This window comes from Micromonospora sp. NPDC050417 (genome assembly GCF_044458865.1).
Lineage (GTDB): Bacteria > Actinomycetota > Actinomycetes > Mycobacteriales > Micromonosporaceae > Micromonospora_G.
In genome coordinates this window covers 57,672-115,342 of the sequence record NZ_JBITIH010000012.1, presented here as the reverse complement: position 1 = coordinate 115,342, position 57,671 = coordinate 57,672, and the positions used below count along the sequence as shown (strand labels likewise).

Annotated in this window: 38 protein-coding genes (1 of these 38 only partly in view); 20 read left to right on the top strand and 18 right to left on the bottom strand. The window is 72.5% G+C overall.

Annotated elements, in window-relative coordinates; all coding sequences use genetic code 11:
* Window positions 1-12: 12 nt before the first annotated feature.
* Genes ACIBF5_RS17305 through ACIBF5_RS17295 form a run of 3 tightly spaced genes read left to right on the top strand, consistent with a single transcriptional unit; the run spans window position 13 to window position 774 of the window.
* Window positions 13-219 (top strand): hypothetical protein, encoded by a 207-nt coding sequence (locus ACIBF5_RS17305; RefSeq protein WP_396812645.1) that lies wholly within the window; start codon window positions 13-15, stop codon window positions 217-219.
* A complete protein-coding gene (locus ACIBF5_RS17300) occupies window positions 209-490 on the top strand; it encodes a hypothetical protein (protein WP_396812643.1) in 282 nt (93 codons plus the stop codon). The genes ACIBF5_RS17305 and ACIBF5_RS17300 overlap by 11 nt, the downstream gene beginning before the upstream one ends.
* Window positions 487-774 (top strand): hypothetical protein, encoded by a 288-nt coding sequence (locus ACIBF5_RS17295; RefSeq protein WP_396812642.1) that lies wholly within the window; start codon window positions 487-489, stop codon window positions 772-774. The genes ACIBF5_RS17300 and ACIBF5_RS17295 overlap by 4 nt, the downstream gene beginning before the upstream one ends.
* 11 nt (window positions 775-785) lie before the next feature.
* Here ACIBF5_RS17295 and ACIBF5_RS17290 read toward each other — a convergent pair whose 3' ends face one another.
* The 5 genes from ACIBF5_RS17290 to ACIBF5_RS17270 form a co-directional block, all read right to left on the bottom strand.
* Window positions 786-1,685: a lytic polysaccharide monooxygenase gene (locus ACIBF5_RS17290; protein ID WP_396812640.1), complete on the bottom strand. Its 900-nt coding sequence runs from the start codon at window positions 1,683-1,685 to the stop codon at window positions 786-788.
* A 173-nt stretch (window positions 1,686-1,858) separates the two neighbouring features.
* On the bottom strand, window positions 1,859-2,551 hold the full coding sequence (locus ACIBF5_RS17285; RefSeq protein WP_396812638.1) for an RraA family protein: 693 nt from the start codon (window positions 2,549-2,551) through the stop codon (window positions 1,859-1,861).
* A gap of 77 nt (window positions 2,552-2,628) precedes the next feature.
* Complete coding sequence (locus tag ACIBF5_RS17280) at window positions 2,629-2,844, bottom strand: MbtH family protein (RefSeq protein ID WP_396812636.1); 216 nt, start codon at window positions 2,842-2,844, stop codon at window positions 2,629-2,631.
* Complete coding sequence (locus ACIBF5_RS17275; protein ID WP_396812635.1) at window positions 2,841-23,450, bottom strand: amino acid adenylation domain-containing protein; 20,610 nt, start codon at window positions 23,448-23,450, stop codon at window positions 2,841-2,843. The genes ACIBF5_RS17280 and ACIBF5_RS17275 overlap by 4 nt, the downstream gene beginning before the upstream one ends.
* A gap of 159 nt (window positions 23,451-23,609) precedes the next feature.
* A complete protein-coding gene (locus ACIBF5_RS17270) occupies window positions 23,610-24,959 on the bottom strand; it encodes a lysine N(6)-hydroxylase/L-ornithine N(5)-oxygenase family protein (RefSeq protein WP_396812633.1) in 1,350 nt (449 codons plus the stop codon).
* Window positions 24,960-25,101: 142 nt separating this feature from the next.
* Between ACIBF5_RS17270 and ACIBF5_RS17265 the strand changes: the two genes are divergently transcribed.
* Window positions 25,102-26,046, top strand: a complete 945-nt coding sequence (locus tag ACIBF5_RS17265) for a methionyl-tRNA formyltransferase (protein ID WP_396812631.1) — start codon at window positions 25,102-25,104, stop codon at window positions 26,044-26,046.
* Window positions 26,047-26,102: 56 nt separating this feature from the next.
* On the opposite strand, the gene ACIBF5_RS17260 is transcribed toward ACIBF5_RS17265, so the two are convergent.
* Both ACIBF5_RS17260 and ACIBF5_RS17255 read right to left on the bottom strand, forming a co-directional pair.
* Complete coding sequence (locus ACIBF5_RS17260; protein WP_396812629.1) at window positions 26,103-27,029, bottom strand: siderophore-interacting protein; 927 nt, start codon at window positions 27,027-27,029, stop codon at window positions 26,103-26,105.
* A 1-nt stretch (window position 27,030) separates the two neighbouring features.
* Window positions 27,031-28,068, bottom strand: a complete 1,038-nt coding sequence (locus tag ACIBF5_RS17255) for an iron-siderophore ABC transporter substrate-binding protein (protein ID WP_396812628.1) — start codon at window positions 28,066-28,068, stop codon at window positions 27,031-27,033.
* A gap of 229 nt (window positions 28,069-28,297) precedes the next feature.
* Between ACIBF5_RS17255 and ACIBF5_RS17250 the strand changes: the two genes are divergently transcribed.
* The 7 genes from ACIBF5_RS17250 (at window position 28,298) to ACIBF5_RS17220 (ending at window position 36,809) form a co-directional block, all read left to right on the top strand.
* Entirely contained in the window at window positions 28,298-29,263 is a 966-nt protein-coding gene (locus ACIBF5_RS17250) for a FecCD family ABC transporter permease (RefSeq protein WP_396812863.1), read from the top strand.
* Window positions 29,263-30,330, top strand: a complete 1,068-nt coding sequence (locus ACIBF5_RS17245) for a FecCD family ABC transporter permease (protein ID WP_396812626.1) — start codon at window positions 29,263-29,265, stop codon at window positions 30,328-30,330. The genes ACIBF5_RS17250 and ACIBF5_RS17245 overlap by 1 nt, the downstream gene beginning before the upstream one ends.
* A gap of 3 nt (window positions 30,331-30,333) precedes the next feature.
* On the top strand, window positions 30,334-31,269 hold the full coding sequence (locus ACIBF5_RS17240) for an ABC transporter ATP-binding protein (RefSeq protein ID WP_396812623.1): 936 nt from the start codon (window positions 30,334-30,336) through the stop codon (window positions 31,267-31,269).
* Window positions 31,266-33,017 carry an ABC transporter ATP-binding protein gene (locus ACIBF5_RS17235; RefSeq protein WP_396812621.1) on the top strand — a complete coding sequence of 584 codons (1,752 nt, stop codon included), beginning with the start codon at window positions 31,266-31,268 and terminating at the stop codon, window positions 33,015-33,017. The genes ACIBF5_RS17240 and ACIBF5_RS17235 overlap by 4 nt, the downstream gene beginning before the upstream one ends.
* A 105-nt stretch (window positions 33,018-33,122) precedes the next feature.
* On the top strand, window positions 33,123-34,874 hold the full coding sequence (locus ACIBF5_RS17230) for an ABC transporter ATP-binding protein (protein ID WP_396812620.1): 1,752 nt from the start codon (window positions 33,123-33,125) through the stop codon (window positions 34,872-34,874).
* A 145-nt stretch (window positions 34,875-35,019) separates the two neighbouring features.
* Window positions 35,020-35,556 (top strand): copper chaperone PCu(A)C, encoded by a 537-nt coding sequence (locus ACIBF5_RS17225; RefSeq protein WP_396812861.1) that lies wholly within the window; start codon window positions 35,020-35,022, stop codon window positions 35,554-35,556.
* A 23-nt stretch (window positions 35,557-35,579) separates the two neighbouring features.
* Complete coding sequence (locus ACIBF5_RS17220; RefSeq protein WP_396812617.1) at window positions 35,580-36,809, top strand: Dyp-type peroxidase; 1,230 nt, start codon at window positions 35,580-35,582, stop codon at window positions 36,807-36,809.
* Here the strand turns inward: ACIBF5_RS17220 and ACIBF5_RS17215 are convergent.
* The 6 genes from ACIBF5_RS17215 to ACIBF5_RS17190 all read right to left on the bottom strand — a co-directional run bounded on the left by ACIBF5_RS17215 (window position 36,806) and on the right by ACIBF5_RS17190 (window position 44,007).
* Entirely contained in the window at window positions 36,806-37,486 is a 681-nt protein-coding gene (locus ACIBF5_RS17215; protein WP_396812615.1) for an ABC transporter ATP-binding protein, read from the bottom strand. The genes ACIBF5_RS17220 and ACIBF5_RS17215 overlap by 4 nt on opposite strands.
* Complete coding sequence (locus ACIBF5_RS17210) at window positions 37,483-38,490, bottom strand: ABC transporter ATP-binding protein (RefSeq protein WP_396812614.1); 1,008 nt, start codon at window positions 38,488-38,490, stop codon at window positions 37,483-37,485. Before ACIBF5_RS17210 ends, ACIBF5_RS17215 begins: the two co-directional genes overlap by 4 nt.
* A complete protein-coding gene (locus tag ACIBF5_RS17205) occupies window positions 38,487-39,389 on the bottom strand; it encodes an ABC transporter permease (RefSeq protein ID WP_396812612.1) in 903 nt (300 codons plus the stop codon). Before ACIBF5_RS17205 ends, ACIBF5_RS17210 begins: the two co-directional genes overlap by 4 nt.
* The gene (locus ACIBF5_RS17200) at window positions 39,382-40,395 is read right to left on the bottom strand and encodes an ABC transporter permease (protein ID WP_396812610.1); all 1,014 of its coding nucleotides are present in this window, start codon (window positions 40,393-40,395) and stop codon (window positions 39,382-39,384) included. The genes ACIBF5_RS17205 and ACIBF5_RS17200 overlap by 8 nt, the downstream gene beginning before the upstream one ends.
* The gene (locus ACIBF5_RS17195) at window positions 40,392-41,987 is read right to left on the bottom strand and encodes an ABC transporter substrate-binding protein (RefSeq protein WP_396812608.1); all 1,596 of its coding nucleotides are present in this window, start codon (window positions 41,985-41,987) and stop codon (window positions 40,392-40,394) included. Before ACIBF5_RS17195 ends, ACIBF5_RS17200 begins: the two co-directional genes overlap by 4 nt.
* Window positions 41,988-42,282: 295 nt before the next feature.
* Window positions 42,283-44,007, bottom strand: coding sequence for an FAD-dependent oxidoreductase (locus ACIBF5_RS17190; protein WP_396812606.1), 1,725 nt, complete (start codon window positions 44,005-44,007; stop codon window positions 42,283-42,285).
* Window positions 44,008-44,085: 78 nt separating this feature from the next.
* On the opposite strand from ACIBF5_RS17190, the gene ACIBF5_RS17185 reads away from it, so the two are divergent.
* The 4 genes from ACIBF5_RS17185 to ACIBF5_RS17170 all read left to right on the top strand — a co-directional run bounded on the left by ACIBF5_RS17185 (window position 44,086) and on the right by ACIBF5_RS17170 (window position 47,859).
* Window positions 44,086-44,661, top strand: a complete 576-nt coding sequence (locus ACIBF5_RS17185) for a helix-turn-helix domain-containing protein (RefSeq protein ID WP_396812604.1) — start codon at window positions 44,086-44,088, stop codon at window positions 44,659-44,661.
* A 113-nt stretch (window positions 44,662-44,774) separates the two neighbouring features.
* Window positions 44,775-45,923, top strand: a complete 1,149-nt coding sequence (locus ACIBF5_RS17180; RefSeq protein ID WP_396812603.1) for a hypothetical protein — start codon at window positions 44,775-44,777, stop codon at window positions 45,921-45,923.
* Between the two features lie 187 nt (window positions 45,924-46,110).
* Window positions 46,111-46,680 (top strand): hypothetical protein, encoded by a 570-nt coding sequence (locus tag ACIBF5_RS17175; RefSeq protein WP_396812601.1) that lies wholly within the window; start codon window positions 46,111-46,113, stop codon window positions 46,678-46,680.
* 180 nt (window positions 46,681-46,860) lie between these two features.
* Complete coding sequence (locus ACIBF5_RS17170) at window positions 46,861-47,859, top strand: Acg family FMN-binding oxidoreductase (RefSeq protein WP_396812599.1); 999 nt, start codon at window positions 46,861-46,863, stop codon at window positions 47,857-47,859.
* A gap of 129 nt (window positions 47,860-47,988) precedes the next feature.
* On the opposite strand, the gene ACIBF5_RS17165 is transcribed toward ACIBF5_RS17170, so the two are convergent.
* The 3 genes from ACIBF5_RS17165 to ACIBF5_RS17155 all read right to left on the bottom strand — a co-directional run bounded on the left by ACIBF5_RS17165 (window position 47,989) and on the right by ACIBF5_RS17155 (window position 51,471).
* Window positions 47,989-48,828, bottom strand: a complete 840-nt coding sequence (locus ACIBF5_RS17165; protein ID WP_396812597.1) for a hypothetical protein — start codon at window positions 48,826-48,828, stop codon at window positions 47,989-47,991.
* 35 nt (window positions 48,829-48,863) lie between these two features.
* Complete coding sequence (locus ACIBF5_RS17160; protein ID WP_396812595.1) at window positions 48,864-49,886, bottom strand: WxL protein peptidoglycan domain-containing protein; 1,023 nt, start codon at window positions 49,884-49,886, stop codon at window positions 48,864-48,866.
* A 70-nt stretch (window positions 49,887-49,956) separates the two neighbouring features.
* Window positions 49,957-51,471, bottom strand: coding sequence for an HtaA domain-containing protein (locus tag ACIBF5_RS17155; RefSeq protein WP_396812593.1), 1,515 nt, complete (start codon window positions 51,469-51,471; stop codon window positions 49,957-49,959).
* 210 nt (window positions 51,472-51,681) lie between these two features.
* Here ACIBF5_RS17155 and ACIBF5_RS17150 point away from each other — a divergent pair, with 210 nt between their 5' ends.
* The 5 genes from ACIBF5_RS17150 to ACIBF5_RS17130 are packed head-to-tail and all read left to right on the top strand — an operon-like array spanning window position 51,682 to window position 56,171.
* Entirely contained in the window at window positions 51,682-52,539 is an 858-nt protein-coding gene (locus tag ACIBF5_RS17150) for a hypothetical protein (protein WP_396812591.1), read from the top strand.
* Window positions 52,536-53,564, top strand: coding sequence for a hemin ABC transporter substrate-binding protein (locus ACIBF5_RS17145; protein WP_396812589.1), 1,029 nt, complete (start codon window positions 52,536-52,538; stop codon window positions 53,562-53,564). The genes ACIBF5_RS17150 and ACIBF5_RS17145 overlap by 4 nt, the downstream gene beginning before the upstream one ends.
* Entirely contained in the window at window positions 53,561-54,670 is a 1,110-nt protein-coding gene (locus tag ACIBF5_RS17140; protein ID WP_396812587.1) for a FecCD family ABC transporter permease, read from the top strand. Before ACIBF5_RS17145 ends, ACIBF5_RS17140 begins: the two co-directional genes overlap by 4 nt.
* Window positions 54,667-55,509 carry a heme ABC transporter ATP-binding protein gene (locus ACIBF5_RS17135; protein WP_396812585.1) on the top strand — a complete coding sequence of 281 codons (843 nt, stop codon included), beginning with the start codon at window positions 54,667-54,669 and terminating at the stop codon, window positions 55,507-55,509. The genes ACIBF5_RS17140 and ACIBF5_RS17135 overlap by 4 nt, the downstream gene beginning before the upstream one ends.
* Complete coding sequence (locus ACIBF5_RS17130; protein ID WP_396812583.1) at window positions 55,506-56,171, top strand: heme oxygenase (biliverdin-producing); 666 nt, start codon at window positions 55,506-55,508, stop codon at window positions 56,169-56,171. The genes ACIBF5_RS17135 and ACIBF5_RS17130 overlap by 4 nt, the downstream gene beginning before the upstream one ends.
* 88 nt (window positions 56,172-56,259) lie before the next feature.
* On the opposite strand, the gene rhaS is transcribed toward ACIBF5_RS17130, so the two are convergent.
* Together rhaS and ACIBF5_RS17120 are read right to left on the bottom strand one after the other, a co-directional pair.
* Complete coding sequence (gene rhaS, locus ACIBF5_RS17125; protein ID WP_396812581.1) at window positions 56,260-57,324, bottom strand: rhamnose ABC transporter substrate-binding protein; 1,065 nt, start codon at window positions 57,322-57,324, stop codon at window positions 56,260-56,262.
* Between the two features lie 78 nt (window positions 57,325-57,402).
* On the bottom strand, window positions 57,403-57,671 hold the end of the coding sequence (locus ACIBF5_RS17120; protein WP_396812579.1) for an ABC transporter permease. 748 nt of this gene lie beyond the right edge of the window; only the last 269 of its 1,017 coding nucleotides appear in the window; its start codon lies beyond the right edge, outside the window; it ends in the stop codon at window positions 57,403-57,405.

Genomic DNA, 57,671 nt, shown 5'->3' with positions numbered 1-57,671 from the left:
GGAGGTGGCGCGGTGTTCACGTTCCGGCGATGGTGGTCCGGGTGGCCATGGGTCCCCGGGCCCACTCCCCCGACCCTGCCCGAGCCGTCGCACCCACCGGCCCGCCCCGAGTGGGCCGACGAGCGTACGGCGAACCTGCGCCCGCTGCCGCTGCTCACCCACGGGCAGGCCATGGGCTACCGCGTGCCCCAGAACAAGGGCCGCCACCATGTCCGATGAACCCCTGGTCAAGGTCGGTGACATCGTCAACGCCGAAGGCGAGGACTACTACCGAGGCACCGGAGCCAACCGCCGCCCCGGCGTCGGAGACCTCCACCTACGGGTCACCCAAGTCCCGACCCACACCCACGACGACAACCGGGAATGGATCCCCGTACGCGGCATCGAAAAACCCATGGGCAAACCCGAACGCCCCGAAGCCGAATACGTCATCCGCCGCCGCGTCCTCCTCGACATCGAACGCCCCGCACCGAAAGGGCCAACCTGGTGATCGACCCGAAACCCGTCGCGAGCCGGCAACTCCACCTGCCGCTACGACCAGTCTGGTGCTGCCGGGTCTGCGCCCAACCCTGGCCCTGCGCCGACGCCCGACTCGACCTCACCGTCAGCTTCCGCCACCAACGCATCGCACTGATGCTCTACCTCGGCACCCAATTCGTCGACGCCATCTCCGACCTACACGTCTACGACTCCGCCCTCGGACCACCACCGGACGTACGCGCCATCTTCGACCGCATCATGTGCTGGATGCCACCCGAGCGTCCCCCGGCGTAGAAGGCCTGGCGTTAGTGCGTCGCCGCCCCCGGCCGCCGCCGATCGCGGGCCCGCCTGGCGCGCAGCCAGAGCCCCACGGGTAGTCCGAGCGCCACCACCAGCAGTGCCGCGAGGAGCAGGGACAGCAGGGCATTGCCGCTCCCGCCGGTCACGGCGACAGTGGACCTGTCAGCGAGGTCCGGTGCCCCGTCCGACGATCCGATTCCGGTCACGGGCTCGCCAGTCCCGCCGCTGGGCCGCGTACTGCTGGCCGTGGTGGTCGCTGGTCGGCTGGTGGCGGCCCGGGCCCCGGCCGCCGGGGCGGATTCGAGGATCACGTCGGAGCAGGAGTAGTAGGTGTCCGGCGTACTGGAGTTCTGCCAGATCGCGTAGACGAGGTGCCGTCCCGACAGGCCCGTCGGAAGCTTGCCGCGCATCCGGTACGAGCCGTCGACCACCGGTGGGTCGGTGGCCGTCAGAAACGGCCGCTCCGACAGATCTGACCAGGCCAGGGGCTGGCTCGGGTCGTATCCCGGGCGGGTGACGTACCAGCGGAACGTGCCCTTGTGCGGGATCGTCGTGCGGTAGGTGAAGGTGAGTTCGACACCGGTCCTGAGCGTGGTCACCGGCCAGTCGGGGCGAGCCAGGTCCAGGCCACGAAACTTGGCCAGGCCGCCGCTGCAAAGCTTCCCGTCGGGAACCTTCTCCCGGTCCCGTCCGGCCACATCGGGCAGCCGGACGTTGTCCCAATGCTCGGTCGCGGTGCCGGCGGCCTTGGCTGCCGTACAGGCTGCGGACCGGTTGGTCTGGTGTCCCTCCGGGCCACAGGCGGCAGCCCGGCTGACCGGACTCCCGGGAGCGCCGTGGGCGACGGCCGGACCAGCGGCGAGGCCGGTGAGCAGCAACGCGGCGGCCGTCAAGGCGGCGGACACGACAATCCTGCGACGTACGGTCATCATCTGGCTGACCTCCCGCCCAGGGTACGGAGATCAGCGTCGAAAGGTTCAGCCGGCCGCCGCGATCAACTGAAGTGACCGGGGCAACTCCCCGTAAACCGTCCTAGGACAATAGGGTGAATGCTGTTGGGACATGGTGGAGCGCGGAGCTACTCCTCGATCGCGCCGCCGACGCGCCGCAGGTGCCGACGGAAGGTGTACGACGGGTCGGCGGCCCGGTGAGACAGGTAGTCGTCGAACCCGGTTTGCTCGCGCAGCGTCCGCCCCGCCCGAATCATCCGGGCCTGCTCGCGCTCGGTCCGCCTGATCTGCGCCGCCGTCGCCAGGACCCGGTCGACATGCTCGGCGGCGACGAAGAGCACCCCGTCGGCGTCACCGAAGACGACGTCCCCCGCACTGACCAGATGGGGTCCGAACCGCGCGGTGGAGAGCGCCTCGGGTTCCCGCTCGTCGACCCGTACCGGGCCCGGCGGGTAGGCGCCGTAACTGAAGACCGGGAGTCCGATCTCGACCAACTCCGGGGTGTCACGGTGCAGTCCCCAGATCACCAGCCCGGTCACCCCGGCCGCCTCCGCCTCCAGCACGGCGAGGTCACCGACACATGCCTCGTCCGTACGCCCGCCGTTGTCGACCACCAGCACGTCGCCGGGGGCGGCGGCGCCGTACGCCTCCAGGAACACGTCGACGCTGCCGTAGTGCCGCGCCGGCAGCGCCCGGCCGGCGATCCGCTGCCCGGGAACGACCGCCCCGATGCCCGGTGGCGCGGCGCGCAGCGGCACGTCACCCCGGACGCAGGCATCGGCCAACAGTGGCGTGGAGAGGTCGGCGAAGGCATCCAGCAAGACGACTCCTCGGGTTCGTCGGATCGTCCGGGGTCGGCCCGACACACCTCCGTCGGACAGACCCCGGACGACGGAGGCTACCGGTCGGCGTCCATGGCGTCGATGAGACTCTGCGGGCGCAGATCCGTCCAGTGCGTCTCCACGTAGTCCAGGCACTCCTGCCGGGGCCCGGGGCCGTGGGTGACGGTCCAGCCGGCGGGCACGTCCACGAACGACGGCCAGAGGCTGTGCTGGTTCTCGGCGTTGACCAGCACCAGGTAGGTGCCGTCCGGGTCTTCGAACGGATTGGTCATCGGTCTCTCCTCTGGTTGGATTCGACGGACGCGACGAGTGCCCGCAGCGCCCGGGTGAAGGTATCGGTCAGCTCCCGTACGTCGTCCTCCGCGAGGAGCGCGCCGGGCCAGGCCCAGCCGACGACGAGGTACGGGCCGTCCGCGCGGTCCTCGACGTGCGCGGTGACGCTCAGGCCGTACGCCTGGCGCATGCCCGGATCGGCGGCGTGTGCCGCCGCGACGGCCATCTCCGGCGCGAACGCCCAGTCGGTCGCCTCCGGCGTGCCGAACCGGCCCAGGTAGTTCACCTGGATGTCGGGCAGACCGAGGGCGGCGAGCTGCGGGGCGGTGGTCGGGTCGAGGTAGCGGAGCAGACCGTAGCCGAGCCCGTTGTCCGGCACGGCGCGCAACTGCTCCCGGATCCGGGACACCGCCGAGGCCAGCCCCGCGCCGTCGCCCGGCTGGTTCAGCCGGACCGGGCCGGGGTCCAGCCGCACCGGGTAGACGCTGGTGAACCAGCCGACGGTACGGGTGAGGTCGAGCCCGCCCGGGACCGGTCCGAGAGCCGACTCCTCCCGCCCGTGCCCCTCGACCGAGAACCAGACCCCGGTGTCGGCGCCGGTGCGGCCCCGTACCCGGCGGAACTCGTCGACGGCGAGCGCGAACCCGGTCATCAGCACCTCGTTGACGGTGACGTCGAACGCGGTCGGCACCCGGGTGAGCAGCGGGGACACCTCCGCCGGGCCGAGCGTCACACGCACCTCCCGGACGGTGGCGGCGGTGTCCCGGAGCGGGTCCACCGGATCCAACAGCGGCGTGGCGCCGGCCATCACGTCGGCCCAGTATGGCAACTCCGCCACCCGCCCCGCTTGCACCGCGTGGCGGACCAGCGACTCCGCCCAACGGCCGAAGGTGGTGCCCGACGACGCCGGTTCGTCGGTCCCGCCGGCACCGCAGGCCGCGGCGAGTTCCGGCACCAGGATCCGCCAGGAGACACCGTCGACGGCGAGGTGGTGCACCATCAGCAGCAGCCGACCGGGCCGCTCCCCCGCGTCGAACCAGACCGCCTGGAGAAGTATGCCACCGTCCGGGTCGAGCCGTTCCCGAGCCGCCCTCGCCTGCTCGTCCACCTCGGCCCGCAGACCGGCGTCGTCCAGCGCCGTCACGTCCACCCGTCGCAGCAGTGGACGTACGTCGACGGTCCCCGGCGCCGGCACCCGCAGGGTCCACTCGGCACCGGACGCACCCCGGTCGAGTCGGGCCCGCAGCAGGTCGTGCCGGTCCAGCAGGGCACCGAGCGCCCCGGTGAGCCGGTCGGATCCGAGTCGCGGCGGCACCCGCAGCACCACCGACTGGTTGAACCCGTCGATCGGGCCGCCGAGTTCCCGCAGCCAGTGCATCACCGGGGTCAGCGGGACCACGGTCTCCACCGGGACCGCGACCTCGGCCAACGCCGCGACCGTACGGAGCCGGAACACGTCCCGGGGGCGGATCTCCAGACCGGCCAGCCGGGCCGCCACCACCAACTGGATCGAGCCCGCGCTGTCGCCGCCGAGGGCGAAGAAGTCGTCCTCGACACCGATCTCCGGCCGGTCCAGTGCCCGTGCCGCCACGTCGAGCAACGTCCGCTCGACCGGGGTGCGCGGAGCGCGCCCCGACTGCGCCACCGGGTACTCCGGAACCGGCAGGGCCGCCCGGTCGAGCTTGCCGTTCGACAGCACCGGCAGCCGGGGCAGGAACACGAACGCGGCGGGTGTCATGTACTCCGGCAGCAACCCGGTCAGGTGGGTCCGCAGTGACGCCGCCTCGACCGCCTGCCCCGCCGAGCCGACCAGGTACGCGACCAGGTGCCGGCCGCGCGCCCGGTCCTCGCGTACGACCACGGTCGCCGAGCCGACGCCGGGGTGCCCGGTGAGCGCCGCCTCGATCTCGCCCGGTTCGATCCGGAAGCCCCGGATCTTCACCTGGTCGTCGGCGCGGCCGACGTAGTCGAGTTGCCCGTCCGGGGTCCACCTGGCCAGGTCGCCGGTCCGGTACATCCGCGACCCGGGCCGCCCGAACGGGTCCGCCACGAACCGCTCGGCGGTCAGGCCGGGACGGCGCAGGTAGCCGCGGGCCAGGCCGGCGCCGGAGAGGTACAACTCCCCGGTCACCCCGGGCGCGACCGGGCGCAGCGCGGTGTCGAGCACGTACGCCCGGGTGTGGTGCACCGGTCGGCCGACCACGGGTATGTCACTGTCCCGGAACCGCCCGACCAGCGCGTCCACGGTGCACTCGGTTGGTCCGTACAGGTTGTAGCTCTCGGTGCCGGTCAGCTCCCGCAGGGTCGCCCAGACTGCCGGCGGCACCGCCTCACCGCCGACGCCGACCACCGCGAGCCCGCACCGGCCGTCCCGGACCAGCCCGGCCTCGGCCATGGCGGCGAAGTGTCCCGGGGTGACCTCGATGAAGTCGAGGGCGGCGGCGGTCACCTCGGCGGCGAGCCGTCCCGGGTCACGCCGGGTCACGTCGTCGACGACGTGCAGGGCGTGCCCGTCGAAGAGCCAGAGCTGCGGCTGCCAGGAGGCGTCGAACGAGAACGACCAGGCGTGGCCGACCCGCAGGTGTCGCCGGCCGGTCGCCTCGGCCGCCGGGCGGTAGAGCGTCTCCCGGTGGCTGTGGAAGAGGTTGACCAGGCTCCGGTGGCTGACCACCACGCCCTTCGGCCGCCCGGTGGAACCGGAGGTGTAGATGACGTACGCCGGATGGTCGGGGCGCAGCGGCGCCAACCGGTCGGCGTCGGCCAGTCCGTGGCCGGGAAGTGCGGCGAGCAGCGCGGCGGTCTCCGCCGTGTCGAGCAGCACCGTGGCCGGGTCCGTCGACGGCAGTTCCGCCGCCAGGGCGGTCGTGCTGACCAGCGCCACCGGTCGGGCGTCGTCGAGCATCATCGCCACCCGGTCGCCGGGCAGGTCCGGGTCGACCGGCAGGTAGGCGGCCCCGGCCTGCTGGGTGGCGAGGATCGCGGCGATCATCTCCGCGCCACGCGGCAACGCCAACGCGACCACCCGCTCCGGGCCGGCTCCCCGGGCGACGAGCAGGCGGGCCAGCCGGTTCACCCGGTCGTCGAGTTCGGCGTACGACCAGCCGTCCGCCCCGGTGTCCGGTCCGACGACCGCGACCGCGTCCGGCGACTGCGCCACCCGCGCGGCGAAGAGCGCCGGCATGGTGGTCTCCGGCTCGTCGAGGATGCCACCGGTTCCGGCGGCCAGCACCTGGTCGCGTACGTGCGGGGCGAGCAGGTCGACCGCGCCAACCGGGCGGTCGGGGTCGTCGGCGAGGGCGGTGAGCACCCGGGCGAACGCCTCACCGAAGCGGCGTACGGTCTCGGCGTCGAACAGGTCGGGACGGTACTCGGCGACCAGGGACAGCGCGTCCCCGGGCGAGACGGCCCAGGTCAGCGGGTAGTGGGTGGCGTCGCGGCCACCGGTCGGGCGGATCGACAACCGGTCGCCGCCGTTCGGCTGGTCGGCGTCGTCGGACAGACCGCGTACGGCGGGGAAGTTCTCGAACACCAGCAGGCTGTCGAAGAGTTCACCGAGACCGGCGGCCCGTTGGATCTCCGCCAACCCGAGGTACTCGTGTGCGACGAGTCGGGACTGGGCGCCCCAGACCCGGTCCAGCACCGAACCGAGCCGGTCGGCCGGGGCACAGTGGACCCGCACCGGGACGGTGGTGATGAACAGACCGAGCATCGACTCCATGCCGGGCAGGTCGGCCGGACGACCGGAAACGGTGGCGCCGAAGACGACATCGTCGCGTCCGGTGAGCCGGCCGAGGACGACACCCCAGGCGGCGTGCACCACGGCACCGAGGGTCAGCCCCCGGGACCGGGCGAGCGTGGTCAACGCCGCCGTCACCGGCTCCGGCAACACCACCTCGTGCCGCCGGGGCGCGATCGGCAGCCGGGTCGGCTCCGCCGGCGCCAACAGCGTCGGCTCGGCCAGCCCGGCGAGTTCCGTCGCCCAGGCGGAACGGGCCGTCTCCCGATCCTGGGCGGCGAGCCAGCCGAGATAGTCCCGGAACGGTACCGGCGGCGCGAGCGCGTCGTGGTTGGCGTCGGCGGCGTACAGGGTGGCGAGTTCGTCGACCAGCGGTGGCCCGGACCAGCCGTCGAGCAGCAGGTGCTGGTGGGTGAGGAGGAGCCGGTGCCGGTCCGGGCCGAAGCCCGCCAGCAGCAACCGCAGCAGCGGCGGGTGAGCCGGGTCGAAACGGGCGGCCTGGTCGTCGACGAGCACCGACCACGCCTCCTCGGCGGCCTGCCGGTCCAGACCCGTGAGGTCCCGCTCGGTCCAGGGCAGTGGCGCCCGGGCCGGGATGAACGCCACCGGTCGGCCGGAGCCGAGGTAACGGAATCCGGCGCGCAGGTTCGGGTGCCGGTCCAGCAGCGCCTGCGCGGCCCGGCGCAACCGGGCCGGGTCGACCGGGCCGGTCAGCTCGAACCAGGTCTGCACCGTGTAGACGTCCGGCCCGTCGGCGTCGAGCGAGGCGTGGAAGAGCAGCCCGGCCTGGAGCGGGGTGAGCGGCAGCAACTCGACCGGAGCCGGGTCCAGGATGGCGACCTCGGCTTGTTCGGCCGGGTCCAACGCCAGCAGGGCGGTGGTCTGGGGTGCCACGGTCTCGGTCAGCTCGTGTGCCTCCCGGGCCAGCCCGGCCGGGGTACGGGCCTGGAACACCGCCGCCGGACGCAACCCCAGCCCTTCCCGGCGGGCCCGGCTGACCAGTTGGATCGCGACGATGCTGTCGCCGCCGAGGGCGAAGAAGTCGTCGTCGGCACCGACCCGAGGCAGGTGCAGCAGCTCCGCCACGAGCCGGCAGAAGACCTCCTCGCGGGCGTCGGCCGGGGCACGGCCGGAGCTGGTGGCGCCGAAGTCCGGCGCGGGCAACGCCCGACGGTCGAGTTTGCCGTTCGCGGTCAACGGCAGCGGACCGTCGAGGACCACCACTGCCGCCGGGACCATGTACTCCGGCAGCAGCCCGGCGACGTACTCCCGGAGCCCGTTCGGATCCGGGTCGCCCTCGGCTGCGGTGTTGCCGTCCGGCACCACGTACGCGGCCAGTCGGACCACACTGCCGGCCCGGTCGGCGACAACAGCGGCCTGCGCCACCGCCGGATGCCCGGCCAGTGCCGCCTCGATCTCGCCCAGCTCGATCCGGAAGCCCCGGATCTTGACCTGGTCGTCGACCCGGCCGAGGAAGTCGAGGTTGCCGTCGGCCCGCCAGCGGGCCCGGTCGCCGGTGCGGTACATCCTCGCCCCGGCCACGCCGAACGGGTCGGCGACGAACCGTTGCGCGGTCAGGTCCGGCCGACCCAGGTAGCCCCGGGCCAGGCCGCGACCGGCGACGTACAGCTCGCCGACCACTCCGGGCGGGACCGGCCGCAGGGCGTCGTCGAGCACGTACACCCGGGTGTTCGGGTCGGGTCGCCCGATCGGTACGGCGGCGTCCCAGTCCGGCTCGGCCGCCCAGAGCGTGGAGTTGACCGTCGCCTCGGTCAGCCCGTACGCCCCGAAGACCCGCTGGCGGCGGGCCAGCCGCCGGATCAGGTCCGGCGGCACGGTCTCCGTTCCGACCAGGACGGTGCCGCCGTCGGGAAGTTCGCAGTCGGCCGGCAACGCCGACAGCAGCGACGGCGGCAGGATCATGTGGGTGACGCCCTGCGTGCGCAGGAAGTCGGTGAGCGGGTGGTCGGCGACCCGGGCCTCGTCCGGGATCAGCACCAGCCGCCCACCCACGCACAACGACATGACCAGGTCGAACACGGCCACGTCGAACCCGACCGAGGCGAACTGCGAGACCCGGCTCGCCGCGCTGACCCCCATCCGGTCCACGGCGGTGGCGATCAGACTGCCGATCCCCTCGTGGCTGACCACGACACCCTTCGGGCGGCCGGTCGAACCGGAGGTGTAGATGACGTACGCGGCGTGGTCCAGGCCCGGCGGGATCCGGGTCAGCGCCGGGTCGAGCGGCCCGTCGGGCAACCCGGCCAGTTCCGCCACGGTCGCCGGGTCGTCCAGTTCGAGCCGACGCAGACCCGGCGGGTCCGGCAGCCGGTCGGCGGCGGGGGCGGTGACCAGCACCAGTCCCGTACCGCTGTCGGTGAGCAGGTAGCCGAGCCGGTCCGCCGGCAGGGTCAACTCCAGCGGCAGGTACGCGGCACCAAGCTTGAGCACACCGAGGATCGCCGCGACCATCTCCCGGGACCGGGGCACGGCGAGCCCGACGACGTCCCCGGCCCGTACCCCCCGCCCCGACAGCAGCCGGGCGATCCGGTTCGACCGGGCGTCCAGTTCGGCGTACGTCGACTCGCCCTCGGCGTCGACCACGGCGACCGCATCCGGGCGCCGCACCACCCGGGCGGCGAACAACTCCGGCACGGTCCCCTCGTCGACCGGTCGGCCGGTGTCGTTGAGGTCGTGCAGCACCCGCCACCGCTCGGTGTCGTCGAGCAGGTCGACCCGGCTCACCGGCGCCTCCGGATCGGCGGCGACCGCCTCGACCAGCCGGCCCAGCCGGCGCCCGATCGCGGCCACCGTGTCGGCGTCGAAGAGGTCGGCCCGGTACTCCAACAGCACGTCGATGGCGTCGGTGTCGGTCCGCTCACCGAAGCTGAACACCAGGTCGAAACGGGCCGTGCCGGTGTGGTGTGGCTCCGGGGTGGCTTCCAGGCCCCCCAGCTCCAACCGGTCGGTGTTGCGGTTGCGGTAGACCACCATCACCTGGAACAGCGGGTTGTCCGTCACCGACCGGTCCGGGTTGAGTGCCCGGACGACGGCCTCGAACGGAACGTCCTGGTGCGAGAACGCGGCCAGGTCGGCGGCGCGTACCCGGGTCAGCAGTTCGGTGAAGCTCGGGTCGCCGGAGACGTCGGTCCGAAGCACCAGTGTGTTGACGAAGAAACCGATCAGGTCGTCGAGCGCCTCGTCGGTGCGGCCAGCGATCGGTGCGCCGAGGGGGATGTCGGTACCGGCGCCGAGCCGGTGCAGCAACGCCGCGACCGCGGCCTGCCCGACCATGAACATGCTGGCGCCACTGGCCTGGGCGAGCTGACGCAGCGCCCGTACGGCGGCCGGGTCCAGGGCGACCGTGGTCTCGCCGCCGGCCCGGACGACCTGCCCGGGCCGGGGTGCCCGGTCGGTCGGCAGTTCGAGCCGCTGCGGGGCGTCGCGCAGGGTCTCCCGCCAGAAGTCGAGCTGGCGGGCGGCGCGGCTGCCCGGGTCGGCCGGGTCGCCGAGCAGTTCCCGCTGCCAGAGCGTGTAGTCGGCGTACTGCACCGGCAGCGGGGCCCAGTCCGGTGCGGTGCCGGCGCGGCGGGCCGCGTACGCGGTGCCGAGGTCACGCAGGAACGGCCCGTCGGACCACTCGTCGGTGGTGACGTGGTGCAGCAGGAAGACGACCACGTGCTCGTCCGGGCCGAGCCGGGCCACGGTGACCCGCAGCGGCAACTCGGTGGCGAGGTCGAAGGGGCGGGACGCGGCGTCGGAGACCACCTCGGCGAGGTCGGCCCGGTCGACGGCGACGGTACGCAGCACCGGGTGGGCGTCCGCCGGGGCGACGATCCGCTGTGTCGGCAGCCCGTCGTGTTCCACGATGAGCGTACGCAGCGCCTCGTGGCGGATCATGACGTCCCGGACGGCCTCGGTGAGCGCCGACTCGTCCAGTGCGCCACGAACCCGTGCCACCAGCGGGAAGTTGTACGCCGGGGAGTCCGGGTCAAGCTGCTGGATGACCCAGAGCCGCTGCTGGGCGTACGCGGCGGGCAGTGGGTCGGGCCTGGTCGCCGGCACCAGCGCCGGACGGTCGGGTACGCCGGCCTCGGGTGCGATCCGGGCGGTCAGCTCGGCGACGGTGGGCGCCTCGAACAGGTCCCGGATGGAGAGTTCCGCGCCGATGACGCTGCGCGCCCGACCGATCAGCCGGGTGGCGAGCAGCGAGTGTCCACCGAGGTCGAAGAAGCTGTCCCGGACACCGACGGCGGGCAGGCCCAGGACGTCGGCGAAGAGCTGGCAGAGGACCTTCTCCCGTTCGGTGACCGGGGCCTGGTCGCCGGTGACGGTGCCGGTCGGTTCGGCGTCGGGCAACGCCCGTACGTTGAGTTTGCCGTTGACGGTGAGCGGCAACGCGGCCAGGGTGACCAGGGCCGCCGGCACCATGTAGTCCGGTAGCCGGAGCTTGAGGTGCTCACGCAGGCGGGTGGTGAGCGCGGCGACACCGCGCGCCACCGCCGGTCGGTTCGCACACTCGTCCGGTGTCGCCGCTGCCCGCAGTGGTCGGCACAGGTCGACCGGGAATTTCCCGTCGAGCAGTTCCGGAGCCACGAAAATTACGTCGAGGCTGCCGTCGGAGACCGGCGACCAGGTGGTGAAAACCTGATAGCCCAGCTGTTCGCCCAGTTCGTGCAGGGCTTCCGGCTCCACCGCCGCCGGTTCCGTCTCCACACGGGCGGCGCCGGGATCGGCCTGGTCGGCGTCGAGGCGCCGGAGCAGGGCGAGTTCCGCCGCGAGCCGGGCATTGGGGACGCGTTCCACCCGCAACCGTTCCGGGCGGTGCCGCCGCAGGTACCCGGCGAGTCCGGCCAGGTCACCGACGCCCTCGCCATCGCCGGGTGCAGCCGCCCAGCGGAGGGTGGGGAGCCCGGCCAGGGAGAGCGTCTGCTCGGCCGGCGGGGCGGCGAGTCGGCGCAGTACGGCGTCGTACCGGTGGCGGGTCAGTTCGTTGTGCCGGTGGCCGCGCTTGGTCCGCACGGTCACCGCCACCGGGTTGTCCTGCTCCCAGGTGGCCGCCACGGCGGCGAAGAGGTCCGGGTCGACGAGCAGTTCCTTCTCCAGCAGCACCGAGCGCTCGACCGCCCGGCGCAACCGTGCGGGGTCGGCGTCCGGGCCGGAGCGGTTCGCCTGGACAGCGGCGTGGAACGTCCGGGCCAGGCGCAGGTTGCGGATGTCGCCGACGAAGAGCGAGCCGCCGGGAACCAGCAGCCCCACCGCCCCGGCGAGCACCTGCACCAGGTACTCCACGCTGGGGAAGTACTGCACCACCGAGTTGATCACGATGGTGTCGAAGTAGTCGCGGGGCAGCCCGTCGAGGACGTCGGCCGGCTGGTGCCGCAGCTCGACCCGACCAGCCAACTCCGGCATCGTCGCGATGTCGCGGCTGAGCTTCTCGATCACCGGGCCGGCGAAGTCCGTGCCCCAGTACGCCTCGCAGTCGGGTGCGAGCCGGGAGAGCAGCAGCCCGGTGCCGACGCCGATCTCCAGCACCCGGCGGGGCCGCAGTTCGCGGATCCGGGCGACCGTCGCCTCCCGCCACTCCCGCATGTCGTCGAGCGGGATCGGCTGCCCGTCGTAACTGCTGTCCCAGCCGGCGAAGTCCTCGTCGGCCACGGCGGTGCCGATCGCCGTGTACTCGTCGTGGTAGATCTGCTGCCACTCGGCCAGGTGGTCGCGTTCGTTGCCGGCGTCGACACCGGTCGCCGGCACCACGTACCCGACCAGGCGCCGACCGACACCGTTCGCGCTCTCCCGGGCGACCACCGCGGCGCGGGCCACGTCCGGATGTTCGACCAGGACCGACTCGATCTCGCCGAGTTCCACCCGGTAACCCCGGATCTTGACCTGGCCGTCGGTCCGACCGAGGAAGTCGAGGTTCCCGTCCGGACGGCGCCGGACCAGGTCACCGGTGCGGTAGAGCCGCCGACCGGGGCCGCCGAACGGATCGGCGACAAACCGGGCGGCGGTCAGGCCCGGCGCGTTCAGGTAACCCCGGGCCAGACCGGCGCCACCGATGTAGAGCTCTCCGGGGCAGCCGTCGGGCACCGGCCTCAGCCACGGGTCGAGCAGGTACGCCCGGGTGTTCCAGATCTCCCGCCCGACCGTGGGGGTGGCGCTGTCCACGGTGCCGCCGCCGAGGGTGTTGATGGTGTACTCGGTCGGCCCGTACAGGTTGTAGCCGAGGGTGCCCTCGGTCTCCCGAAGCCGGCTCCACACCTGGTCGGAGACGGCCTCACCGCCGAGCAGCACCAGCACCGGGCGGTGTTGCCCGGCCGCCGGGTCGTGCCGCAGCAGACCCTCGGCGATCAGGTGGTCGGCGTAGGTGGGGGTCACGTTCACCACGTCGATCCGGTGCCGGTCGCAGTACGCCACCAGTGCCTCGGCGTCGCGGCGCAGATCCTCGTCGCAGACGTGCACCTCGTGCCCCTCGACCAGCCAGAGCAGCTCCTCCCAGGACATGTCGAAGGCGAACGAGACGGTGTGCGCGATCCGCAGCCGACGTCCGCCGGCCGACTCGACCGTCGGGCCGAAGATCGCCTCCTGGTGGTTGAGCTGCATGTTGGTCAGCCCCCGGTACGGGGTGACCACGCCCTTGGGGCGCCCGGTCGAGCCGGACGTGTAGATCACGTACGCGGGGTGGTCGAGCCGGTCGGTGCGGGTCCGCGCGAACTCCGGGTGTTCGGTGTCGCTGATCTCGGTGGCGGGCAGCGCGTCGAGTTCCGCGGCGGTCTGCGGGTCGTCGACCCTGACGGTGCCGGGCAACGCGAGCCGGGCGGCGACGGCGGTGGTCGTGAGTACGCAGACCGGTGCCGCGTCGTCGACCATGTGCGCCAACCGCTCGGCCGGGTGGTCCAGTTCCAGCGGCAGGTACGCCGCACCGGTGCGGAGCACGGCGAAGAGCGCCGCGACCATCTCCGCCGAGCGCGGCAACGCCAGCGCCACCACCCGTTCCGGACCCGCGCCCCGGGACAGCAGCAGCCGGGCCAGCCGGTTCACCCGAGCGTCCAGTTCCGCGTACGTCCAGGTGGCCGAGCCGAAGACCAGGGCGGTCTCGTCCGGGGTACGTCGCGCCTGCGCGCCGAGCAGGTCCGCGACCGTCTCCCCGGGCAGTGGGCGGGTGGTCGCGCGGGACTGGGCGTCCAGCGCCGCCCGCTCCGGCGCCGGCAGTACGTCCAGCCGGCCGACCGGCCGGGTCGGATCCCCGGCGAGGCGTTCGAGAACCGTGACGAACCGGCCCAGCAGGCTCGACGCGGTCGTCGCGGCAACCGCGTCGGCCCGGTACGCCAGGGTCGCGCGCAGTGTCGTACCCGGCGCGACGACCAGGGTCAGCGGATAGTGGGTGGCGTCGAAGCTGCCCACCTCCGTCAGCCCGTGACGCTCGCGCAGCTCGGCCGTCTCGTCCTCGCCACCGACCTGTTGCAGGGCGAAGAGGGTGTCGAAGAGCTGGCTCTGCCCGCTGGCGCGCTGCACCTCACCGAGGCCGAGGTACTCGTGGGCCATCAGCCCGGTCCTGGTCGCCTGCACCCGCCGCAGCAGGTCGCCGACCGGCTCGTTCGGGTCGAACGTGACCCGGACCGGCACGGTGTTGAGGAAGAGCCCGACCGCGTTCCCGACGTGCGGAATCTCGGCGGGACGGCCGGCGACGGTGGTGCCGAACACCACGTCGGTACGCCCGACCGAGGTCGAGAGCACCACCGCCCAGGCGGCGTTGAGCAGCGTGTTGAGGGTGACTCCGCTCTCCCGGGCGGCCACCCGGAGCCGTTCGGTGACCGCTGCCGGCAGTTCCGCACGCCGACGTCGGGGCAGCACCGGCTGGCGGGCCCGGTCGACCGGCGCGACCAGGGTGGGTTCGGCCAGGTCGGCGAGTTCGTCCCGCCAGGCGGCCATTGCGGCGTCCCGGTCCCGCCCGGCGAGCCAGACGAGGTAGTCCCGGTAGGAGCCGGCCGGGGGCAGGTCGTGGTCGTCGCCGCCGGTGACGTACAGGGCCAGGAGTTGGTCCAGCACGATCCGCGCCGACCATCCGTCCCAGAGCAGCACATGGTGGGTGATGACCAGGCGGTCGTCACCGTCGCCGAGTCGGAGCAGCAGCAGCCGGAACAGCGGTGGCCGGGCAAGGTCGAACCGACGGGTCCGGTCGTCGGCGAGCAGCGCCTCGATCCGCGCCGCCCGGTCCGCCTCGTCGACCGTGGTCAGGTCGACCACGGTCAGCGGCGGCGGCGGGTCGGTGGTGATGAACTGGACCGGGGCGGCGAGCCCGTCACCGGTGAAACCGGCTCGCAGGCCGGGGTTGCGGGCGAGCAGGGCCGCGCAGGCGGCCCGGAGCCGGTCCGCGTCGATCGGGTACGCCGCCTCGAACGCCACCTGTGCGGTGTAGACGTCCAGCTCACCCTGGTCGTAGCTGGCGTGGAAGTAGAGGCCCTCCTGCAACGGCGACAGTGGCCACACCTCGGCCACCGGCCACGGGCTCCGCTGCCGGACCAGGTCCCACTCACCCGGTTCGAGGGTGCCGAGCGCCTGGCCGACGACGTCACCGTTCCCGGTCGGGCTGGCATCAAAGACGGTCGCGGTGCCGGTCGTCGCGGTGCCGTCGTTCAGTTCGGCCAGGGTGGCGAGCCAGCTCTCGGCGAGTTCGCGTACCTCGGTGCTGTCCCAGACCGCCGTGGACCAGGTCCAGGTCGCGGTCGGGTTCGTCCCGCCCCGGACGCTCAACTGCAACGGGTGCGGCTGGGCGGTCGGCGTGGCCAGCCACTCGGCGCCGGGCAGCGCGGGCGCGTACTCGACCAGCACCGGTGGGCGTACCGTCGGGGCGAGAATCGGCCCCGCCTGTGGGTTGAGGTAACGCAGCAGGTCGTACCCGGATCCGTGGTGCGGTGCCGTGTTCCGGCGCCGGGCCACCTCACGGGTCGCGTCGGCGGGATCGGTCACGGCCGGTAGGCGTACCGGACTCCACCGGTGCAGCGGGCCGACCGTACGGGAAAGGTCGGGTCCGGCCTCGCGCCCCGTGGTCAGCAGGTCGACCAGCAGGTCACCGGTCTCCTCCTGCCCGTGCCGCTGCCCCCACCGGGTCGCCGCCACCCGCAACGCCCCGAGCAGGAGGTCGACCGGATCCGCGTCCACCAGTTCCGGCGGCAGGGCCAGCTCCAACGTGGAACGGGCCGCCGGGTCGGCGCCCGCCGGCAGCGTCCGGGCCAGCGTGTCGGCGCCGGGCGCGAGCGTCTCCACCCAGTGCGTCAGCTCCGCGAGCCGTTCCGGGTGCTGGGCCTGCTCGCCCAGGGCGCGGACGTGGGCACGCAACGGCACCGGGACGGGCGCGGCAGCACCGCCGTTCCACAGTGTCTCCAGGTCGGCCAGGAGGATCGGCCACGACACCTCGTCGACCGCCAGCCGGTGCGCGACAAGCAGCAGCTCACCCGGCTCGTCCGGCCCGCCGTCGAACCAGACGGCGTCGAAGACCGCACCGCTCTCGGGGTCGAGCCGACCGAGGGCGGCGCGCAGCTCATCGTCAACCCGAGCCGCTCCGGTGGCGGCACCCGACGTCGCCACCCGTGGCAGGGACGCGTCGCCCCCGTCGCCGGGCGCGGTGACCCGCAGTGTCCAGAGCAGGTCGCCGATCCGGGTCAGCCGCTGACGCAGGCCGTCGTGTCGGTCCCGGAGCGCGGCCAGGACCGCGTGCACCCGGGCCTCGGTCAACCCGACCGGGGTACGGGTGAGCACCGCCGTACCGGCCGGTCCGACCGGCAGACCGCTCTCCCGTAGCCGGTGCACCGCGGGGGTGGGCGGCAGGTCGCCGTACCGCTGCGGATCCGTCCCCTGCTCCGTTGGCCCGGCCGAGGTTGCTGATGCCGGTTCCGGATGCTCCGCCAGCGTGGGTTCCACCGGCTCGGGACCGGCCAGCTCGGCCAAGTGGGCCGGGGTCCGGTGGGTGAAGACGTCCCGGGGACTGATCAGGATGTCGTGGGCGTGGGCCCGGTTGGCCACACCGATCGACTGGATGCTGTCGCCACCGAGGACGAAGAAGTCGTCGTCGGGACCGACCTCGGGCAGCCCGAGCACCGCCGCGAAGACCTCGCAGAACAACCGCTCAGTGGCGGTACGCGGAGCCCGGCCGGTGGACCGGGACCGCTGGGGCTCCGGCAGCGCGGCGACGTCGAGCTTGCCGCTCGCCGTACGGGGCAACTCGTCCAGCACCAGCAGCGCCGCCGGGACCAGTGCGGGGGGCAGGGCGGTGGCGAGCGCGGCCAGCAGCGTTCCCGGGTCGACGGTGACGCCGGACCGGGCGACCACGTACGCGAGCAGCCGCGCCGTACCGGTCGCACCCGTACGGGCGACGACGGCGGCGGAGGCCACCTCCGGCCGTACGGCCAGGTGCGCCTCGATCTCGCCGAGCTCCACCCGGTGACCCCGGATCTTCACCTGCCGGTCGGCCCGCCCGAGGTACTCCACCGTCCCGTCGGCGGCCGAGCGGACCAGGTCACCGGTGCGGTACATGCGCTCCCCCGCCGGCCCGTACGGGTCGGCGACGAACCGGTCCGCGGTCAGTCCGGCCCGCCCGTGGTAGCCGCGCGCGAGCTGCACCCCGGCGACGTAGAGCTCACCGGGCACGCCGTGCGGCACCTGACGCAGTTCCTGGTCGAGTACGCGCAGTCGGGTGCCGGCCACGGCGCTGCCGATCGGCACCGTGCCACCGGTGACCGGGGCACCCGGCCCCTCGGTCGCCTCGGCGCAGGTGACCTGGATGGTCGCCTCGGTCGGCCCGTACACGTTGTGCACCGGCACCCCGGTCGCCGCCCGCCAGCGGCGCGCGACCGACCGGCTGAGCGCGTCGCCACCGGCCAGCACCCGGCGCAGACTCTCCACCCCGGCGCCGCCGGTCTCGACCGCGTCGGCGAAGGCACCCAGCATGGACGAGACGATCACCATCGTGGTCACCCGGTGCCGGCGGACCGCCGCCGCCAGCCGGGCCGGGTCGCCGGTCGCCTCCGGCGGGGTGAGCACCACCGCCGCACCCACGGTCAACGGCCAGAAGATCTCCAACGCGGCGGGGTCGAAGCTCGCCGAGAGGTGGTGCAGCACCCGGTCGTCCGGGCCGAGGCCGAACCGTCCCTGCACCCAGGCGAGCTGGCTCGCGATCGCCCCGTGCGGTACGAGCACGCCCTTCGGCTGCCCCGTCGACCCCGACGTGTACAGCAGATAAGCCCCCGCCTGCGGAGTAAGGAAGGGCCCCTTGTTATCGCTTTCCGTTGTATAGGGGGCCCTTCCCAACGTCGTGGGGCTGTCGCCGTCGAGCAGGACGATGTCGAGGCCGGGGCGTGGCGGCAGGAGGGCGGCGGCGGACGCGGTGGTGACGACGGTACGGACGCCGGAGTCGGCGAGCAGGTACGCCAGCCGATCGGCCGGGTGGTCAACGTCGAGCGGCAGGTACGCGGCACCCGCTTCGAGCACACCGAGCAGCGCCACGACGAGGTCTGCTGAACGGGGCACCGCGACGGCGACGACCCGTTCAGCGCCGACACCCGCGGCGCGCAGCCGGGCGGCGAGTGCCGCCGCGCGGGTCTCCAGTTCCAGATAGCTGAGGGTGGTGTCGTCGGAGACCAGCGCCGGCGCGTCCGGCGTCCGGGCGACCTGCGCCCGTACCGCCGCGACCAGCGTGGTGGCGGTGGGGGCGGCGGCCGGGCCGGTCAACCGGGCCAGGATCTCCTCCCGCTCGGCGGCGGCGAGCAGCTCGACCCGTCCGACCGGCCGCCGTGGGTCGTCGACGACCTGTTCCAGGAGCCGGGTGAGCCGATCGGCGATCCGGTGCACGGCGTCGGCGTCCAACCGCGCGGCGTCGTGCTTGAACCGCAGCTCCAACCGGTCGCCGGGGACGACGATCAGCGCGAGCGGGTAGTGCCCGGCGTCCCGGTAGTCCACGCCGGCGACCGCGACGCTGCCGCTCGGGTCCCGCAGGTCGGCCTGGTCGGGGTAGTTCTCCAGCACCACGAGCGTGTCGAACAGTTCGTCCACACCGGCGATCCGGTGCAGGTCGGCGAGGCCGATGTGCTGGTGGTCGAGGAGGTCGGACTGTTCGGCGTGCAGTTGGGTGAGCAGGTCCGCCAGTGACTGCTCCGGTTGCCAGCGGACCCGTACCGGCAGCGTGTTGATGAGGAGACCGACCAGGTCACCGATGCCGTCGAGGTCGGCGCCCCGACCGCTCACGGTGGTGCCGAAGAGTACGTCCCGGCCTCCGGTGAGCTGCCCCAGCAGCAGCCCCCAGGCGCCCTGGAGTACGGCACCGAGGGTGATCCCGTACTCCCGGGCCCGGGTGGTGAGTCCGGTGGCGAGCGCGTCGGGCAGCGCCACCCGCAGTTCCGCCGGACGGGCTGGCTGGTCGGGTCCGGTCACCGGGACCAGCCGGGTCGGCTCGTCCACCCCGGCCAGCACCTGCCGCCAGGCGGCGTGGGCGGCGTCGCGGTCCTGCCGGGCGAGCCAGGCGAGGTGGTGCCGGTACGGGGTGACGGACGGCAGTTCCGCCGCCGTGATTGGACCGGCCGCTGGTTGGTACAGGGCGAGCAGGTCCCGCAGCAGGACCGGTACCGACCATCCGTCGGCCACGATGTGCGGGAACTGGAGCACCAGCCAGTGTCGTACGTCGTCGCGGTGCAGCAGCAGCGCCCGCAGCAGCGGCGGACGGCCCAGGTCGAACGGGCGCCCCCGTTCGTTGTCGGTCTCGGCGAGCAGCCGGGCGCGTTGGCCCGCCTCGTCCAGTTCGGAGACGTCGACCCGGCGCCACGGCAGGTCGACCCCGGCGACCACCGCCTGGATCAGCCGACCGTCGGGGCCGAGGCGGAACGCGGCCCGCAGCGGCGCGTGCCGGTCCAGCAGCCGCTGTGCCGCCTGGCGCAGTGCGACGTGGTCGAGCGGACCGGAGAGGTCGACAACAAGCTGGACCACGTACGCGTCCGTGCCGGTGCCGTCGGCGAGGGCGTGGAAGTAGAAGCCCTCCTGCATCGGGGTCACCGGCAGCGCCTCGACCAGTCCCGGCAGTTCCTCGGCCAGTTGGGTGAGGGCGTCCCCGCTGAGCACCGGTGCCAGCTCGTCGACGACCGGCGCGCTGGCGGGCACCGCGACCGGGGCGAGCTGGGCGACCGTACGGTGGACGAAAACCTGCCGCAGGGTGAGTGCCAGTCCGGCCCGCCGGGCCCGGATGACGAGTTGGATCGCCACGATGCTGTCTCCACCGAGGGCGAAGAAGTCGTCGTCGATGCCGACCTCGGGCAGGTCGAGCACCTCGGCGTAGAGGGTGCAGAGCAGTTCCTCGCGAGCACTGCGCGGCCGTACGCCGGTGCTGAGCACACCTCGGTCGGGCAGCGGCAGCGCGGCCCGGTCGAGTTTCCCGCTGCCGGTGACCGGCAGCCGGTGCAGCGCGACGATGGCGGCGGGGACCATGTACTCCGGCAGCCAGGCCCGGGCCCGCTCGCGCAGCCGGCGCAGCAGGGTGGGAATGTCGCGGAAGCGGACCGGGGTGTTGGCGTGCTCGGGCCGGGGGGCGCCGGACCAGGCCGGCTGGTAGACCGGGGTCGGTGCGGCGTCGCCCCTGGTGAACACCACGTCAAGGCGGCCGTCGGTGGCGGCGGCGGTCCAGGTTGCCACGACGGCGTACCCGTGTTCCTCGCCGAGGCGGTGCAACGCCTCGGGGTCCGCCGCGACGGCCACGACGGACGGGGTTGTCGGGTCCGGGGAGACCGGCCCGCTCGCCAGTGCGTGCGCGGCGGCCAGGTCGGCGGTGAGGCGGGCGTTCGGCACATCGGTCAGCCGCAGCGCCGCCTGGCCGCCGCCGAGCACGCCGGCCAGCGCGTCGAGGTCGGCCAGGTCGGCCCCCCAGCGGTACGTCGGCACGTCGGCCACCACCGCCGCCGCCTCGACGGGTGCCCCATCCGGGCGGCGGCGCAGCACGACGTCGTACCGGTAGCGGGTCAGTTCGTTGTGGTCCTCGCCCCGCTTGACCCAGAGGTCCACGGTTTCGACCCCGGGCAGGTCGCGGGCGAGGGCGGGGAAGAACTCCGGGTCGAGCAGGAGTTCGCCCTCCCAGGCGAGGTCCTGCGCGAGGCCGGTGCGGGCGGCGTCGAGGTCGGCCGGCTCCGCGCCGGGGCGGCGACCGAGCTGGATGGCGGCCCGCAGGCTGGGCAGCAGGCGCAGGTTGCGGACGTCGCCGACGAAGACCCGGCCGCCGGGCACCAGCAGGTCCACGGCACGACGGAGTACGTCGGCGAGGTAGTCGGCGTCCGGGAAGTACTGCGCCACCGAGTTGATCACGATGGTGTCGAAGTGGTTCGCCGGCAGTCCGTCGAAGCGGTGGGCCGGCTGTGCCCGCAGGGTGACCCGGTGGGCCAGTTCGGGATTCCGGTCGACCTGCTGGCGCAGCGACGTGATCGCCTGCTCGGAGAGGTCGGTGCCCCAGTACTCGGCGCAGGTCGGGGCGAGTCCGGAGAGGAGCAGGCCGCTGCCGACGCCGATCTCCAGGATCCGGTGCGGACGCAGGGCGGCGATCCGGGTGACGGTGGCGTCACGCCAGGCCCGCATCTGCGGGAGCGGGATGGGCTGGCCGTCGTAGCTGCTGTTCCAACCGGTGAAGTTCTGCGCCGCCGGCTCGGCCCGGCCCGCCGAGTAGAGCTGTTCGTGCAGGTCCTTCCACTGGGCGACCTGACGTTCGCCGACGATGTCGCTGGGCTCGACGCCGCTCATCCCGCCGGTGGTGGGCACGACGTACGCGACCAGGCGTCGCTCGCCGGGCTGGTCCTCGCGTACGGTCGCGACCACCTGGGCCACATCGGGGTCGCCGGCCAGCGCCGATTCGACCTCGCCGAGTTCGATCCGGTAACCCCGGACCTTCACCTGGTCGTCGGCGCGGCCGACGAAGTCGAGTTGGCCGTCGGAGCGCCACCGGACCAGGTCCCCGGTCCGGTACAGCCGCTCACCGGGGTCGCCGTACGGGTCGGCGACGAACCGCTGCGCGGTCAGTGCCGGGCGCCCCAGGTAACCCCGGGCCAGCCCGGCCCCACCGAGGTAGAGCTCGCCGAGTACGCCGGCCGGCACCGGCCGCAGTGCGCCGTCGAGCACGTACGCGCGGGTGCCCGGGTCGGGTCGGCCGATCGGCACCGAGGAGCCGGAGCGGGACGCCGGGTCGCACCGGCCGAGGGTGGAGTTGACGGTCGCCTCGGTCGGCCCGTACGCGTTGAACATCCGCTGTCGGGTGGCGTACCGGGCGACGAGTTCGGGGCTGACCCGTTCGGTGCCGGCGAGCAGGGTGGCGCCTTCCGGGAGGGTGACCTCCGGCGGCAGCGCGGCGAGCAGGGCCGGCGGCAGGATCATGAAGGTGGCGCCGTGGGTGTGGGCGTACTCGGCGAGTTCGGCGGTGGGCAGCCGGCGCTCGGTCGGAACCACCACCAGTCGACCACCGGAGAGCAGCGCGAGGCAGAGGTCCCAGAAGGCGACGTCGAAGCTGGGCGAGGCGAACTGGAGGATCCGGCTGTCCGGGCCGACACCGAAGCGTTCGGTCTGGGTGGCGAGCAGCTTCGCCACCCCGGTGTGGGAGAGCACGACGCCTTTGGGGCGGCCGGTGGAGCCGGAGGTGTAGATCACGTACGCGGCGTTGTGGACGCCGAGCGGCGCGGTCCGGTCCTGGTCGGTCGGGTCGGTGTCGGGTCCGTCGGTGACCGCGCGGACCAGGTCGGGGTCGTCGAGCAGCAGCCGGGTGGTGCCCGGGTGTTCGGGTACGTCGGGCGCCAGTTCCCCCGTGGTCAGCAGGCAGACCGGCGCGGCGTCGGCGAGCATGTACGCGATCCGCTCGGCCGGGTACTCGACGTCGACCGGCAGGTACGCGCCCCCGGCCTTGAGCACGGCGAGTTCCGCGACGATCAGGTCGACCGAGCGGGGCAGGGCCAGGGCGACCAGCCGTTCGGGGCCGACCCCGTGTGCGATCAGCCGGTGGGCGAGCCGGTTGGCCCGCTCGTCGAGTTCGCGGTAGGTCAGCTCGTCGCGGTCCAGGACCAGCGCGACCGCGTCCGGGGTGCGCCGGACCCACGCCTCGAACAGTTGCGGCAGCGTCGCCGGTGGCACCGACAGGGCGGTGTCGTTCCAGCCGTCGAGGATCAGGTGCCGTTCCTCGGGGGTGAGCAGTTCGAGCTCTCCGACCGGCTCACCGGGTCGGCGCAGGCCGTCGTCGAGCAGCCGCAGCAGGTGGTCGAGGAGCCGGTCGGCGGCGGTTCCGGCGAGCACCTGCCCGGCGTGGCGCAGCCGCAGCGCGTACCCGGTGGGGGTTTCGGTGAGCCCCAGCCAGAGGTCGAGTCGGGGGTCGGGGGTGCCGCCGTAGCCGATGTTGGTCAGCAGTGCGCCCCGACGCAGCGCCGGTACGCCCAAATGGGCGGCGATTGCCGACAACGGCAGCGGGTACGCCGACGCGTCGAGTCGGGCGGCGGCGACCCGGTCGGCGACGTCGCCGAGTCCGGGCGCTCCGCTCAGGTCGAGCCGCAGCGGCAGTTCCGCCGAGGTGAGCACAAGGTCGGTGCCGGCGCCGTAGCGCAGCAGCAGCGTGGCGAGCCCGGCGAGAACCACGTCGTCGGCGCTCACCCGCTCCTGGCGGACGTGCTCGGCCAGCAGGGTGCCGAGCGCGGCCGGCAGTTCCCGGGTCCGCTGCCCGGACGGGTCGCCCGCCTCGGCGGCCGTCGGGGTCGCGGCGTCACCGGCCGGTACGTCCGAGGGCAGCGCGATCTCCTGGGCGACCGGGGTCAGCCGGTCCCGCCAGTACCGAAGGGCGTCATCCACTGTGGTCAGTTCGCTGGCGGACAAGAAGAATCACACCTCTTCGACGGGTTGGCGCAGGGACGTACGCGGGACGGCAGGAGGGAACCTGTCCCGCGGCGGGCCGGGCGTGCGGTCGCACGGCTCCGGCACCGGTGGACCGGGCGGCCGTGGGCGGCCGTCCGGTGGCGGTACGACGAGCGACGGTCAGGCGCGGCCGGCGCCGGCCGACGCCGGCATCGGGGCGGGCAGGTCCCGGCGGGACACGATCGAGTCCAGGATCTCGGCTGCCCGTACAGAGCCGTTGGAGAGCAGCGAGGAGCTGATCCCGTGGCTGTGCTCGGTGCCGCCCTGGAGGTAGATGCCGCAGCGCAGCGCGTCGCCGGTGGCGACCCGGTAGTCCCGGCCCAGCCGGAGCCGGCCCAGTTCGTCGCGGTGACAGTGGCCGCTCAGCTCGCCGAGCATGGAGGCCGGGTCGACCGGGTCGTAGCCGGTGGCACAGACGAGTACGTCGGCGTCCAGGACGGCCGGCTGCCCGGTGATCAGGGTCTCGATGGTGACCTGCACGCCGTCGGGGTGTGAGAGGGCGCCACGCAGCCGGGAGGTGTTGAGCAGGCGGAGGCGGGACTGGCCGAGCACCTGTTCTCGGTAGCTGCGCCGGTACAACTCGGCGATCAGGTCGCCGTCCACCACCGAGTAGTTGGTGTTGCCGTGGTACGCCATGAGTTGCGCCTTGACCTCGGCCGGGGCGTCGAAGTAGTCGTCGACCGCACCGGGATCGAAGATCCGGTTGGCGAACGAGCTGTCGTCGGCCGGGCTGTAGCCGTACCGGGAGAAGACGGCGCAGACCTCGGCGGTGGGGAACCGCTCGTGCAGGTGCGCGGTGACCTCGGCGGCGCTCTGTCCGGCGCCGACGACGACGAACCGGGAGGGGGTGGTGACGGCCGGCCGGTCCAGGTTGAACAGCAGGTCACGGCTGTGCCAGATGCGTTCGTCGGCGATCACGCCGGCCGGCATCCGGGGCTGGAGGCCGGTGGCGAGCACCAGGTTGCGGGCCCGGTGGACGGTGGTGCCCTGCCCGGTGTCGACCAACACGTCGACCAGTTCGATCCCGTCCTCGCCGATCACCGGCCGTACGCCGATCACCTCGTGGCCGTAGCGCACCAGGTGGTCGACCTGGGCCGCGGCCCACTCCAGGTAGTCGTGGTACTCGATCCGCAGCGGGTAGAGCGTCTTGTGGTTGATGAAGTCGACCAGGCGGTCCTTGGCGTGCAGGTAGGCCAGGAAGCTGAACCGGCTCGTCGGGTTGCGCAGGGTCACCAGGTCCTTGAGGAACGAGACCTGCATGGTCGCGTCGTCGAGGAGCATGCCGCGATGCCAGCCGAAGCTCTGCTGACGTTCGAGGAAGACCGCGGAGACGGGTTGCGTCATCCCGGCCGGTCCGGCGGGTACGTGCTGTTCGGTCAGGGCGATGGCCAACGCCAGATTGGACGGGCCGAACCCCACTCCGACGATGTCGTAGACGGGCACCTCGTCGTGCGGCGGTACGTGCGCCATGGACCACACCCCTAGATCGTCGATTTAGGGTAGGCTACCCTTGCTTCAAACCTCGGTCAATGCGAGGACCGCAACACCACACACGCTAGCTAGGTAAGGCTTGCCTGACTAGTATCCGCCGGGAATGCCAGGAGGCGTCCACATGCGAGTAGTCATGTTCGGTTACCAGACCTGGGGTCACCGGACCCTACAGGCCCTACTGGACTCGGAACATGAGGTCGCGATGGTGGTCACCCACCCCAAGAGCGACCACGCGTACGAGCAGATGTGGGACGACTCGGTAGCCGACCTGGCCCGCGCGCACGACGTACCGGTGCTCCTGCGCCAGCGACCCGACGACGAGCTCGCCGACCAGGTCAAGCAGGTCGACGCGGACATCATGGTCGCCACCAACTGGCGCACCTGGCTGCCCCCGTCGATCTTCAATCTCCCTCGTCACGGCACCTTGAACGTGCACGACTCACTGTTGCCCAAGTACGCCGGCTTCTCTCCCCTGATCTGGGCGCTGATCAACGGCGAGCCGGAGGTGGGGGTGACCGCCCACCTGATGGACGACAAGCTCGACGGCGGCGACATCGTGCTACAGCGGGCCGTCCCGGTCGGACCGACCGACACCACGGCAGACCTGTTCCACCGCACCCTCGAACTGTTCGGACCGATCACACTGGACGGCCTCGCGCTGATCGAATCCGGTCAGACCGAGTGGACGAAGCAGGACGCGAGCAAGGGCAGCTTCTTCCACAAGCGCTCCGTCCAGGACAGCCTGATCGACTGGACCTGGCCGGCGGAGGAGTTGGAGCGTCTGGTCCGGGCACTCGCCGACCCCTACCCGAACGCGTTCACCTACCACCGGGGCGAGCGGGTCCGGATCACCGAGGCAGCCGTGTCGCGCGGCTACTACGGCGGCACCCCCGGTCGGATCTTCATCCGGGAGGACGACGGCATCGTCATCGTCGCCGGCGCCGAGGCGCGCCACGGACGCAGCCACGGTCTACTGGTCAAGCGGGTCCGCACCGACGACGGCACCGAACACCCGGCCACCGAGTTCTTCCACACCATGGGCGGCTACCTCACCGGCCAGCCCTGACCGACGCGCCCACGGGCGTGCCCGCCGCCGGGTCTCCGACGGCGGGCACGTCATGTTCAGTTCGGTTGTTCCCGGCCCCGCCGCCAGTAGCCCATGAACGCCACCGCCCGCCGGTCCACGCCCCGCTCCCCCACCAGGTGCCGGCGCATCGCCACCACCGCCCCGGCCTCGCCGGCCAACCAGGCGTAGAAGCCATCCGGCCGATCCGGGTCGTCCGACGTGGGCACCTCCCAGAGATCGTCGTCCTGGTCCGACCCGTCGGCCGGCGAGCCGTCGACGGGCAGCAGCGGTAGCCGGCCAGAACCGTTCAGGCCCGCGCCCACGACCGCCGGCGCCAACTCCGCGACCAGTTCCCGAACCACCGGCAAGAGTGCCTCGCCACGGCTGCGGGCAAGCCAGATCACGGTGACCCCAGCGGGGGCGTCGAACGCGAGCACGTCCGCCGGCTCCGGCACCTCCAGCACCACGGTCGCCCGCACGTCCGGGCCGAGCAGTTCGACGATGGACGAGGCGGCGGGCACGGCGGCCTCGTCGGCGGCGAGCAGCAGGCGTCCGGCGTACGCGGGCGGCGCCCAGGCCACGTCCGTGACGGGTCCCGGTTCACCGGCGACCGGCCCGATGACGGTGAGCGGATCGCCGGATCGGGCCCGGGCGGCCCAGCGCGAGGCGGGGCCGACGTCACCGTGCAACACGAAGTCCAGATCGAGTTCACGCCGCTCGGGCCGGAACGCCCGAACGGTGTACGTCCGCAGTGGTGGGCGCCGGTCGGCCGGCACCGACTGCCACCGCTCGACCCAGTCCGGACCGGTGGGGAGCACCTCCGGACCCTCGCCCGGTGCCGGGAACAGCAGGTTGATCCGCTGGTCGAAGCCGTGGCCGGCGAACCCCGCGAGGGAGTCGCCGGCCACGGTGACGCGTACGAAGGTCGGGCTCAACCGCTGGACCCGGACGACCCGTACGGCGAACGGCAGGTAGGCCGGCACGTCAGCGGCCGGGCGCCACGAGCATCGGCAGCAACTGGTCGATCGCGTACGGCACGCTGAGCACGGTGACGAAGGAGAGCGCCGCGCCGACCGGCGGTTCCATGTACGGCACGAACACCGCCCGGCCCTCCTTGGCCACCTTCAGTGCGGCGTAGACCGGGTCGGCCTTCACCCGGGGCTCCACCGACGGGTCGGCGGTCAGCAGCACCAGCCGGTCCACGTCGAGCAGGTCGAGCCGCTCCGAGCTGACCACCGCCGCGATCTCCTTACCGGCCAACTGTTCCACCTGGTCGGAGAGCTTGTAGCCCATCTCGCCGAGCAGTTGCGCCTTCGGGTCGCCCTTGGCGAAGGCCGCGTACGTGCCCGGCTCGCTCGGGTCCGCGACCACCGCGGTCTGGGTGGCGAACTCCGGGTGCTGCTGCCGGATGTCGGCGAGCCGCTTGTCGATGGCGGCGAGCAACTGGTCCACCTTCGGCTCGGCCCCGAGGGCCTTGCCGATCACCTTCGCCATCTCGTCCCACGGCGTGGCGTAGTCGTCGTACTGCTTGGCCTGGGCGACCACCGGGGCGATCTTCGACAGGGTGGTGTACTGCTCCTGGGTCATGCCCGAGTACTGGGCGATGATCAGGTCGGGCTTCAGCGCGACGATCTTCTCGACGTTGTACTCGTCCCGCTCACCGACGATCTCCGGCGGGGTGCTGCCCCAGAGGTCCTTCGTCCAGGCCCAGTTGCCGAACGGACGCTCGCCGAACCAGTCGACCGCGCCGACCGGCTTGATCCCGAGCGCGAGCACCGTGTCCTGGTCGCTGAGGCCGAGGGTGACGACCCTGCTGGACGCCTTGGTCACGGTGGTCGAGCCGTACTTGTGCTCGATGGTGACCGGGAAGGCTCCCGGCGCCGCCGACGACGACGCGGTGCCGTTGGGTTCCTCGGACCCACCACCGCAGGCGGCCACCGTGGCGGTCAGAGCCGCGGCGACGAGCACCCGCGACCATCTGCCGGTCCGACGGCCATTGACAATCTTCGACGGGCTACGCATGGGTCCCCTTCGGGAATCGACGTCAGCTGGACCTCGGCGGCGGCCGAGGAAAGGTTGCCATATAGTAAGGGTCGGCTAACCTAACCTCAAGCCGTAAGATGCTCTCACCTATGTCGAAGTCGATCGCGACAACGGCAGGATCGCACGAGGAGACCATGTGAGCGCACCGATCCGGCCCCCCACCACGCGTCGGCGCGCCCGCGTCCATCTGGTCGCACTCACCGCCGGCCTGCTGGTACTCGGCCTGGTCTGCCTGCTCTCCATCGCGATCGGCGCCCGCCAGATCCCCCTGTCCGACGTCGCGAGGTCGTTTGTGGACCCGAGTGGCACCCCCGAGGACGTGTTCGCGATCGTGCGCGAGGTGCGGCTGCCCCGCACCGCCCTCGGTCTGCTCGCCGGTGCCGCCATCGGCCTGGCCGGCGCCGTCATGCAGGGACTCACCCGCAACCCGCTGGCCGACCCGGGACTGCTCGGCGTCAGCGCCGGCGCCGCCTTCGGCATCGTCACCGCCAGCGCCGTGCTGCACCTCACCGGCCTGTACGGCTACATCTGGTTCGCCATCCTCGGCGCACTGCTGGCCAGCGCCATCGTCTACCTGCTCGGCGGGGTCGGCCGAGGTGGCGCGACGCCGGTGAAGCTCGCCCTGGCCGGGGTCGGGGTGACCCTGCTGCTCGGCTCGTTGACCAGCGCGATGGTGCTGGCCAGCCCGCTCGCGCTGGACCGCTACCGGTTCTGGACCGCCGGCTCCCTCGCCGGTCAGGATCGGGGCACCCTGCTGCGAGTGCTGCCCTTCCTCGTCCTTGGCATCATCGCCGCGCTCGCCCTCGCGCCCGCCCTGAACAGCCTCGCCCTCGGCGACCAGGTGGCCACCGCGCTCGGGCGCCGGGTCGGCGTGATCCGCCTCGGTGGAGCGGCGGCGATCACCGTGCTCGCCGCCGCCACGGTCGCGGTGACCGGGCCGATCGTCTTCGTCGGACTCGTCGTACCGCACCTGGTTCGGATGATCACCGGGCCGGACTACCGCTGGCTGCTGCCGTACACCCTGGTCCTGGCCCCTATCCTGCTGCTCGGCGCGGACATCGCCGGACGGGTGGTCGCCCGCCCCGGCGAAATCCAGGTCGGCGTGATCGTGGCCTTCCTCGGGGCACCGTTCTTCATCGCCCTGGTCCGGCGACGCCGGCTGGCGGAACTCTGATGGCCCTCGTCGAACTCTCCACCGCCCGTGGGCGGGCCACCTTCCGGCTCGCCGGATCCCGGATCTCCGGCGTCGTGTCGCTGCGCTCCCTGGCCGTCGGCACCGCCCTGGCGCTCGCCACCTTCGGGGTGTTCTGCCTCGGCATCACCACCGGCGACTATCCACTGACCCTGGCCGAGGTGGTGCCGGCCCTGTTCGGCGTCGGTGACCCCGGAACGCTGCTGGTGGTGCAGGAACTCCGTCTGCCCAGGGCTCTCGTCGGCCTCCTCGTCGGCGCCGCCTTCGGCGTCTCCGGCGCCGTCTTCCAGACCATGACCCGCAACCCGCTGGCCAGCCCGGACATGATCGGGGTGATCGCCGGCGCGCAGACCGCGGTGGTCGCCGGCATCGTGCTCGGCTTCGGCGCCGGGCTCGGCACCCAGGCGCTCGGCCTGCTCGGGGCGCTGACCGTCTCACTCCTGGTGTACGTCCTGTCCCGGGGGCGCGGGGCGACCGGATACCGGATCGTCCTGATCGGCATCGGCGTCGCCTGGATGTGCACCAGCGCCACCGACTACCTGCTGGCCAAGGCGATGCCGTTCGAGGCCCAGAAGGCGGCCGGCTGGCTGGTCGGCAGCCTCAACGAACGCGGCTGGCAGCACGTACGACCGCTCGCGCTCGCGATGGCGGTGCTGCTCCCCGCCACCCTGCTGCTCGGCCGTTGGCTCCGTACGCTGCAACTCGGCGACGCGGTCGCCACCGGCCTCGGTACGCCGGTCGCCCGTACCCAACTGGCGCTGCTGGTGACCGCCGTCGGCCTGGCCGCGTTCGGCACCTCGGCGGCCGGACCGATCCTGTTCGTCGCGTTGATCGCCCCACAGATCGCCCTGCGCCTGACCGCCTCGGCGACCCCGCCGCCACTGGTCTCCGCCCTGACCGGAGCCCTGGTCGTGATGGCCGGCGACCTGATCGCACGGCACGTGCTGCCCGACGACCACCTGCCCGTCGGAGTGGTGACCGGGGTGCTCGGCGCACCGGTCCTGCTCTGGCTTCTCGCCCGCGCCAACCGAACCGGCTCCGGAGGATGACCCGTGACCGCTGAACCGATCAGCCGAACCGTGACCGACCTCCCACCCGGCCTGCCACGGCCGTATCCGACCAGCCTGCCCACGACGCCGCCCGAGCCGCGCACCCGCGAGTTCACCCCCGGTCTGCCCGACCTGCGGGCGAGCGACCTCACCCTCGGCTACGACGGGGTGGTCGTCGTCGACGGCCTTGAGGTGGCGATCCCGGCCGGACGGATCACGGTGATCGTCGGCGCCAACGCGTGCGGCAAGTCGACCCTGTTGCAGGCCCTGGCCCGACTGCTCGCCCCGCGTGCCGGCTCGGTACGGCTGGACGGCGCGTCGATCCAGTCCATGCCCACCCGACAGGTCGCCCGCAAGATCGGCATCTTGCCGCAGTCGCCGGTGGCGCCGCCAGGACTCACCGTGATCGACCTGGTGACCCGGGGTCGCGCCCCGCACCAGACCTGGTGGCGACAGTGGTCCACACAGGACGAACAAGCTGTTACGGACGCGCTGGCCTCGACCAACATGTTGCCGCACGCACACCGACCGGTCGACGAACTCTCCGGGGGCCAACGGCAGCGGGCCTGGATCGCCATGGCCATCGCCCAGGAGACCCCGGTGCTGCTGCTCGACGAACCGACGACCTTCCTCGACCTGGCGCACCAGATCGACGTCCTCGACCTGATCGTCGACCTGAACCGGCAGGAGAACCGCACCGTGGTGATGGTGCTGCACGACCTCAACCAGGCAAGCCGGTACGCCGACCACCTGATCGCCATGAAGGCGGGACAGATCGTCCGCCAGGGCAGCCCAGCCGAGGTGATCACGACGGACCTGGTCGAGCAGGTCTTCGACCTGGACTGTCAGGTCGACGTCGACCCGGTCACCGGCACTCCCATGATCATTCCAATGGGCCGGCACCATCAGGCCAGCCCCGCACCGGTAGGCATCAGGTGACCACCCAGACCACGCGGGTGCCGACCGTGCCCGGTCGTCCGGCCACACCAGCACCGGCAACCGCCCCACCGACCGCACGGCAGGTGCTGCGACGGGCGGTCACCGGCCAGGGCCGGTACGTCGCCCTCGGTAGCCTGCTCGCCGTTGGACACCAGGCGGGTGAGGCACTGGTCCCGGTGATCATCGGCCTGGTGGTGGACCGGGCCGTGGCGACCGGTTCGACCACCGCCCTGGTGCGCTGGCTGGTCGTGCTCGGTCTGGTCTTCGCCGGCCTCTCCACCAGCTTCCGGTTCGCCGCGCGGGCCGGCGAACGCGCGGCCGAGCAGGCGGCCCACCGGATCCGCCAGGAACTGACCGCACGGGTCCTCGCCCCGTACGGCGGGGTCGAACGCGGCCACCTGCCCGGCGCCCTGGTGAACACCGCCACCAGTGACGCCGGCCGGGTCGGAGCGGTCAACATGGCGCTCACCGCGGGCGCGGCGGCGCTGGCCGCACTGGTCACCACCGCCGTCGTACTGCTGCACACCTCCGTACCGCTGGGTCTGCTCATCCTGCTCGGCGCGCCACCGGTGCTCTGGATCGCGCACCTGCTCGGCGGTCCGCTGCAACGGCGCAGCGAAGCCGAACAGGAGAACGCCGCACACGCCTCCGGGGTCGCCGCCGACCTGGTCACCGGATTACGGATCCTCAAGGGAATCGGCGCAGAGCAGGCAGCCTCGGCCCGCTACCGGCTGATCAACCGCCGCTCGCTCGCCGCGACGTTACGCGCGGCGAGGGCACAGGCCTGGCACGACGGGGCGCTGATCGCGGTCACCGGTGCCTTCATCACCGCGGTCGCGCTGCTCGGTGCCCGCCTCGCCATCCAGGGCGACATCACCATCGGCGAACTGATCGCCGCGGTCGGCCTCGCGCTCTTCCTGCTCAACCCACTGTCGACGCTGAGCTGGGTGAACGCGGAACTAGCCCAGGCCAGGGCCTCCGCCGCCCGGGTCGCGGCAGTGCACGCCGCCGCGCCGGCCGTCCACCCCGGTCAGGTCAACCTGCCCCACCCGGTCCGGGGCGAGCTGCGCTTCGACAACGTCACCGACGGTCCGCTGCGGATCAGTCAACTCCAGGTCTCCCCCGGCGAACTGCTCGGCGTGGTCGCCCCGGACCCGGCCGCGGCCTCGGCGCTGGTACGTTGCCTGGCCCGCGAGGCCGACCCGGAGACCGGCACCATCACGTTGGACGGTGTGGCGCTGACCGACCTGGACCCGGCGCGGGTCCGCACCGCGATGCTCACCGCCAGCCACGACGCGGTGCTCTTCGCCGGGACCGTACGCGAGAACGTCACCGCCGCCGGCAACGGCGGAAGCCCACTGCACGCGGTACTCACCGCCACCACCGTCGACCAGGTCGCCCTGGTGCTCCCCGACGGGCTACAGACCCCGGTCAGCGAGCGCGGTCACTCGCTCTCCGGCGGTCAGCGGCAACGGATCGCGCTGGCCCGCGCGCTGCACGCCGAGCCGCCGGTGCTGGTGGTCCACGAGCCCACCACCGCCGTCGACACCGCCACCGAGGCCCGGATCGCCACCAGTCTGCGGCACCTACGCGAGGGCCGTACCACCATCCTGGTGACCAGCAGCCCGGCGCTGCTCGCGGTCACCGACCGGGTGGTGCTGCTCGACGGCGACCGGGATCCGGTCACCGGCAGTCACGCCGACCTGGTACGCGGCCACGAGCGCTACCGCGCGACCGTGCTGGCCTGACCCCGCCCGCCGCCCCGCCGAACTCGGCCCACCCGCAGCGGCGCCGCCCATCCGCCCACCCGCTCGCGACGACCCGGCGTCGAGCGCCGTCGACAAGGGAGACCAGTGACTCCGCAGGTGCTACCGATCGCCAGCCCGGCGCAGACCACCGCCGCGGTGCGGCAACTGCTGCGCGGACGCCGTGCCCTGGCGGTCGGCTCACTCGGCGTACTGGCCGGCGCGACCGCGGTCGGGCTGCTCACCCCGCCACTGCTCGGCCACATCGTCGACCTGGTCACCCGGGGCGGCACCGTCGGCGCGCTCACCGTACCGGCGATCGCGCTGGTCGCCATCGCGCTCGCCCACGCGGTCAGCACCGCGATCGGGGTCGGCATGATCGCGCGGCTGGGCGAGGGCATGCTGGCGGACCTGCGTGAACGGTTCGTCGACCGGGCGCTGAACCTGCCACTGGGGCAACTGGAGCAGGCCGGGGCGGGCGACCTCACCTCCCGGGTCACCAACGACGTCACCGCGATCGCCGAGGCGGTTCGCGGGGCGCTACCGGAACTGGTCCGTTCGGTACTCGTGATCGGGTTGACCCTGGCCGGCCTCGCCGTACTCGACCCTCGTTTCCTGCTCGCGGCTCTGCTGGCCGCTCCGATCCAGTGGCACACCGTACGTTGGTACCTGCGCCGCAGCCGGCCGCTCTACCCGGCGCAGCGGCTGGCGGTCGGCGCCCAGCAGCAGCAACTGCTGGAGAGCATCGGCGGCGCCGCCACCGTCCGTGCCCTCCGTCTGGAGCAGCGGCATCTGGACCAGGTGACCACCCGCTCCCAGGGCGCGGTCGACCTCGCGCTGCGTGCGGTACGCCTGATCACCCGGTTCTACGCCCGGCTCAACCTGGCGGAGTTCGTGGGGCTGTCGGCGGTGCTGGTGACCGGCTTCCTGCTCACCGACGCGGGCGCGGTCACGATTGGTACGACCGCCGCCGCCACCCTCTACTTCCACAACCTCTTCGGCCCGGTCAACTCCGCCCTGCGCCTGGTCGACGACGCCCAGGTGGCGACGGCGAGCCTCGCCCGGCTGGTCGGGGTAACCCAACTGCCGGCCCCGGTCGACACCCCGGACCACCCGGCGGCGGTGGACGGCTCGGTGAAGGCGGTCGACGTCGAGTACGCCTACCTGCCCGGCACGCGGGTGCTGTCCGGGGTGACGCTCGCCATCGAGGCCGGGCAGCGGGTGGCGTTGGTCGGCGCGAGCGGAGCCGGCAAGACCACCCTCGCCCAGCTCGTCGCCGGCGTCCACCGCCCCACCTCGGGCAGCATCCTGCTCGGCGGCGTGGACCTCGCCGAACTGCCCCCCGAACAGCGCCGCCGTACGGTCGCGGTGGTCACCCAGGAGGTGCACGTCTTCGCCGGCCCGCTCGCCGACGACCTGCGGCTGGCCCGGCCGGACGCCACCGAGGACGAACTGCACGCCGCCCTCTCCGAGGTGGAGGCGCTGGACTGGGCGCTCGGGCTGCCGGAAGGGCTGGCGACCGTGGTAGGCGACGGCGGTCACCAGCTCAGCGTGACCCAGGCGCAGCAGTTGGCGTTGGCCCGGGTGGTGCTGGCCGACCCCCGGGTGGTGATCCTCGACGAGGCGACCGCCGACGCCGGCAGTGCCGGGGCGCGGGTGCTGGAACGCGCAGCCGAACGCGCACTGCGCGGGCGTACCGCCCTCATGGTCGCCCACCGCCTCACCCAGGCCGTCGGCGCCGACCGGATCGTCGTGCTGGAGGGCGGTCGGGTGGTCGACGCCGGAACCCACGAGGAGCTGATCGGACGTGGCGACGGCGCGTACGCCACACTCTGGCGGGCCTGGTCGCAACAGCGGTGAGGCCGACACAGGGACTCAGGCTTCCCGGGAACTGGGCGCGGGGTGGTGACGACTAACGAGCGAAACCAGCCACTGGGAGGCCAGAGTGAGAACAACCGTGCCGCGACGTACCCGGCTCCGCCCCAGCCGGACGGTCCTTCTGCCGATGATCGGCGCCCTGGTGGTAGGCGCTCTGGCGCTCGGCACGGCGGCTGGTTGCGGCGCGTCCGACCCGTCACCCTCGCGGTCCAGTCCCGAAGCCCATCCCAGCACCGCCGTGACCAGCGTCTTCCACGTACGCGATCCCTGGGTCAAGGCCGCGCAGAGCGGGATGACCGCCGCGTTCGGTGTCCTGGTCAACGACAGCGGCAGCGATGCCACCATCGTGAGCGCCACCTCGTCGGTGTCGCCGATGGAGCTGCACGAGATGACCATGAAGGACGGCAAGATGGTCATGCGACCCAAGGCCGACGGCATCACGGTCAAGGCGAGAAGCACCCACACCCTCGAACCGAGCGGCGACCATCTCATGCTGATGGAGTTGGCCAAGCCGGTGCAGCCCGGCGACGAGGTCACCTTCACCCTGACCTTCGCCGACGGTCGGACCGCCGAATTCACCGCGATCGCCAAACCGTTCGCCGGTGCCGGCGAGAGCTACGACCCGCAATCTGGCACGGCGCCGAGCGCGGGCCCCGCGACGTGACCGGGGATTCCGACCCGGCGCCGGTGAGTCGACGCCGGTTGCTGACCGGCGGGGCCGTCGCCGTCGGTGGCGCGCTCGCCGGCGCTGGTGCCGTCGCCGCCAGCGTCCGTGACGAGCGGCCCGGCGTCCGTGACGAGCGACCCGCTCCGGCCGTCGGTGTCCGCACTGGTCCGGCAGCCGGCTCGGTCACCGAGCCGTTCCACGGTCCCCGACAGTCGGGGATCGCCACCCACCCGCAGGCACACGCCTCGTTTGTCGCGTTCACCCTGCGTCGGGAGACGGACCGGGCGGCACTGGTCCGGTTGATGCGGCTGCTCACCGACGACGCCGCGCGGCTCACCCAGGGCCGGCCGGCGCTGGCCGACACCGAGCGGGAACTCGCCCTCCTGCCCTCCCGCCTCACCGTCACCTTCGGTTTCGGGCCCGGACTGTACCGGGCCGCCGGTCTGGACGACCGCCGGCCGGCGTCCGTCGCGGAGCTGCCGCCGTTCACCATCGACCGGCTGGAACCGGGCTGGTCCGGCGGCGACCTCCTGGTCCAGATCTGTGCCGACGACCCGCTCACCGTGGCGCACGCCCAGCGGATGATCGTCAAGGACACTCGCCCGTTCGGCACGGTCCGCTGGGTGCAGCAGGGGTTCCGGCGTGGTCACGGGATCCAGGACCGGCCACAGACCCAACGCAACATCCTCGGCCAGCTCGACGGCACCGCCAATCCGAAACCGGGCACCACCGCCTTCGAGCAGTCCGTCTGGGTGCCGGACGGCCCGCCCTGGCTACGCGACAGCAGCACGCTGGTCGTACGCCGGATCCGGGCCGAGTTGGAGACCTGGGACCAGCTCGGCCGCGCCGACAAGGAGTTCGCGGTCGGCCGGCGCCTGGAGACCGGTGCCCCGCTCACCGGCGAGCGGGAGGAGGACCTACCCGACTTCGCCGCCACCGACGAACTCGGCTTCACCGTCATTCCCGACTTCGCCCACATCAGCCTGGCACAGGTTCCCGACGACCGGTCGAAGATCCTCCGTCGGCCGTACAACTACGACGGGGTGCCGGACGCCATGGGGCGTGCCGACAGTGGACTGATCTTCGCCTCGTACCAGGCGGACGTCGAACGGCAGTTCCTGCCGATCCAACGCCGGCTCGCGGAACGGGACCTGTTCAACGAGTGGATAACGCCGATCGGTTCCGCCGTCTTCGCCATCCCGCCGGGTTGCGCCCCCGACGGGTGGATCGGCGAGCAGTTGCTCGGCTAGGCGGACGCCGGCACCCGCCCGGGGAGATCCACCACCCGGTCGGTCCAGCGGCCCATCAGGGCCGGATCGTGGGTGATCACCAGTACGCCCGCCTCGCGGGTCCGCTGGTAGTCGCTGATGACGGCGGCCACGTGGGCCTGGGTGGAGGCGTCGAGCATGGCGGTGGCCTCGTCGCAGATCAGATAGTCCGGACGGTGGACGAGGGAGCGGGCCAGACAGGCCCGCTGGAGCTGGCCGTCGCTGACCGCGTGGGGGCGACGGCCGAGCAGGTCCGGGGTGAGCCCGGCCCGCTCGGCGAGTTCGGCGACCCGGGGCCCGACCTCGGAATCGGGACGGCCGACGGCCCGCAGCGGTTCGGCGATGAGATCGGCGAGGCTCAGTCGCGGATCGGCGGCGGCGCGGGGGCTCTGGAACAGCACGGCGATCCGGGTACGCACGGCGACCGGCAGGGCATGCCGGACGCCACGGACCGGGGTGCCGTCGACGCTGACCTGACCGTGGTCCGGCCGGTGCAGCAGGGCGAGCACCCGGGCCAGGGTCGACTTCCCGCCGCCGGACGGTCCACGCAGGCCGACCGTCTCGCCCCGTTCGACGTACAGGCTGACCCGATCCAGGACGAGCTGATCACCGAAGGTGACGCTCACCTCCTGCGCGTCGAGTCGTCGTGGACTGGTCATCGGGCACCTTCCGGAAGCAGCGGGTGGTGGCACCGGACCGTGCCGGTCTCGTACGCCGTCGGTCCCGGCGACGCGGAGCAGGCATCGGTGGCGCGGGTGCAGCGGGGGGCGAACGCGCAGCCGCTGGGAAGCGCGGTGAGCATCGGCGGGTACCCGGGCACCGCCCGGAAGGCCCGATCGGGCAGTGCGTCGAGCAGGGCCGCGCCGTACGGGTGGACCGGGGCGGCGAAGAACCGTTCGGCGTCGCCGTGTTCGACGACGCGGCTGGCGTACATCACCGCGACGGTGTCGGCGACGCGCCGTGCCGCGGCGAGGTCGTGGGTGATCAGGACGACGGCGCCCCCGGCGTCGCAGCGTTGACGCAGCAGGTCCAGGGTGTGGTCGACCAGGGGGCGGTCGAGTCCGGTGGTGGGTTCGTCGGCCAGCAGCAGCGGCGGATCCGGGGCGAGGGCCAGGGCCGTGACCAGGCGCTGGGCCATGCCGCCGGAGAGTTCGAAGGGATAGCGGTCGAGGTCGGCGGGGTCGAGCCCGACATCGGCGGCGACCCGTTCGGCGGCGACACCGACGTCGGTCCGGGTGTGTCCGTGTGCCCGCAGGGTTTCCTCGATCAGCCGACGGCCGGTCCGTACCGGGTTGAGTGCGGTGGCGGGGCTCTGCGGGATCAGCCCCACCTGGCTCCCACGTACCTTCCGGGCGAGCCGCCGTTCGCCGCAGTCGAGCAGGTCGAGCGGTGGACCGGCGGGCTGGTGCAGGAGGGCGCGGCCGGTGACGGTGGCGTTCCCGGGCAGCAGGCCGAGCAGGGCGTGGGCGAGGACCGACTTTCCGCACCCCGACTCCCCCACGATGGCGAGCAGTTCGCCGGCCCGTACGGTCAGGTCGAGGTCGGTGACGGCGTGCACGGTGGCGTCCCGCAGTCCGAAACGGACGGTGAGACCGTCGACGGCGAGCAGGGGTGTCGAGGTGACGCCGGAGCGGGAGGCCACGGCGGGTGCGATGGTGGTCACAGGTGCAGCTCCGCTCGGACGCGGGGATCGAGCCGGTCCCGCCAGTGCGCGGCGAGGGCGGCGATGGCGAGGGTGACGATCACGATCACCGCACCCGGCGCCAGGCTGGACCACCACGCGCCGGTGAGCAGGGAACCCTGCCCATCGTTGATCATGTTGCCCAGCGAGGCGAGATGCGGTGGCAGACCGAGGCCGAGGAAGGAGAGCGCGGTCTCGTGCCAGACCGCGTGGGGAACCATCAACGTGGTGGCCAGCGCGAGCCGGGGCAGCACGTGCGGCAGCAGGTGCCGGGTCAACACCCGGCCCCGGCCGGCACCGCCGGAGATGGCCGCGTCGACGAACGCCCGGGTACGCAGACTCAACAGCTCGGCTCGGACGATCCGGGCGGTGGAGAGCCAGTGGGTGAGCCCGACCGACGCGATCACCGCACCGAGGCTGGGCCGCAGCATCGCGACGATGAAGATGCCGAGCAGCAGATGTGGCAGGGCGGCGATGGTGTCGACGACTCGCATGAGGATCCGGTCGACACGGCCGCCGAACGTACCGGCGATCCCGCCGACCGCGCCGCCGATGACCGTGGCGACCAGCGCGGCGACCAGGCCGACGAGCAACGAGACGCGCAGGCCGTAGAGGGCCCGCAACGCCACGTCCCGGCCGAGGTCGTCGGTGCCGGCAAGGTGTCCCCACGACGGGGGTTGCCGGTTCTGGTCGAGGCTGATGGCGCTCTGGTCCAGCGGCCAGAGCAGCGGGGCGAGCAGGCAGGCCACGAGTGCGACGGCGAGTACGGTGACGGCGAGGGCGACACCGAACCGGCCGGGCCGGAGTCGGAGCCGTGCCCGCACCGGACGGGCGGCCGGTCGACTGGGGACCGGTCGGGTGGTGGGGACGAAATCAGCCATCGAGACGCACTCTCGGGTCGGCGGCGGCGTACGCGAGGTCGGTGACGAGGTTCGCGGCGAGCACCACGGTGGTGGTGATGACGGTGATCGCCGCCAACAGTGGGAAGTCGCTGCCGAGCGCGGCCTGGACGGTCACCGCACCGAGTCCGGGCAGGGAGAAGACCGTCTCCACCAGGATCGCCCCGCCGACCAGTTCCGGCAGGTGGGTGCCGATCAGGGTGAGGAACGGTAGCAGGCCGGTGCGTAACGCGTGCCCGAAGAGCACCGTGCGGCCGGGAAGGCCACGGGCGCGGGCGGCGAGGACATGGTCGTCGCGCAGACTCTCGGCGACCGTGTCGCGGACGAAGAGCACGAACCAGGGCACCTGCGACACCGCCAGCACGACGACCGGGAGCACGAGATGGTGGGCGACGTCGCCCCAGGAGGTGCGGGTGGCGGTGATGTCGGTCAGCCCGCCCGCCGGCAGCCAGCCGAGGGCCAGCGCGAAGAGGGCAATCGCGGCCAGGCCGAGCCAGAACACCGGCATGGACGCGATCGCGTACGCCACCGCCCGCAGCCCACGGTCGAAGAGGCCGCCGCGCCGGTACGCGGCGAGGGAACCGAGCAGCAGGCTCGCGACCAGGACAAGGGCGAGGGCGGTCCCGACGAGCAGCAGGGTCCAGCCGGCCCGGGCGGCGATGACCGAGGTGACCGGCTCATGCCGACTCGTGGACCAGCCCAGGTCGCCCCGGAGCAGGTTGGTGACCCAGCGGGCGTACTGCACGGGCAGCGGGTCGTCCACGCCCCAGTTCGCCCGGATCTGCGCCAGGTTCTCGGGGTCGGCGGTGAAGGCGGCGGCGCCGGCGTACTGCTGGGCCGGGTCGATCGGTGAGGCCGCGCCGAGGGCGAACATGCCCATGCTGGTGGCGACCAGCACCGGTCCCGCGACCAGCAGCCGGCGCCGGACCACCGCGCCGGCCCCGCCCAGATGGCGGGACCGACGGGTGGCTGCCGGAGACCTCGTCACTTCCGGGTCCAGGTGTTGATGTTCCACCAGAGGCTGTTGGCCACGCCGTGCTCGTGTGGCTCGACCCGGGGCCGCACGCCCTGCACCGACGACTTGAGCACGTAGGTGTGCTTGAGATAGGTCAGGAACAGCCACGGTACGTCGTCAGCCAACTGCTTCTGGAACTGCGCGTACGCGGTCCGGCGCTGGGCGGGGTCGGCCTGGTCCCGGCCGGTCTGGAGGGCCTGGTCGACCACTGGGGAGCGGTAGTGCCCGGGGTTGAAGTAGCCCTGTCCGGCGAACTGGGAGCCGAAGAGCTTGTACGAGACGAAGTCCGGGTCGTAGGGGGTGCCGTATCCCATCAGCAGGGCGTCGCGGTTCAGCCGGGGATCGATCGCGTCCCAGGTCAGCCCTTCCGGGGAGACCTCGATGCCGACCTTCTTCGCGTCGGCGGTGACCGCCAGGGCCAGTTCCTTGCGGAGGCTGTCGCTGGCCGGGTACATCAGGGTGAAGCGGGCCGGGCGGCCGTCCTTGACCCGTACCCCGTCTGGGCCGGGCTTCCAGCCGGCGGCGTCGAGCAACGAGGTCGCCGTGGCGGCGTCGGCGGTGGGCTTGCCCGCACTGGAGGGTTCGAAGAACTCCGAGTTCGGTGGGATCGGTCCGTACGCCGGCTCGCCGGCGCCGCTGAGGATGCCGGTCACCATCGCCGTGCGGTCGACGGCGGCGGTGAGCGCCCGACGGATGGCGGGGTCGGCGGTGACCGGGTTGCCCATCGGCAACATCACGCCCCGGTAGTCGGCGGTCGGTACCCGTTCGACCTGGTAGCCGGCACTGTCGAAGCCGGCGGCGAGCTTCGGCGCGAGTTCGGCCGCGTCGAACTCGCCGGCCCGCATCCGCTGGGCGCGGACGTTGTCGTCGGCCACGAACGCCACCACCAATGTGCGGTTGGTGGGCGCACCGTCGAAGTAGCGGTCGTTCGCGGTGAGCACGAGCCGGTCCCCCGGGGTCCAGGACTCGACCTGGTACGGGCCGGTGCCGACCGGTTTGCGGTTGAACTCGGCCTTGTTGATGTCCTGACCGGCGAGCGCCTTGGCCGGCACCACGCCGAGCGCGAGGCGCTGTAGGAACGGGGCGTACGCGTACTTGAGGTGGAACACGACCGTGGTGGCGTCCGGAGCCTGGACCGACTCCAGCATGTCGAGGTCGGAGCGGAGGGTGGAGTCGACCTTGGGGTCGAGCACAGCCTGGTACGTGAAGACCACGTCCTGCGCGGTCAGCGTGCTGCCGTCGTGGAAGAGCACCCCGTCGCGCAGCGTCGCCGTGACCGTCTTCCCGTCCGGGGACACGGTGGGGAGTTCCCGCGCGAGGGCGGGGACGAGCGTGTTGTCCTCGTCCCGGGCGACAAGCCCGTCGAAGATCAAGGAGGCGCCGTCGACACCATAGTTGAGCACCGGGTTCAGCGCCTCGGGCTCGTCCGCCGTCGCCACCACGAAGGTGTCGGCGACCGCCGGGGAGTTGGTGGAGGGCGTGGACGTACAGCCGGCGAGGGCGAGCAACGCGACGGTGGAGGCCACCGCCGCGTGCTGTCGGAGCGTCGGACGGGTCCGGATCACAGGGGTCTCCGCAGTCTCAGGGCGTGCTGGTGGACGTCGGGCAGTAACCACGACCTTGATCATGCTGGCACAGTTGCAAAAGGCTGGCAATAACCAGGTCAGGGCTTCAAGTGCTGGTCGTCCACCTGTCATCGGTCGGCCACCCCGAAGTCGATCAAGGCGCGGGCCGCGCAACCCTCGACCGTCAGGGGTGGGCCGGGCTCCCGGTCGCGGTGGCGAGGAGCGGTGGGGGCGCGGGCGACCCCGGACCGCACCCCCACCGCCGTACGCTGAACGCCGCTGCGCCGGTGACCGGTCAGCGGCGACGAACCGCGCGCAGGACCGCGTCCCGGATGGTGATCAACCGTCCCTCGGGATCGACCACCTGTCGTGGCGGCGCCGTAGCTTCGATCTCCCAGTCCCGCGGATCCAGGACAGCCGCCACCTGTTCGGCCGTGAACATGAGTTCGGGAAGGTTCGGTCGCCCGATCGTGGTCTCCAGGTCGGACGGATGGTGGCCGACGACGAGCAGCGTCCCGCCGGGGCGTACGGACGCCGCCAGGCAGCGGTGCAGCGCCTCCAGTTCCGGCCGGGGCAGGTGGATGAACTGGGCCGACACCAGGTCGTACCGGAGCGGGTCGGGTTTCCAGGAGAGCAGGTCGGCCTGCTCCAGGGTGATCCGGTCCGCGATCTCGGCACCGACAGCGGCAACCTGCGCGGCGGCCCGGTCCAACGCCACCTGGGAGATGTCGACCCCGGTGACCTGCCATCCCCGGGAGGCGAGCCAGACCACATCCGCCCCCTCGCCGCACCCGACGTCCAGCGCCGTCGCCGGGACGAGTTCGGCGGCGACATCGACCAGGTGCGGATTGGCGTTGCCACTCCAGATCCGGTCGGCGGAACGGTAGCGCTCGTCCCAGAACTCCTGGGTGAACAGGACCACCTCGTCAGCCTGTTTGTGGGCGTGGTGGTGGCGGTGGCGCGGCGGACCGGCGTCTGCCGGCGTCGCCTTCGGTTCGGCCGTGTTCCTGCTCCGGTGGGCGTCCACCGCCCGCGCGGTCTCCTCGGCGATCAGGTCGGCGTTGATCGCGGCGCCCGCGAGGACGCCGCCCGAGGCAGCGGTGACGACCTGCGCGAGCAGGTCGGTGACGTTGCCGGCGACCCACACCCCCGGTACCTCGGTCAGCCCGGTCGCGTCGGCGGCCACGAACTCGCCGACGCCACGCGGGTCGGCGGTGGTCTGGAGCCCGAGCGTGGCCAGCACCCCGGACGAGGCCACCAGCCGCGACAGCACCACCAGCGCCCGGCGGGCCACCACCGTGCCGTCGGCGAGGCGTACCCCGGTCAGTTGGTCGTCGACGATGTCGAGCGAGTCGACCGCCCCGGCGACGACCCGGATGTCCCGGGCAGCCAACTGTTCGGCCTGCTCGTCGGTGAGCGGCGGCGCGGTGTGCGTGAACAGGACGAGGTCGGAGGTCCACTGCCGGAACAGCAGCGCCTGGTGGACGGCCCACGGTCCGGTGCCGAGGATACCGATGGGCTGGTCCCGGACCTCCCACCCGTGGCAGTACGGGCAGTGGATCACGTCCCGCCCCCAGCGTTGCGGGAGACCGGGGATGTCGGGGAGTTCGTCGACCAGCCCGGTGGTGACCAGCAGCCGACGGGCGGCGACGACGCTGCCGTCGGCGAGGACCACCTCGAACCCGTCCGGCGTACGGCGTGCGCTGCGCGCCTCGCCGTGGTGCAGGACGCCGCCGTACTGGTCGACCTCCTTCCGAGCGGTGTCGACCAACTCGGCCGGGCTGATCCCGTCCCGACTCAGGAAGCCGTGCACGCCCTCTGCCGGGGCGTTACGGGGCGCACCCGCATCAATCACGATCACCGAGCGACGCGCCCGTCCCAGGGTCACCGCCCCGCTCAGACCGGCGGCACCTCCGCCGATCACCGCCACGTCGAACCTCCGCGTCAACCCCTCGGCCGGCACGTGAGCCTGTTCCTGGTCCTGATTCTGTTCCTGGTTCTGATTCTGTTCCTGGGCCATCGCGACCACCTCCACGGCAACGATGCGTCCACCACCCAAGACCCGCAAACATTGTTGCCGTTATGGCAAACTGGCGCGGTGGATGACAACCTGGAGAGCGTGCTCGACGCGGTCGGACCCCGACTGCGGGCGCTGCGCCGCCAACGCGACATCACGCTGACCGAACTCTCCGCGACCACCGGTATCTCGATCTCGACCCTGTCCCGGCTGGAAGCCGGTCAGCGCCGACCGACCCTGGAGCTGCTGTTGCCGCTGGCGAGGGCGTACGGGGTGCAGATCGACGAACTGGTCGACGCGCCGCCGACCGGTGACCCCCGGGTGCACCTGCGCCCGGTGGTCCGCGACGGGATGACCATGATGCCGCTGACCCGCCGGGCCGGGGGTGTGCAGGCGTACAAGTTGATCATTTCGGCCAGCCGGCACACGCCCGAGCAGAAAACCCACGAGGGCTACGAGTGGATCTACGTCCTCAGCGGACAGCTCCGGTTGCTCCTCGGCGACCAGGATCTCCTGCTCGGTCCCGGTGAGGCCGCCGAGTTCGACACCCGGGTCCCGCACTGGTTCGGCAGCGGCGACGCCGAACCGGTCGAGGTGCTCAGCCTCTTCGGTCGACAGGGTGAACGCGCCCACCTGCGCGCCCGGTCCGTACGCTGACCGCCCGTCGTCGCCCTCCCTGATCACCGCTGTGCGCTTCCACTCGCCAACCCGATAGTGCATGATCTTGCGGGCTCGGTCAGGGGACCGCAGTGGACGGGGAGGACCAGACCATGACCTGCGCGACGTGTGGCGTGGAGCGAACCGACGCCGACGGGCATGCCTGCACCACGCCGGCCCGACCCGCACCGACCGTCCCGGCGAGCCAGCCACCGCTGGGCTGGCGTGTCCTGACCCTGGCGGCCTTCGCCGGGGCGGCCGTGCACCTCGTCGCCACCGTCTTCCAACTCACGCTCATCGTCGAGGACTACCGGTTCGTCAACCTGCTGCGGACGAATCCGGGGAGCGTCACCCTGGACGGGATCGCCGACCTGGTCGACCGTCAGCGCACCGCCGCCGCCCTGATCCAGTTGCTCATCGTCGCCTACCTGGCGACGTACGTGGCGTGGCACATCGTCACCCGCAGGACGGTCGAACGCTACGGTGCGGACCGCAGGGCGACGCTCGCCCACTGGACGGTCACCACATGGCAGATCGCCGTCGCGGGCATGTTCCTGTTCAGCCTGGTCGGCCGCGCCGTGACGGCGACCGACGCCACCGACATGGCGAGCGTGCTCGACTCCGCCGCCAACGCCGACCTCGTCGCCCTGGTCGTCACCGCACTGCGGATCCCCGCCGTCGTGCTCCTCGCCGCCGGCCTCTACCTGGTCGCCGGCCGGGTACGCCGGATCGCCGCCACCCGCCCACCTCGACCCGCCCGCCACACTCCCCGGGCCACCGCGCCGAGCACGCTGGTGGCTCCGCCCGACCCGGTGGAACACCGGGCCGGCGACGACGCCTTCTGGCACACCGTCGCCTCGGCGGCGGCACGCGCATCCGACCCCCTGCCGGTGCTGGAGGCATGGGCGGCACCACCCCGTGCCCGCCGCTGGCACCTGATCACCAGCGAAGCGCAGGTGACCGCCCTCCGGCGCGGCCTCTCCCCCACCGCCGGCATCACCGTGTACGGCGCCCCACCCCGCACACCCGACGAGGCAACCCTCGACCACCTGGCCCACGAAGCCCGTCGACTCCGCGACGACCCGACGACCGGCGGGGCGATCGGGCTGATCGAGGAGAGTTCCGGCGGCATGCTCCGCTTCGACCAACTCACCTCGGAGCCGGTGTTGCAGAGCTGGCTCAACCGTGCCCGTACGGCCTCCCGGGCCGGGGTCTATCCGACCGATGCCGGAGCGGACCCGACAGCGATCACACCAACCTGAGTGCGGTGGGCGGGTCGAATCAGGAGGCGGAGAAGGCCCGTCGAGCGGCGACCGGGGGTCCCGCCGGAACAGGCCGAAGGTCCCGTCCCGGAACGGGACCAGAGCCTCTGACCTCCACCGTCGTGGGGGCGTCGAATGGAGGTAGCCAGAGCGCCTGGCCGGACACTCCCGAGAGGACGTGGGCACCATGACCGCTATGGCCGAGCGGCACACCGGACCGGGCAGCGCTTCCCGGGGAGAGCCGCGAACCGCACCCGCCGGGACCCTACGGGACAGGGCCCTGCGTTACCTCTGGGCCGGACTCCGGATCGCCCTGGGCTGGACGTTCCTGTGGGCCTTCCTCGACAAGACGTTCGGACTCGGTCACGAGACCGAGGCTAAGGCGGCCTGGGTCAACGGTGGCAGCCCGACCCGGGGCTTCCTCCAGTTCGGCGCCGCCGGTCCCTTCGAGAGCCTCTACCACGGCATCGCCGGCAGCGCGTGGGCGGACTGGCTGTTCATGATCGGCCTGGCCGGCATCGGGGTCGCCCTGATGCTCGGCATCGGTCTGCGGATCGCGGCCGTCGCCGGCGGCCTGCTCTTCGTGATGATGTGGACCGTCGTCCTGCCCCCGGAGAACAACCCCTTCATGGACGACCACCTGATCAACGCGGCCGTCCTGGCCACCCTCGCCCTGACCGCCGCCGGTGACACCCTCGGACTCGGCCGTCCCTGGGCCCGGCTGCCCCTGGTGCGGCGCCTGCCCTGGCTCCGGTAACTCCCGGCCCGCCCTGCCCTTCCCCCGTCGGCAGGGCGGGTCGGGCACCAGGGCGGAGGCGGCGGGTGGGGGAACCGGGGCGGGGGCCGAAGGTCCCGAACCGGACGGTCGTTCGCCCCTGCCCCGACCGGACCGCTACCGGAACGCTGATCTGGGACGCCGACAGGAGGAGCACCAGCAATGATCAACACCGTTCCCGTACCCGATCGCACCGCGACCGCTGCCGTACTCGCCCGAGCGGCGGTTGCGGCCGGATACGCGCCCTCGGTACACAACACCCAACCCTGGCGCTGGTCGGCCCAACGGGACCGGCTTGAACTCTTCGCGGTACGCGACCGCCAACTTGTCGCCGCCGACCCGGACGGGCGGCTGCTCATGCTCAGCTGCGGTACCGCGCTGCACCACGCGTTGGTGGCGCTGCTGGCCCAGGGCTGGACCGCCGAGGTCCACCGGATGCCGGACCCGACGCGTCCGGACCTGCTCGCCGCCCTGGTGCCGGCGGGTCGGACAGCGGTCACCCCGGAGGCGAGGCGGCACTTCGAGGCCGTACGGCTTCGGCACACCGACCGGCGACCGGTCGGCGACCAGCCCGTGCCGGCACCGGCGCTGGCCGCGATCGAGGCCGCCGCCACCGGCCCGGTCCGGCTCCGCCTGCTCAGCCACGACCAGGTGCTCGACCTCGCCGCCGTGGCGAGCCGGGCGGCGGCGGTGGAGTCGGACGACCCGCGCATCCGTGTCGAGTTGGCGTACTGGACCGGCCGGGCCGCACCGGACGGCACCGGCCTGACCGTCGACGTGCTGCCGGGCCAACCGCCGCAGACGACCGTGCCGGACCGCGACTTCGGGCGCACCGGAACCCTCGCGGTCGGCCAGGGGCACGACCGGGCGGCGAGCTACCTGCTGCTGTACGGCGACGACGACGAACCGATGAGTTGGCTGCGGGCCGGCGAGGCGCTCTCCGCGGCCTGGTTGACCGCGGTCGAGCTGGGCCTGTCGGTGCTGCCGCTGAGCGTCGCGGTCGAGGTCGCCGGCACCCGGCAGAGCCTGCGTGGGCTGCTCGCCGGCCTTGGCCACCCGTTCCTGGTGCTGCGGCTCGGCATCGCCGACCCGGACCGTACGGGCCCGCCGCACACGCCCCGGCTGACCGCCCAGGCGACAGTGGAGCGAACGGTGTCGTGACCCGGGCGGCGAACCTGATGCCAGGGGCCTTCAACTCGTGTCGCGCCTCGGCCGGTCCCCTGCTTCTACCTGCGGGCGAGCCCAGGAGGACAGGGCCGAGCGTCCCGGGTGGAGCGTCCGGTCACCGGATCACCCAACCCGGTCGTTCGGGCGGTCCCGTACCCGCCGTGGGCGACGTAGTTCGACCAAGGCCAGGAGGCCGATCAGCCCGGCCGCGACACCGACCAGGCCCCACGGGTAGGTAGCCACGGTGGCGCTGAAGCCCGCCGGGCGGCCGATCCCGTCGATCTCGCCTCGGACGGTGTAGTGGCCGACGGCGGGGGCGGGAATGGTGAGCGGTAGGCGGATCACCCGCTCCTCACCCGGGCGGAGGGTGCCGAGCAGGGGCGGGGGCACGAAGCCGGTCGGCTCGGCATCCCGGCCGAAGCTGACCGTGACCGAGGGGTCGACCACCGGCGCGGTGCCGTCGTTGCGTACGCCGACGAGCAGGGTGCGCGCGGCCGGTCCACCGAACAGCGCCGGCCACGACCGGTCGGCGGAGACCTCGACCCGGGTGACCCGGAGGATGGCCCTGTCATCCGGTTCCTCCCCGCCCTGATCCGGCAGTTCGGTCACCGGCACCCCCTCGATGGTCAACGGCACCACGCCGCTCGTCCCACCGCCGATCGTGGTGACGCGGACGACGCAGGGGCAACCGACCGGGGGCACGGTCACGGTCAGTGTCGCGGCTGCGGCGCCGGCAGCCGCGACACTGGTCTGGACCGACGCGTGCACCGCGCAGTCGACCGAGCCGCGACGGCCGGCGTTGCCGCAGAGCTCGATCGATACGGGGCCGACCGGCCAACCGGTGAGCCGGACGGTGATCCGGTCGCCAGCGGCCGGGCGGGCCTGGTCGACCACGATCCGCGGCGGACCCGGGGTGGGCGATGGGCCGGGTGTCGGGGCGGCGACCACGGCGGCGGAGAGCACCGCTGCCAGGGTTCCCGCAGGGACGGCGGCGGCTCTCACTGTTGCCCGCCGGCAGTTCCTGCTCCGATCGGAGTGGCGGCGGAAGCGGATGCGGCGGCCGTACGTCGGTGCCGTCCCCGCCCGAGCCGGCGCAGCAGCGCGACCGCGCAACCCAGGGCGAGCACCGCGAGCAGCAGCCACGGCGGGGCCCAGACCCCGGTGGTACGGGTGACCTGCGGCAACGGTACGTCCATCGTGGATGGGGCGATGTGTACCGCCATCTCCAGCCGGCCGGCCGCCGGCAGTCCGGTGACCCGCTCGCGGACCTCGATCATCGAGCCGGGCAGCAGTTCGGGCAGGACGAGCGGGTCCGTGCCGGCCAGGGACCAGCCGAACGGACCGGTGACGCTGACGCTCCCGGTGCCGCCGACGCGTACGTTGCCGGTGTTGCGCAACTGGTAGCGGATGGTCGTGGTGCCGCCGCCGAACGGGTTCAACGGATTGTGGTGCGTCACCCGCAGCGTCTCCACCTGCAGTGACGGGTGCAGCGGGCCGGCCACCCGGAGGTAGATGCGGGCTGCGGCCCGACGGTCGAGATTGACCCGTTCGCCGCTGGTGTCGGTGCGTACCTCGGCGACCGAGGCGATCAGGCCGCCGGTGTGGTCGCCCGGGGTGGCGTTGGCCGGCACGTCGAGGTGGAACGGGATGATCACCCGTTCGCCGGCGGGGAGCGCGTATTCCCTTCCGGTGACGCTGGTCCAGGCACCGACGTCGGTCGGGCGCTGGGTGGCGGAGAGCAGGCCGAAGCCGCCGTCGGCGGTGTTGAACGCGTCGGTGCCGTACACGGTGAGGGTGAGCGGCGTACGGCCGAGGTTGCTGACGGCGACCCGGTCGTCGATGCGCTGCCCGGGTCGGGCGTCGTACGCGAAGTAGGCGCGCCCGGTCGGGCCGGTCTCACCGGAGGGCTGCACGGCCCAACTGATGTCGTCGGTCGGCGCCGCTGGCGCGGCCTGGCCGGGTGACGCGAAGGTTATGGCGATCAGGGCGGCGACCAGCACCAGCGGCGATCGGGGGATCATCTTCGGCTCCTCGGGAGCGGACGGACGGCGGGGACGTCCGGTTGGTTGACCGGACGCCCCCGCCTTCCGGTCAGGACAGGGTTACGGTCAGCGTCGCGGTGTAGTCACCCGGCGTCGTCGACGCCGGTACACCGAGGTTGAGCTGTGCCCCGCACTCGAACTTCCCGGCGCTCGCGCCGGCCGCCGAGGTGCAGAGGCTCCTGGCCGTCGCCAGGCCGGTTCCCTCGCCGGGGCTCGCCACGGCGCCGGGCGTCACCACGCCCGGCGCGCCGACCAGCCCGTCGTCCACCACGGACGCGGTCGGTGCCCAGCCGAGGTTGTCCGCCGCGATGACGCCACCGGTCGGGCTGGCGAAGTTCTCCACCTGGCCCACCAGGCTCCAGCCCGCATTGGTGCCGCGCTGGTCGGTGACGGTGACCTTGTTGAGGGCACCGGTCGCCGTGGCGCCCGGGTCGACCGCGCCGAGGGCGACCGTCGACCCGGACGGGGTCAGGATCAGCGCGCCGGTCTGGCGGACCGATGCGGTGATCTCCTGGTCGGTGCTGCCGGCCGGGGGCGTGGCGAAGGTCACCGGGGTGAAGGTGTCCTGGCTACGGTCGGCCGAGGCGTGGGCGGCGAAGGTCAGGATGTAGCACTGCACCGTGGTGCAGTCGACCGCGTTGCCGTTGCCGTCGGTGTAGCGCGCGGCGACCGACAGTGCGGTGCCGAACGTACCGTCGCCGTTCAGCTTGTCCTGGCTCCCACTGGGGGTCGTGACGTTCTTGTTGACCCACTTCACCGACTTGTAGCGGCGGGAGTTGACCCAGTAGTCGGTGTCGTTCTTCGGGCCGAAGGCAACATAGATGCCGTTGCCGCCGGCGGCGTCGGGGTTGAACCCGGAACCGGTCACGTTCAGCGTGGCCTGTTCGGGATCTACTCCGGTCGACGGCGTCACCGTCACCGCCGGTGTCACCGGCGCTCCGGCCGGGGTGAGGCTGAACGAGACCGGGTCCAGGACCGTGCCGGCACCGTAGAAGTCGCCGAATGCCGACGCCCCGGTCTCGGTGATGGTCGTGGTCAGGTTCGTCCAGGTCACCGTCGGGCCGACGGGCTGGGAGCCAGCCGACGCGTCCAGGGTGGCGATCTCGGCCTGGTCGACCGAGACCGACTCCAGTCCGCCACCGCTCGCCACGAGGTCGACATCGGCGAGGAGTGACCCCGTCGTGCCGGCCACCACCACGGTCGGGTTGGCCATGGTGATGGTGAAGAAGTGCTCCGGGTGCGAGAAGACGACGCGGCCGCCGTAGTGGACGGTGGCCGCCCCGGTCGCCGGGTCGTACGAGCCGTCCCGGGCGGTGAATCCGAAGGTGCCGTTGGTGTTGCGGGTGGCACCGTCGGCCACCGCGATCGGCGGGTTGCCGTTGCCGGTGGAGACGTAGTTACGGAACGAGGCTTTGAAACCCCAGTCGAGGGTGCCGGTGACGACATTGGCCGGGGCCGCCGCCGCGGGTGTCACCGACACGATCGAGGCGGTGGCACCGAGGACGGCCACCGCCGCCCATCGCAGCGACGCACGCCGGGCGTTGCCGGCGTTCAGTCTGCCCATCCTGCTTCCTTTCCGAGTAGTCCGGGGATTTCGTCCCCGAGGACGACTTAGGTTAGCCTAGGCTAACTCCGAGTCAATCCCACGTTCGGCGGGCAGGGTCGGCGCTGTTGATCTAGAAGCACGAACCGGTCGGCTACTTGCCATCGGATGCACCAAGAACTTAGCTTAGGCAACCCTTATACATATCTCCCACCCTCCGGAGCACTCCCGATGTCCACTCGTCCTGGGGTCGGCCGCCGCCTCATCAGCGCGGTCCTCCCGCTCAGCGCGGTCACCGCCGGCGTCCTATCCGGAACACCGGCGTACGCCGACACCGTCGGCCACGGCCCGAACGGGCAACGGCTCACCGTCAGCGACACCACGGGCATCAACCGCGCCGGCGCGACCCTCACCGTCTCCGGTACCGGCTACGACACCTCCAAAGGCATCTACGTGGCCTTCTGCGTCGACAACGGCAAGGGCGTCCTCCCCTCGCCCTGCGGTGGCGGGGCGGACACCAGCGGGGACTCCGGCGCGTCCCAGTGGATCTCGTCGAACCCGCCGTCGTACGGGGAGGGGCTCGCGATCCCGTACGGACCGGACGGTTCGTTCCGGGTCCAGATCAAGGTCAGCACGGCGATCGGCGACGTCGACTGCACCGTACGCAAATGCGCGGTGACGACCCGTAGCGACCACACCCGGAGCAGCGACCGTACGCAGGACGTCCTGGTCCCTGTGACGTTCGCCGCACCAGCCGCACCGGCCGCACCGGCCGCGCCAGCCGCACCGACGACCCACTCGACCACCCCGGCACGCACCGGACCCAGCACCCGCAGCACCACCCCCGGCTCGACGAACGCCGCCACCCCCACCCTCCCCGGTGCGGCCGTCGGTGCCACCGGCACTGCCGCGACAGGTCCCGGTGCCGCTCCCGTTGCCGGTTCGGCGGCGGCCGGCCCGATCGAGATGACCCGGGTCAGCGAGAGCGGTTCGACCGGTCGATGGTGGACGGGTGCGCTGGCACTGCTCGCCAGCGCGCTGGTCGGCGTACTCCTGCTCCGGGCGCGCCGCCGGCGCGGTGCCGCGTGATCCGGCGCTTCGGCGTCGCCACCGCCGTGGTGAGCGCGGTGGCCGCGCTCGGACTCGTCGGCTGCGCCGGGACCGATGGCACCGAGGCCAACCCGACGGCCGAGTGTGGCCCGTCGACCGCACGGGTCGAGTCCGACGCCGTCGTGCCGGTCACGACCGATCCACCCAGCGTGTTGCCGGTGACGGTGACCGGCGTGGACGGCCGGACGGTCACCGTCACCGACACCAGCCGGATCCTGCCGGTCAACCTGTACGGTTCGATCGCGGAGATCGTGTTCAGCCTCGGTCTCGGCGGCCGGGTGGTCGGCCGGGACACCGCCACGACCTTCTCCGCCGCCACCCACCTCCCCCTGGTCACACCGGGCGGCCACGACCTCTCCGGTGAGGCGATCCTGCGGCTCAACCCCACCGTCGTCATCGCCGACGAGAGCATCGGGCCACCCGAGGCGCTGGAACAGCTACGCCGCTCCGGCATTCCGGTGCTGCTCGTCGACGACGAGCAGACACTCGCGGCGGTCCCCCGGCACATTCGGGCGATCGCGGCGGCGCTCGGAGTGGACGAGGCCGGCACGAAACTGGTCGCCCGGGTCGACGGCGAGATCGCGGCGGCCCGGCGCACGGCCCCGGCCGGACCAGCACCGCGAATCGCCTTCCTCTACCTGCGCGGCACCGCCGGGGTGTACCTGATGGGCGGCCGTGGCGCCGGTTCGGACGAGATGATCCGGGCGATCGGTGCCGTCGACGCCGGCACCGAGATCGGGCTGGCCAAGTTCCGCCCGTTGACCAGCGAGGGCCTGATCAACGCGGCACCCGACGTCATCCTGGTGATGACCGAGGGACTCCACTCGGTCAAGGGCGTCGACGGGCTGCTGGCGATGCCCGGCGTGGCGCAGACGCCGGCCGGTCGCCACCGGCGGATCGTCGACATGGACGACGGCATCCTGCTCAACTTCGGTGCCCGTACCGGCACCGCGATCGCCGCCCTGGCCGCAGCCGTGTACGAGTGCGGGGAGGCCCGCCCGTGACCGCCTCCGACACCACCGTGTCCCGGCCCGGGGGCACCTCCGCCACCGGTACGGCACCCCCGGCTCGTACCCGACGCGGACGCCACGCGGCGCTCCTGATCGGACTCGCCGGCGTGCTCCTGCTCGTCTGCCTCGCCGCGGCCGGCACCGGGCAGGTGCAGATCTCCCCCGCTGAGGTTCTCGGCTCGGTGCTGCACCGGCTCGGGCTGCCCGTCGGCCCCCTGCCCGAGGCGGCGCAGGGCGAGAACGCCCTCTGGGTGGTGCGGTTCCCCCGGGTCACCCTCGCCGTGATCGTCGGCGCCTCACTGGGCTGCGCCGGTGCGCTCATGCAGGGCACCTTCGGTAACCCCCTGGCCGAGCCAGGGGTGATCGGTGTCTCGTCGGGTGCCGCGGTCGGCGCCGCCGTGACCATCGTCACCGGTGTCTCCGCGCTCGGCGGCTGGACCATCGCCACGGCGGCCTTCCTCACCGGCCTGCTGACCACGTTCGCGGTCTACGCGATGTCCCGGTCGGACGGTCGCACCGAGGTGGTGACCCTGGTGCTGACCGGTGTCGCGGTCAACGCGATCGCCGGCGCGGTACTCGGCCTGGTGATGTTCTTCGGCGACGCCGACGCGGTACGCGCGATCGCGTTCTGGCAACTCGGTAGCCTGGCCCAGGCGACCTGGGGCAGTGTGCTGGTCACCCTCCCCTGTGCCGTGCTCGGGATCGGTGCGGCGCTGACCGCCGCCGGGCGGCTGGACCTTCTCGCGCTCGGTGAACGCCCGGCGCACCACCTCGGCGTACCCGTCGAGCGGCTACGGCTGCTGATGATCGGCACGACCGCGCTGCTGGCCGCGTCGGCGGTCGCCTTCACCGGGGTGATCAGCTTCGTCGGGCTGGTGGTGCCGCACCTGATCCGACTGGTCGCCGGTCCGGGACACCGGACACTGATCCCCGCCAGTGCGCTCGGTGGCGCGATCATCGTGGTCGCGGCGGATCTGGCCGCGCGGACGCTGATCGACTACCAGGAGCTGCCGCTCGGCGTGCTCACCGCGGTCGTCGGCGGCCCGTGCTTCTTCTGGCTGCTGCGCCGGGCCCGGTCCCGCGCCGGGGGTTGGGCATGAACCGGCCACGGATCGTGCCGCGCCGGCCGCCCGAGGTGGGACCGGTCACCGACGGCGTCGCGATCGAGGTACGTGACCTGCGGGTACGGCTCGGTACCCGCCCCGTCCTGCGGGACGTCCACCTGGACGTCCGCGCCGGTGAACTCCTCGCCCTGGTCGGTCCGAACGGTGCCGGCAAGTCGACCCTGCTCGCGGTCGTCTGCGGTGACGTACCGGCATCGGCCGGTGAGGTCCGGGTCGAGGGAGAGGCGCTGGGGCGGTGGACCCCGGCACGGCTGGCCCGCCGACGCGCGATGCTGCCCCAACGTACGAGCCTGGCCTTCCCGTTCACCGCCACGGAGGTGGTGGCGATGGGCCGGGCACCGTGGCGCGGTCGACCGGAGCAGGAGCAGGACGACGAGGCGATCGCCGAGGCGATGCGGCTCACCGAGACGACCGCGCTCGCCGACCGGCCGTTCCCCGCGCTCTCCGGCGGCGAGCAGGGCCGGGTGGCGCTGGCCCGGGTGCTGGCCCAACGTACGCCGATCCTGCTGCTGGACGAGCCCACCGCAGCGCTCGACCTGCACCACCAGGAACTGGTGCTTCGGGTGGCCCGGGAGCGGGCACGGGGCGGCGCGGCGGTCGTGGCGGTGCTGCACGACCTCGGCCTGGCCGCCGCGTACGCCGACCGGGTCGCCCTGCTGTCCGACGGCCGGCTGGTCGCGGACGGGCCGCCTGAGCGGGTGCTGACGGCCGACCGGCTCAGCGCGGCGTACCAGCACGACATCGAAATCATTTCCCACCCCCGTACCGGCACACCGCTGGTGCTGCCTATCCGAACAACCGAGGACAACACATGAGCGACGAACCCACTCCGACCGACAACGGGCTCGCCGCCCGGCTGCGCGCGGCAACCGACGCGGCCCACCGCGCCGCCGAATCCACCCCGTACGTGACGGCGCTGATCGACGGTCAGGTCAACCGGGCCGGTTACGCCGCCCTGGTGGCCCAGCACTACTTCATCTACGAGACGCTGGAGCAGGCCGCCGAGGCGATGCGTGACGACCCGGTGGCCGGCCCGTTCGTGGTCGACGAACTGACCCGGTTGCCCCGACTGGCCGAGGATCTCGCCTTCCTGCTCGGGCCCGGTTGGCGGGAGGAGATCGCGCCGAACGCGGCGACGGAGGCGTACCGGCAGCGGCTGCGTGAGGTCTGCTTCACCTGGCCGGCCGGGTTCATCGCACACCACTACACCCGTTACCTCGGTGACCTTTCCGGAGGCGCGTTCGTGGCCGCCGCCGTACGTCGGACGTACGAGTTCAGTGGTGACGAGGGCACCCGCTTCTACCAGTTCGACATCGCCAGCCGGGGCCGGTTCAAGCGGGAGTACCGGGCCCGCCTGGATGCGCTGCCGTTGGACGACACCGAGTTCGACCGGGCCGCGGAGGAGGCGGTGATCGCCTTCTACCTCAACCAGGGTGTGTTCCAGGAACTCGGAGCGGCGACGATGGAAGCCGTGTAACGACACGGATGGTCCCGGTGCCGCCGACGGTGACGGCACCGGGACCAGGGTCGTCGAGCTGGACCGCTCAGACGTCGAACTGGACCGCTCAGAAGTCGAACTGTCCGATGTTCGCAGCGTCGAATACGGTCGGCGGGCCGAGGACGACCACCCCGTCGGCCTGGATGGTGTAGTCGCCGAGTTTGCCGGCCGTGAACGTCTCCCCCTCCTTGCCGCTGATCACCCCGGAGGCGAGGGCGGCCCCGGCGTACGCGGCGAGGTAGCCCAGGTCGGCGGGGTTCCAGAGTGCGAAGCTGCGCACCGTTCCGTCGGTGACGAACTCCCGCATCTGGTTCGGTGTGCCCAGCCCGGTCAGCGCCACCTTGCCCTTGTACTGCGAGGTCGACAGGTAGCGGGCAGCCGCGGCGACGCCGACCGTGGTGGGCGAGACGATCCCCTTCAGGTCCGGGTACGACGCCAGCAGGCCCTGGGTCTCCTGGAACGACTTCTGGTCGTCGTCGTTGCCGTAGACCACGGTCACCAGTTCGATCTTGGCGTACTCGGGTTTCTTCAGCTCCGTCTTCATCAGCTCGATCCAGGCGTTCTGGTTCGTCGCGTTCGCGGTCGCCGAGAGGACGGCGATCTTCCCTTCGCCGCCGATCGCGTCCGAGATCAGCTTGACCTGGTTCTCGGCGATGCCCTGGCCGGTGACCTGGTTGACGAAGAGATCCCGGCAGTCCTTGTTGGTGTCCGAGTCGAAGGTCACCACCTTCGCGCCGCCCTGTCGGGCCTGGTTGACGGCGCCGCAGATCGCGTTCGGGTCGTTCGCCGAGACGGCGATCACATCGCTGCCCTGCTGGGTGAGGGTGTTCAGGTAGCTGACCTGGGAGGAGGCGCTCGCCTCGGAGGGGCCAACCTCCTTGTACTCGCCCTTGAACTCGGCGACCGCGGCCTTTCCGCCGTTGTCGGAGACGGTGAAGTACGGGTTGTTCACCTGCTTCGGCAGGAACGCGACCTTCAGTCCGGCCTTGATGGTGCCGCCCGCTGCGGCGTTCGAGCCGCCGGACGGGGTGTCGCCCTCGTCGCTGGCGCACGCCGAGCCGCTCAGCAGCAGTGCCGCCAGCGCGAGAACCGACGCGCCGAGACGCAGGGGTGTGGTCCGCGTACCTCTCATGGCTCTTTCCTTCCTGGGCATGAGGCTGGTCGGTGGCGGAATCGGTGGTCGGGCCAAGGTGGTGCGTCGTCGAATGCGTCAGCCCGTCACCGGCGACGCGCGGGGTCGGCGGCGACCCAACCGGGCGCGGAGCATGGCGGCCAGGTTCGGTCCGACCACGGAGATGATCAGCAGGGTGCCGGTCACCACGGTCAGCGTGTCGGCCGGGACGTCGGCCAACTGGAGCGCGTTGCGCAGGGTCGTCAGCAGCAGCACTCCGGCGAGCACGCCGACCAGGGTGCCCCGGCCACCGAAGATGGAGACCCCGCCGAGCAGCACGGCGGCGACGACGGAGAGTTCGAGGCCCG

Coding starts and splice junctions, on each gene's coding strand:
- ACIBF5_RS17300 (WP_396812643.1), top strand. CDS start 209: ATGTCCGATGAACCCCTGGTCAAGGTCGGTGACATCGTCAACGCCGAA.
- ACIBF5_RS17280 (WP_396812636.1), bottom strand. CDS start 2,844: ATGACCAATCCGTTCGAAGACCCGGACGGCACCTACCTGGTGCTGGTC.
- ACIBF5_RS17270 (WP_396812633.1), bottom strand. CDS start 24,959: ATGGCGCACGTACCGCCGCACGACGAGGTGCCCGTCTACGACATCGTC.
- ACIBF5_RS17265 (WP_396812631.1), top strand. CDS start 25,102: ATGCGAGTAGTCATGTTCGGTTACCAGACCTGGGGTCACCGGACCCTA.
- ACIBF5_RS17255 (WP_396812628.1), bottom strand. CDS start 28,068: ATGCGTAGCCCGTCGAAGATTGTCAATGGCCGTCGGACCGGCAGATGG.
- ACIBF5_RS17245 (WP_396812626.1), top strand. CDS start 29,263: ATGGCCCTCGTCGAACTCTCCACCGCCCGTGGGCGGGCCACCTTCCGG.
- ACIBF5_RS17225 (WP_396812861.1), top strand. CDS start 35,020: ATGATCGGCGCCCTGGTGGTAGGCGCTCTGGCGCTCGGCACGGCGGCT.
- ACIBF5_RS17215 (WP_396812615.1), bottom strand. CDS start 37,486: ATGACCAGTCCACGACGACTCGACGCGCAGGAGGTGAGCGTCACCTTC.
- ACIBF5_RS17205 (WP_396812612.1), bottom strand. CDS start 39,389: ATGGCTGATTTCGTCCCCACCACCCGACCGGTCCCCAGTCGACCGGCC.
- ACIBF5_RS17190 (WP_396812606.1), bottom strand. CDS start 44,007: ATGGCCCAGGAACAGAATCAGAACCAGGAACAGAATCAGGACCAGGAA.
- ACIBF5_RS17180 (WP_396812603.1), top strand. CDS start 44,775: ATGACCTGCGCGACGTGTGGCGTGGAGCGAACCGACGCCGACGGGCAT.
- ACIBF5_RS17175 (WP_396812601.1), top strand. CDS start 46,111: ATGACCGCTATGGCCGAGCGGCACACCGGACCGGGCAGCGCTTCCCGG.
- ACIBF5_RS17170 (WP_396812599.1), top strand. CDS start 46,861: ATGATCAACACCGTTCCCGTACCCGATCGCACCGCGACCGCTGCCGTA.
- ACIBF5_RS17160 (WP_396812595.1), bottom strand. CDS start 49,886: ATGATCCCCCGATCGCCGCTGGTGCTGGTCGCCGCCCTGATCGCCATA.
- ACIBF5_RS17155 (WP_396812593.1), bottom strand. CDS start 51,471: ATGGGCAGACTGAACGCCGGCAACGCCCGGCGTGCGTCGCTGCGATGG.
- ACIBF5_RS17150 (WP_396812591.1), top strand. CDS start 51,682: ATGTCCACTCGTCCTGGGGTCGGCCGCCGCCTCATCAGCGCGGTCCTC.
- ACIBF5_RS17135 (WP_396812585.1), top strand. CDS start 54,667: ATGAACCGGCCACGGATCGTGCCGCGCCGGCCGCCCGAGGTGGGACCG.
- ACIBF5_RS17130 (WP_396812583.1), top strand. CDS start 55,506: ATGAGCGACGAACCCACTCCGACCGACAACGGGCTCGCCGCCCGGCTG.
- rhaS (WP_396812581.1), bottom strand. CDS start 57,324: ATGAGAGGTACGCGGACCACACCCCTGCGTCTCGGCGCGTCGGTTCTC.